Here is a 40,503-nt window from a genome sequence, read left to right on the forward strand (position 1 = left end):
GAATATCGATCAGTCCGGGCAGGCCGAGGGCTTCCCAACGTCGTCGCACGGCGTCAGCGTCGGCGGGTGAAAAGGGTTCGGGCATCACGTCATCGGTACACACGATTCCAGGCTATTCGCGTGACTATTCGGTCGTCGAGGAAGGCGTGCGCGACCGGATACGGATATGGGAACAATTCCGCGATAAGTACTTCACCATGCAACTAAGTCGGTAATGTCCGATATCGCACACCCGCCGCGGGTACTGCGCAACAACTTCAGGAGGCATTATGTTTGGTCTGGAATCGCTTCTGCCGGGCGTGATCGGCGGAGTGCTCGGCGGCAATGCGCGGGCGCGAAGAACAGCCTCGGATCGACGGGCAACAGCGTCGCGGGCGGTCTCGGCGGCCTGCTCGCCGGTGGCGGTATCGGCGCCTTGCTGAGCGGCGACAGCGTGAACACGCTGGTCCAGGTTCTCAGTTCGGGCGTCGGCGGTGGCGTCGGCGGCGGCATCCTCGCCGCAATCGCCGGAATGGTCCTCAAGGGCAAGAACTAAGACGAACCGAAGACGTCGCCGATCGTCTCGGTCACCGGCCGGAACGTCACGCCCAGTGCTTCGGCGACGCTGTTGTCCGGGTTCGGCGGGTAGAGCAGGTACTGCGCCGCAGTCTCGCTGAGCTGGCCCAGCTTGGCCGGAACGTGTGTCGGAAAGCGGTCGGCAAGCGCACCCAGGCCGATCAACGCCGTGTTGGGGATCGGCAGGTAGCGCACCCGTTTGCCCGACGCATCGCTCAGCGCTTCCGCGAGCCGTGCGCCGCTGATTCGGTGTCCGCCGGCCACGACTCGGCGCGCGCCGCGCCCCGGTTCGAGCAATCGCGCGTGCAGGTCGGCGAGGTCGCGCACGTCGACCAGCGTGAGGCCGGCGGTGCGGCCGAGCACCCCGACGGCGGCCAGGGTGTACAGCGCGTCGCCGGCCTCGCCGAGATGGCCGGCTGCAGCGGGGCCTGCTACGCCCGCCGGGTAGGTGATGGCGATCGGCGCCCCGTCGTCTTGGAGAGCTCGCACGTACTCCTCGATCGCCGTCTTGGCCCGTCCGTACGCTCCGGCGCCGCCCGTCACCGGAAGGCCCTCGTGCAACACGGCGTCGGTCGGGGTCCACAGCACCGCACAGCTCGACACGTGCACGATCGGGTCGATGCCCGCCTCGACGGCTCGCCCGATCACGTTGCGGGCGCCGTCGGTGTTACGCCGGACGAGCGCTTCTTCACCCTCGGCGTCGGTGCCGTGCAGTGCGACCTCGGCTGCGGCGTGGACGACCGCGTCGCACCCGTCGAGCGCTTTCGCGACCGTCGCCGCGTCGGTGATGTCGCCGACGACCAGGTCAGAAGCGTCGAAACCGAAGAAGGCGGCGGTGCGCGCCAACTTGTCCGGATTGCGGACGAGGAAGCGAATGTCGTGCCCTCGCTCATGTACGGCCCGCGCGGTCCAGCCGCCGACGAACCCGGTGGCGCCGGTGATCATGACCCGCATGGTGTCCCTCCCTTCGCGCACCCGGTCTCACCTGGGGCTTGTCACAAAACTAGAACGTGTTCTAATATTGACTAGAACACGTTCTAATTCTGCCGGAAAAGTCCAGGCCGGGGGCGGATATTCGCGATACGCGGGGTGAGTGAGAGTGACAGCCATGGTCATCGACAAGCCGGAGTCGTCGGCGCCGGGAGCCCGATGGGATCCCGCGTGGGTGGCCCGGGTGCTCCCGCTGCTGCGCACGATCGCCAAGTCGTACTTCCGCTCGGAAGTCCGCGGCATGGACAAGGTGCCCGACGGGGGAGTTCTGCTGGTCAGCAACCACTCCGGCGGGCTGATGGCCTACGACGTTCCGCTCCTCGCGGTCGCGTTCGCCGAGGAGTTCGGCGACGACGAGTGGTATCCCGGCGGTCATGTCGCGCACGTGTTCTCCGGTACGGTCCGCGAGTTGACCGACCAGTTCCTATCCGAGCGGCCCTGAAGAGGCGGGTCTCGATACACCCGACTCGCGGGCTCGTCGGGCACTCGACCACCGAAACGGGTAGGTCTCGATACGCCGGTTCGGCTGGTGCCTCACCGGCACTCGACCGCCTGCAACATCGGTGGTCGAGTGCCGCCCGAGCTTGCGAGGCCGGTGTATCGAGACCTGGTGACCCGACGATGCCAGGCTGCTAGTCGTGGTCGGCGGCGACGGATTCGGGCAGGAGATAACGATTCGCGTCGGCGAGGATCTCGTCGCGATCCTCGGCCAAGGCGAAGCCCGCGCTGATCGCGGTGTCGGTGGCCGCGGCATAGGCGGTCAGGTACTCCCTCGACGACCCGTACCGGGCCGCCAGCGCGTCGTCGGGAATCGGCTTCGTCGATCCGAACAGCAGGCATATTCGCGAAACCGGTTCGGACACAACGCCGCTCAACACCTGGGTCGGTACGTCGACGCACGGTGTGCGGACCCCGCCGACGACATTGCCGACGTCGTCGACGGCGAACGATAGCTCATCGGAGTCGCCACCAACGACCTTCAGCGGCTCGGCGATCGGCGGGGGAGGCCCGCCGCGCGCCCACGAATCCAGATGCCGCAGGGCGGCCCGCAATACGAAGCGTTGCTGACCGCGGTTCACCGGATCGGGACAGCCGAGGTATTCCTCGAACGGGCCGATCTGCGCCAGATCGGCATGCGAGGACCCGGCCACCTCCCAGATGCGCAGGAGATCGGTATCGGGTTGGCGCGCGAGAACGAACCGGAAGTTGGTGAGGACGTCGGTCTCGGTCTGCACGATGAATACCGGCGTTCCGATGTCCGGGATCGTGGCAGGTGGACCGTCGAAAGCCTCGGCGATGTCGGCCGGTGCGCCCACCTCGCCGAGTGGCAAGCCGGCCACAGCGCGACTGTGGATCAGGTACCCGTCGAACACTTGGTGCGCGGCGGCGAACGACCGCACGTAGGTCGTCAGGGCCATGGCGGACTGCGACTCGCCGACGGCGAGCGCACGGTCGACGCCGAGTCCGGCGAGCGGCCCGCCCCCGTTGCGCAGGGCCGCCCCGACCGCGGCGAAGATGTCGTAGCAGTAGGCGTCACCGGGATGGTGCATCCCGGCGTAGCGCTGCGGGTCTTTGGCCGCGAGCCCGCTCGGACCGGTGTCGACGCCGACGGAACCGGTGCCGCCTTCGACCCCGGTGTACTGCGCGGAGACTCCAGCCCAGGCATGCCCGGCGCGCACGAGTTCGCCGGCGACATAGGTGTATTCGGGAGCGGCGTCCGCGCCACTGCTGACGTTGAGCCACTCGACGACCAGCGTGCCGCTGAACTTTTCGGGCGCAGCGGGGCGGCGGACGAGGATCCGGGTGGTGAACGCGGCCGGCGGTGCGGCACCGTCCGGGCTGAGCCCGGGCACGACACCCTTGGCCGCGTACTCGGTCTCGGTGTAGCCGTGTGCCGCCAAGTCGGGCCCCGGCGTCGCGCTCATCAGCGAGTGGCCGCCGCCACCGGTGAGCTCGGCGAACTCCACGTTCACTGTTGTTTCTGCGCTTTGCGCCAGTTCTTGATGGCCGTGCCGAAGACGGTGTTCATCTTGGTACCCACCGGCCATCCGGCGTAGTAGCAGAGGAACAGTGCGATCTCCTCCAGTTGCTCAGGCGTGAGTTCGGAATTGCCCAGCGCCGCGCCCGCCTGGATCTCCGCGACGTCGGTGTGGCCGTTCCCGGCCAGCAGGCCGAGCAGTAGCAGCCGCCGATCCCGATTCGACAGGCCCTCTCGAGTCCAGACCTCGGCGAACAGCTGGTCGGCGGTGTGCGCGAAATGCAGACCCGGTCCGTCCGACATCTCCCAGCCGTAGACCTCCGACATCTTGTCCACGCCCCGCTTGCGCTGCGGGGTGCCTTCGCCGCCGACGGCCGTTCCTGAACTCATGCTTGCTCTCCCTTGTCTTCGGTGTGTACGTCGCCCGGGTTCTCGACGATGCCGAGGCCCGCGGCCAGGTTGGCGCGGGCGATCGTGCCCAACGGCAGGTCGACGTCGAGCCGGCGGCCGAGTGCCAGCGCCAGGTCGAGGTCCTTCTCGCCCAAGTTGACCACGTGGGTGAAGACGCCGTGCCAGAAGTCGTCGGGCTCGATGGGGGCGGTCGTGTCGCGCAGCATGATCGCCCCGGCTCCGCCGGTGATCGCGTCCGTGTGGCGCACGACCTTGCCGAGCTTCACCAGGTCGATGCCCGCCGCCTCGGCCAGTCGCGACGCCTCGGTGGTCGCCGTGAACGAGATGAAGTGCAACAGATTGCGCGCCAGCTTCATCCGCGTGCCGGCGCCGACGTCGTCGCCCGCGTGCACCACCATGTCGCCGGCGAGTTTGAACGGTTGTTTGACCCGGTCGTACGCCGCCCGCGGTCCGCCGATCATGATTGCCAACCGGCCCTGCTCGGCCCCTGGAGCCCCACCGGAGATCGGTGCGTCGAGCAGATGCACGTCCTTCTCGGCGCAGGTCGCCGCCAGGTCGATCGCGGTCTCCGGGCCGATCGTCGAATGGACGGTGATGATCGTGCCGGGCTTCGCCGTCGTGAGGAGTTCGCCGACGACGGAGCGGACCTGCTCGTCGGTGACGACGCAGATGCCGATGATGTCGGCCCGCTCGGCGAGCGCGGCGACCGAATCCGCCTGGGCCGCACCGGCGCCGACGAGCTTGGCGACCGCGTCGCCGGAGAGGTCGAAGACGGTGAGCCCGCCGGGCCATACGGCCAGGCGCGCGGCCATCGGACCACCGATGTTGCCCAGGCCGATGTAGCCGAGGTGAACGGTTGAGTCCTCGCTCATGGCCGGTAGACCTGCCCGCCGTCGACGTTGAAGATCTGGCCGGTGATCCAGTTGGCCTCGTCGGACAGCAGGAACTTGCACATGCCGACGTGATCCTCGGGCTTGCCGAAGCGCTTGAGCGGCAACTGCTTCACCATGTCCTCGACCATCTCGATCGGCGTGGTGGTGCGGGTGGCCTCGGTGTCGGTGGGGCCGGGGGCAATCGCGTTGACGCGAATGTTGTTGCCGCCCAGCTCCGTTGCGAGCTGGAATGTGAGGTTGTTGATTCCCGCCTTCGCCAGGCCGTAGAAGCCGCTGTAGAGATAGGCGGCGGTCGACGACTGGTTGACGATGGAGCCGCCGTCCTTCATGTGCGGGTAGACGGCACGCGTCACGGCGAGCGCACCGTCGAGGTTCACACTCATGAACTTCTTGTAGTAGTCCCACGGGACGGTGATCAGGAAGTCGAGCTTCATCCCGCCGTAGATGGCGGCGTTGTTCACCAGGCCGTTGATGTTGCCGTAGCGCTCGACCGTGGCTGCCGCGAGTGCTTCGGCGGATTCGGGGTCGGAGACGTCGGTGTGCACGTAGAGGCCGCCGATGTCGGCGGCGACCTTCTCACCGGCCTCGTCGTTGAGGTCGGCGACGACGACGTTCGCCCCCTCCTCGGCCAGCCCGCGGGCGTAGCCCTCGCCGATACCACCGGCCGCGCCGGTGACGATGATGGTCTTTCCGTCGAAACGTCCTGAGCTCATGGGGTTTTCCTATCTATTGGTGGTTGTCAATGGGTGGTCGGGTCGGGTCGGGTTGCGGTGGTCTCGATACGAATCCCTCGCTGCGCTCGTGATTCACTCGACCACCCAGGGGGACGATGCGCTCGACCACTGCGTGCTGTTGGTCTCGATACGAATCCCTCGCTGCGCTCGTGATTCACTCGACCACCCAGGGGGACGATTCGCTCGACCACCTGGCAATCTCGACCACCTGGCAATCTCGACCACCTGGCAATCTCGGCCACCTGGCAATCTCGACCACCTGGCAATTCGGTGGTCGAGTGCCCGACGAGCTTGCGAGTCGGGTGTATCGAGACCACGGCGAGGCGACGTCGTCGACGCGACCACGGCGATCACGCCGGCCTCGCGACGGCTTTGGACTCGAGGTACTCCTCGAACCCGGCCACGCCCATCTCGCGGCCGATGCCGGACTGCTTGTAGCCGCCGAAGGGGACATCGGCGGCGTACCAGATGCCGCCGTTGACGCCCATCGTCCCGGTGCGCACCCCGTCGACCACATGCTTGATCCGCTCCTCGTCGGTGCCGTAGACCATTCCCGACAGCCCGTACGGCGAGTCGTTGGCGATGCGGATGGCGTCGTCGTCGCCGTCGTGCGGAATGACGACCAGCACCGGGCCGAAGATCTCCTCCTGGGCGACGCGTGCCGAATTGTCGAGGCCGGAGATGAGCGTCGGCTCGACGAAGAAGCCCTTGTCCTTGCCCGCGGGCCGACCGCCACCGATCTCGATCTTGCCGCCCTCGTCCTTCGCGAGCTGGATGTAACTCTCCACGCGCTCGCGCTGCTTGGCCGAGATCAGCGGGCCGCAGATCGTGCCCGGCTTCGACGGATCGTCGGCGGGCAGTCCGGCCATGGCGTCGCGGGTCGCGGCGATCGCGTCGTCGAGCTTCTCGCGCGGCACCACCAGACGAGTGGTGATCGCGCAGCCCTGCCCGGCGTGGGTGACGACGTTGAACGCGGCCATCGAGCAAGCGCCGGCGAGGTCGGCGTCGTCGAGGACGATGAACGCCGATTTGCCGCCGAGTTCGAGGAACACCTTGGTCAGGTTCTGCGAGGCCGACGCCATGACCTTGCGGCCGGTGTCGGTGGAGCCGGTGAAGGAGACGATGTCGACGCGGGGGTCGACGACGAGTTGCTCGCCGAGCGCGTGGTCGGACGACGTGATCACGTTGAGCACGCCGGGCGGGAAATCGGTCTCCTCGGCGACGACCTTGCCGACTAGCGCCGCCGCCCACGGCGTATCGGGAGCGGGCTTGAGGACGACCGTGCAGCCGGCGGCCAACGCCGGGCCGATCTTGGCGAAGTTGATCTGGTGGGGGAAGTTCCACGGGGTGATCGCCCCTACGACCCCGGCCGCCTCGTAGCGCACCTCCCGCACGTTCGGGATCCCCATGGGCTTGGCCTCGCCGAGCGGCCGGGTCCACTCGTAGTTCTCGGCGAGATCGGCGAAGTAGCCGAGATCGTTGACCGGCCCCTCGAACTGCGGGCCGCCGGTGAGGAAGCTCGGGCAGCCGATCTCCTCGGTCGCCAGCGCGCGGAACTCCGCGCTGTGGGTCAGCAGGGCATCGCGCAGCTGCCGCAGACACTTCGCGCGGAACGCGTGGTCGCGGGACCAATCGGTGGTGTCGAACGCGCGCCGCGCCGCGCCGATCGCAGCGTCGAGATCGTCGGGACCGGCGTCGGCGGCGTTGCCGATCACCTCCTCGGTCGCCGGGTTGACGACTTCGAAGGTGCCGCGTGAACCGGGGACGAGCTTCCCGTCGATCAGCAGCTCTGAGCTGGTTTCGGGGCGCAATGCCATGACGTTCTCCCTAGTCGAGGGGTCGGATACTCGGCGGCTGGGCCGCCGTCTGGACAAGTGTCTAGACGCAAGTTCAAACATAGTGTAGCGTGGCTCACATGTCCACACCGGTGCCTATTTCGGTTTCCCAGGAATCCACCCGTCGACGCCTCTCGGCGCAGCAGGCGGAGACGGTTGCCAAACTCACCGACGCGGCCGTCGACGTGCTCCGCACCGACGGTTTCGACGGCCTGACGGTGCGGTCGGTGGCCAAGCTCGCCGGGGTCGCGCCGGCGACGGCGTACACCTACTTCAGCTCCAAGAGTCACCTCGTTGCCGAGGTGTTCTGGCGCCGGCTGGCCGAGGGGGTCCCCGAGCCCGACATGGCCAAGACGCCCACCGAGCGCGTCATCGCGTTGCTGCGTTCGGTCGCGCTCGTCGTCACCGGGGACGGCGACCTGGGCGGCGCCGTGACCGTCGCCCTGTTGGGCACGGACCCGGATGTCGAGCACCTGCGGCTGCGCATCGGCGGATTCATTCGCCGCCAGCTCGCCGCCGCACTCGACGTCGACCCGGAGAACCCCGGACCCGTCGTCGAAGCGCTGGAAATGCTGTATGCCGGCGGCCTCGTCCACGCCGGGATGGGCCACATGTCCTACGAGGACACCGCCGACCGTCTGACCGAGGCCGCGCTGCTCGTGATGCCCGGCGACGGCCGCTAGCAGACCAATCGAACACCCACTGCCCCCAATGAGATTCAGCCCCCAAGGAGCATCCGTGAGTACCACCATCGCGGGGATGGAACAGCGACTGCCGTTCGACCCGTACGCCTATGACTTCCACGAGGACCCGTATCCGACATACGCGCGATTGCGCGCCGAGGCGCCGGTCTACTACAACGCGACCCTCGATTTCTGGGCGCTCTCGCGGCACGAGGATGTGCGCAACGCGTTCCGCGACAGCGTCGCCCTCTCGAACGCCTGGGGCGTATCGATGGACCCGAGTGCCTACGGCCCCGATGCGTCCAAGTCGATGTCCTTCCTGGCGATGGACGACCCGAAACACATGCGCATTCGCAAGCTCGTCTCCAAGGGCTTCACCCCGCGCCGCGTCAACGAACTCGCCGAGAGCATTCGCGCGCTTACCAAGTCCCACTGGAACAAGTGCCTGGAGATGGGCGAGTTCGACTACGTCACGGACTTCGCGGGCAAGCTGCCGATGGATGTGGTGAGCGAACTGCTCGGCGTCCCGGTCGCCGACCGCGCCTACCTGCGCGAGCAGTCCGACCTGCTCATCCACCGCGAGGAGGGCGTCCTCGACATCCCCGAGACCGCCGTCCACGCCTTCCTTGGCCTCTACACCTACTACACCGATCTCCTCGCCGACCGTCGCAAGAACCCCGGTGAGGACCTCGTCTCGGCACTGCTCGACGCGGAGATCGTCGATACGGAGACCGGTGAGAACGTGAAGCTCGCCGACGACGACATCGTCGGTTTCATGTTCCTCATGGTCGTCGCGGGCAACGAGACCACGACGAAGCTCCTGGCCAACGCCGTCTACTGGGCACACCAGAACCGCGGCCAGCTCGACCGGGTTCTGGCCGACCCGGACATCGTGCCGCTGTGGACTGAGGAAACGCTGCGCTACGACAACTCGACGCAGATGGTGCTGCGCCGTGTCGTCGAGGACGTCGAGTACGGCGGCACGGTGATCCCCGCCGAGCACCGCGTCCTCCTGCTCGTCGGCTCGGCCAACCGCGATGTCGAGGTGTTCGGCGACGACGCGGACGAGTACATCCTCGGCCGCGACGTCGGACAGAATCTGATGAGCTTCGGTATCGGCACCCACTTCTGCCTGGGCGCGCACTTGGCGCGGCTGGAGTCCAACATCGGGCTCGACGAGGTGGCGCGCAGCGTGCGCGACTACGAACTCGACCTCGACCGCGCCGTGCGAGTCCACTCGGTCAACGTCCGCGGTTTCGCCAATCTCCCGATGAAAGTGCAGGCCCGCTGATGGCGAAGTTCCAGCCCCACCCCGACCGTCGACCGGTGTTCGTCGCCGGTGCCTCGTCGGGGATCGGCGAAGCCACCGCCCGTTGGCTGGGCGCCGCCGGCTACCCGGTGGTCCTCGGTGCCCGCCGCGTCGAGAAGTGCAAGGAGATCGCGGAGGCGATCATCGCCGACGGTGGCGAGGCCATGGCCGTCGCCCTCGACGTGACCGACGACGATTCGGTGCTCGATGCGGTGCGCACCGCCGAATCCGATTGGGGCCCAATCGAGGTCGCGATCGCCGGTGCCGGTGATCTGGGCATCGGGAGGGCGCACGAGATCTCCGTCGACAAGTGGGCCGAGCAGATCGACATCCACCTCGTCGGCGCCTTCCGCCTCTACCGGGCGATCGTGCCCGGCATGATCGCGCGTCGCCGCGGCGACTTCGTGTTCATCGGCTCCGATGTCGCCGTCCACCCCCGGCCCTGGTCGTCCGCCTATGTCGCCGCCAAGACCGGTGTCGACGGTCTGGTGGCGACCGTGCAGATGGAACTGGAAGGAACCGGCGTACGCGCGAGCATCATCCGGCCCGGTCAGACCATCACCGGAATGGGTATGAACCTCGACCAGGAACAGACCACGGCGATGCTGGAGGACTGGATTTCCTTCGGCCTCGCCCGCCACGGCAACTTCCTGGCGCCGGAGAACCTGGCCCAGGCCATCGAAGCCATCGTCGCCATGCCCCCCGGCGCGCACATGCGCGTCGTCGAGGTCGAGGCCGAAGGCAAGCTCACCAAATCTCAGTCCGAGAAGTGAAAGGCCCATCATGACTACCCAAACACTGCCCAAACGGGTGTCCGGCGGTGACGGCGAGCACGGTCATCTCGACGAGATGTCCGCCGACCCCATCGAATTGTTCTGGCGTGTGCGACGCGAGTGCGGCGATGTCGGCATGTTCCAGCTCGCCGGGCGCGAGGTCGTGCTGGTCTCGGGTGCGACCGCGAACGAGGAGTTTTTTCGGGCGCCCGACGAACTCCTCGACCAAGCCGCCGCCTACCCGTTCATGACGCCGGTCTTCGGCGAGGGCGTGGTGTTCGACACCAGTCCGGAGGAACGGTCGAAGGCACTGCACAACCAGGCGCTCAAGGGCGCCCACATGAAGCAGCACGCCGTGACGATCCCGCTGGAAGTGGAGCGGATGATCGCCGACTGGGGCGACGAGGGCGAGATCGATCTGCTGGAGTGGTTCGGCGAGCTGACCCTGTACACGTCGTCGTCCTGCCTGATCGGCAAAAAGTTCCGCGAGCGCCTGTCCAAGCGGATCTCCGAGATCTACCACGACCTCGAGCGCGGCACCGACCCCTACGCGTACGTCGACTACAACGCCGACATTGAGAGCTTCCGCCGGCGCGACGCCGCGCGTGCCGAGTTGGTCGAGTTCATGTCGGAGGTGCTGGAGGACTACGAGGCCAACCCGCCGGCCGACAAGGAGGATCGCGATCTGCTCGACGTACTCGTGTCGCTGAAGAACGAGGACGGTTCCCCGATGTTCAGCGCGGACACGGTGACCGGCATGTTCATCTCGATGATGTTCGCCGGGCACCACACCACGCAGGGAACGTCGGCGTGGACGCTGCTGGAGTTGCTGCGCCATCCGGACTTCATGGCCGACGTCGTCGCCGAGCTCGACGACATCTACGAGGACAAGGGCGAAGGGAAGCCGGAGTACTCGTTCGCGGCGATGCGCCAGATCCCGCTGCTGGAGGCCGGCATCAAGGAGACGCTGCGCCTGCACCCGCCGCTGATCATTCTCATGCGCCTGGTCCGGGAAGACTTCGAGATCGAGGGCTCGCTGGTGAAAGCCGGTCAGTTGATCGCGGTGTCCCCGGCGGTCAACAACCGGCTGCCCGAGGACTTTCCCGACGCGGATGCTTTCGACCCGCACCGCTACATCGATCCGCGCCAAGACGACATCATCAATCGCTGGACGTGGATTCCGTTCGGTGCCGGACGTCATCGCTGCGTCGGCGCGCAGTTCGCGATGATGCAGATCAAGGCGATCTTCTCGGTGCTGCTGCAGAACTATGAGTTCGAGCTGGCGCAGGACCCGGAGTCGTATCACAACGACCACTCGAAGATGGTCGTCCAGCTGGCCCAGCCCTGCCGAGTGCGCTACCGCCGTCGCGCGACCGCGTAGACACCCGGACTGGTCAAAGGAGGAGCCATGCGAATCGAAGTCGACCTGGACCTGTGCCAGGGCCACGGCATGTGCGAGATGGAGGCCCCCGAGGTCTTCGAGGCGCATCGCGACTACGTGGAAATTCTCGACAAGGAGCCCGACGAATCGCTGCGGCCCGCAGTCGAGGCCGCCGTCCGCTACTGCCCGACCCAAGCTCTTCGGATCGTCGAAGACTGAGGTCGTGTAGGTGGTCGTGTCGAGACCCTGGGAGGTCGAGTGCCGTCGAGGCGCCAGCCGAGACGGTGTATCGAGACCATCGCAAACCGAAATACCAACACAACCGAAGGAACACAGATGACCGACATCACCGCCGCTACCAGTCTCGGCCCGTTCGACCGCGCCGAACTGGAGGACATGAAGGAACGCTGGCTCAAGGCCAACATCGAGGCAGAGGAAGCGGGCGACTGGAAGCCGCTGGCGGACTTCTACACCGAAGACGCCACCTACGGCTGGAACTACGGTCCGAAAAAGGATTTCATGGCCGTCGGTCGTGACGAGATCCGAGAGATCGCGCTCGGGCAGGAGATGGAAGGGCTGGAAGGGTGGACCTACCCGTACCAGACCTGGGTCATCGACGAGAAGACCGGCGACATGATCGGCCTGTGGAAGCAGGTGTACGAGGGCAAGCGCGCCGACGGCTCGAACTATGCGCTCACCGGCATCCAGGGCAGCTGGTTCAAGTACGGGGGCGACTTCCAATTCGCTTGGCAGCGCGACTTCTTCGACTACGGCAACGTCAGCGCGTTGTTCATCGAGATGATGACCGATAAGGCGATGAGCGACGGCATGCTCGCGCGGGTGGAGAAGGCCGCTCCGGGGAACCTGCCCGGCTGGTACGACTTCGGCACCGCGCCCGTCCCGTTCTGGTGAATCCGATGACCGACACAGCCCGTCGCGAATCGGCCTACACCGACTTCTCGTCGTCGCAGCTGGCGACGCTGTTGCCCGAGCTGCTGCTCTCGGGGCAGCTGATCGACCGCAGCGGCATGGCCCACCTGATTTCCGCGTTCGGCCGCGAGGTAATGACCCAGATCGCCATCGAGGAATGGATGGCGGCGAGCCCGGTCTACACCGGACGGATGCGGGCGGCGCTGGGCATCGACGGCGACGGCGTGGTCGACATGTTCAAGTGCCTGCAGCTCGACATCGGTGCGCCGCCGCAGTTCATGGACTTCCGCTACGTGGTGCACGACAAGTACCACGGGGGATTCATCCTCAACCATTGCGGCGCGCTCGTCGATGTCGAACCGATGGGCGAGGACTACGTCACGTCCATGTGCCACGACATCGAGGACCCGACATTCGACGCGACGGCGATCGCGACGAACCGCCGGGCCCGTATCCGTCCGGTACACCGACCGCCGCGCGTGCCCGCCGATCGGCACCCGCATTGCGAGTGGACCGTGACCATCGAGCCCGATCGCGAAGAACTCCCGCTCCCGGAGTTCACCGTCCCGATGCTCGAAACGGCCGCCGCCACCGTCGAGTTGAGTCCTATCGATCAGTCCGCGACCGACGGTCACGTCGACTACCGGGGCGATCTGGTCGAGGATCTGGTGTTCGGCGACTTCGCTCACACGGCGCTGGTCCGCCTCGCCGAAGAGGTGGCGCTGCAACATCATCTGCTGGCCATCGGGTTCCGGTTGTCGGTGCTGCGCAGGGCCGGCGACGAGCAGGCGCGCGAGATCACCGGCAAGCAGCTGATCGGCATCGCCGGTATGACGTCGGAACGTTTGCGCGACGCACTGTCGTTGGGGGACAGCGCATCTGACCTGGTCACCGTCCTGCGAGCGCACCCGATCCTCGGACCGAGGCAGTACACCGGTGTGGTGGTCGAGGAAGCCGGCGACGGGGTGCGCATCCGGATCCCGCAGGATTCGCCTGCGATCGGCGACGGCGGGTGGATGGATCTGCTCGGTCCGGAGTGCACCGCTCCGCTCGACGCGATGGTGCGCTGCGTCGACGCGCGGTGGGGCGTCGTCTCCGTTTCGCTCGACGAGCGCGAGTTGGTCGTCGACATCGCCCGGGGGGAGCCGGGCAAGGAGCCCGGCGAGGTGGCGATCGTGCGGTTCTCGACCGGTTCGACCTTCGAGTTCACCAACCGCGGGCGCGCCATTCCGATCACGCCGGTGGGCTGAGGTGGAGAACAGCCTGGGCGGTCGGGTCGCCGTCGTAGCCGGTGCGACGCGGGGCATCGGCCTCGCCGTGGCGTATGCGTTGTCGGGGGCCGGGGCGTCGGTCGTCGTGAACGGGCGCGACGCGCGGGCCGTGGACGCGGCCGTCGACGAAATCGTGGGCGGCGGGGGAGCGGCCGTGGGCGTCGTCGGCCCGGCGTCGGAGGTTGCCGAGGAGATGGTCGCGACCGCGCTCGACCGGTTCGGCGCTCTCGATGTCGCGATCAACTGTGCGGGCATCGCGGAACCGGCTGGTTCGTCGGTCCTGTCCATCACGCGCGAGCAGTTCGAGCAGCAGATCGACGCGCATCTGATGAGCGCGTTCGCTCTGACTCAGGCTGCCGGTCGGGTGATGGTCGAGCAGGGGGCGGGGTCGATCGTCCTGACCGGTTCTGCCGCGTCGTACGGGATGTTCGGCGGCAGCGGCTATCCGGCGGGCAAGGGCGGTGTGACCGCGCTGACGCTGGCGGCGGCCGCCGACCTGCGGCCGTCCGGGGTGCGCGTCAACGCGGTTCTGCCCGGTGCGCGGTCGAGGTTGTCCACCGGCGACGACTACGTACGCCACATCGAGGGTTTGCACGAGCGGGGGATTCTCGACGACGGGTTGCGTGACGCCGCGCTGGATCCGGCGCCGCCCGAGTATGTCGCGCCGCTCTACGTCTTCCTGGCCAGCGAAGCGGCGTCGGGGGTCACCGGCCAGATCTTCAGTGCTGCAGGCGGTTTCATCGGACGCTACGAACCGGCGCAGCCGTCGTTCATCGCCTACCGCGACTTCAAGGATTCCGCGCCCTACAGTCTCGCGGAGCTGGCGAACCTGCTGGCGTAGGGGATTGGCGCGTTCGGCTTGCGAGGTCTCGATACGGCTTCTCGGCTAGCGCCTCGAAGCCACTCGACCACCGAATGTCGCGCGCTCCGTAGGTGGTCGGGTGTCAATCAGGTGGTCGGGTGTCAATCGGGTGGTCGGGTGTTACTTGGGTGGTCGAGTGCCCGACGAGCTTGCGAGTCGGGTGTATCGAGACCTACGCCTTGCGGGCCAGGCGCTTCTTCTCGCTCTCGTTGATCGCGGCGAACAGGCGCTTGCGCTTGGTGTTCTGGAAGGCGGCGCAGCGCCAGCGATCGGGTTCGCGCACGAAGACGTAGGTCTGCACCTTGTCGAGCTTGATGCGGGAGCCCTTGCCTATGCCGCCCTCGGTGACGACGATCGCGACGTCGGGGCCGAGCTGCTTCACGTCGACGACCTTCAGCGACATCTTGCTGCCCTTCTGCCACCGCTCGAACAGCGGAACGTGGTCGTCGCGAATCGCCTCGCGGCCGACGGTGAGGGTGCCGATGAAGATGACGTAGGTCGCGTCGTCGGTGAACTCGGCGGCATACGCGCCGGGGTCGCCGGCGTCCCACGCCGCGCGCATCCGTTCGAGCGATTCGCCGATTCCGGCCGGTATCTGTGGTTCCATCAGCCGTCCTTTCAATAGTGCAAGTTGCCATATCTAATATGGCGCGGTGCACTAATCGCTGTCAAGCCTCGTAGACTCTCGTGCGTGACCACCGACGAGCGCGGCCTGAGCCGCGAGGAGCGGGATCTTCCCGCGCTCGCCGTCCTGGCTCTCCTCACGCTCGGGCCGCGGCACCCGTACGACATCCACCGTTTCGTGGTGCAGACCCGCAAGGACTTCGTCACCGGAGCGCCGCGCAGCATCTACCACGCGGTGCAGCGGCTGCAACGCGGTCACCTCATCGAACCGATCGGCTCGGAGCAGGACGGCGGCCGCCCGGAGCGGACGGTGTTCGCGCTGACCGACGCCGGGCGCGCGGAGGGCCGGCGCCGCGTCGCCAAGCTGCTGGCGACACCGCAGCCCGATCGCACGCTCACCGTCGCGGCGCTGTCCTTCCTCGGCATCCTGTCCCGAGACGACGCGCTGCTGGCGTTGCGGGCCCGAATCGCCGCTCTGGCATCCGATCTCGCGGTGAAGGAATCCGAGCTGGCCGAGGCGGGGGGTCTGCCGCCGATCCTGCTGATCGAGGCCGAGTACGAGTGCGACCAATTGCGGGCCGAGAAAGCGTGGGTCACCGACCTGTCCGGGCGACTCGAATCCGGTGAACTGCCCTGGGTGCCCAGCGGCCCCCTATCCTCAGATCTATGACAACCGAATCAGTTGCCCAGGCGCTGCTCGACGCGCAGGTCGCCTGGACGATCCACCGCCTCACCGGCGACGAACTACCCGAACTGGCCACGCAAGCCGTCGACGACGTGCTCGCCGTCGCCGAGAACGCCACGATCAGCGCGCTGGCGGATCCGGAAATGGTGAAGTCCTTCGCGCGCATGATCGCCAAGAACGTGCCGCCCAGCACCGCCGCGTCGACGTTGGTCGAGCACAGCGCCGAAGTCGTGATGTCCAACCCGGCCGGGACCTACACCCTGCGCGAGGTCATCGACCGAGACAACGTCGAGCGCATCACCGACGAGGTCCTGGCGTTGACGCCGCTGCTGGAGAGTGTCCTCGACGACCTGACGCACAGTCCGATGACGGCGGCGATCGCATCGCGGTTCGTCGGCCGCATCGTCAACGACGTCCTGGCGGGCAACCGGGCGGTGGCCGAGAAGATCCCCGGAGTCGGTTCGCTCGTCTCGTTCGGCACGAAGGCGGCGGGTAAAGCGATCGGCAAGACCGGCGAGCAGTTCGAGGCGATGTTCAGCGACACCGCGGCCAAGGGCGCGGAGTTCGCCATGGGGCGCCTCAACAAGATCATCGTCGCGACGATGAAAGACCCGTCGACGCGGTCGGCGATCCTCGAAGTGTTCGACCTCTATGCCGACAAACCGATCGGACGGCTCGACAAGGTCATCACACTCGACGACGCGAAGCGCATCGGCGGTCTGGGACAGGACGTCGCCATCGCCGGAGCCGTGTCCGAGCCCGCGCTCAAGCTCGTCGATGCGCTGATCGACGGCTTCTTCACCGTGTACGGCGACTACCCGGCCGCCGACCTGCTCGACGAACTCGACATCACTCGCGACGACCTGGTGTCGTACGCGGTCCAGGGCGCGCCGCGGTTGTTCGACGCGGTCAAGCAGTCGGGCGAACTGGAACGCATCGTCCGCGAACAGCTCGCGCCGTTCTTCGAGTCGCCGGAGGTCGTCGCGATCCTCGACGGGAAGGCCTCGTGACGTACGAGCCGAAGAACGCGTTCGACGCGTTCGCGATCCGCATTGTTCCCGACGTGGATCCGATCACGATGACGCAACCGCTCGGCACTCGGGTCGTCGATCACCGGGGGCTCGTGGACCTGCCGGCGCTGATGGTCCTCTTCGACGATCTCGGCGGGTTGCCGTTCGCGCTCGCCGACCGGACGACGTCGTCGCTGCAGGCGCGGCTGACCGTCTCGTCGGGTGCTCGACCGGCCCGCACCGACGTCCTGCGCGGCGACAGCCGGCTGACCATGTCCGACGAGGGGCTGGGATCCACCCGGGTCGACATCGTGCGCGGCGAAGACGCGGTGGCCAGCGGATTCGCCCGCAGCGTCCGCGTCGGGCGAGCCGTCATCGGGGAGTCCGAGGTCGTGGTCGGCGAGACGCTGCCCGCACCCGACGAGGCGGAGTTGCCGCCGCCGATCGACCCGGCGTTCAGCGGCGCCGACATCGTTGCGGCGATCGCCGACGGTGGTCTGCGCATCGGTCCTCTCGCCGAGCTGCTGGGCGGCACGATCGTCGACCCGAATCCCGAGGCGCTGCGATTCGCTGTTCCGGCGGTCGCGTGGATGGGCAACTTCTTCGGCACGATGCACGGCGGGATCATCGGCACGATCGTCGCGCAGGCGGCGTCGCTCGGCGTTGCCGCGAATATGCGGGCGGGCACCGGGTACCAGCTCGTCGATTTCACCGTCGCCTTCCTGCGTTCACCGGCGGTCGACGGCCAGCCGGTCACCGCCACGGCGACGCCGGCGAAGCTGGGGCGGCGACTGTCGACCGTCGACGTCGAACTGCGCGCCGCCGACGGGACTCTTCTCGCGCGAGCGACCGCCGACGCGAGGTGTGATCTCTCGGGCTGAGCCGGCGCCGATCGGCCGCCTATCTGGCGTGCGGCAGTGTGGACGGAGTTGCGCGGCCCGGCGGGTAGGGCTGACCAGCGGGCGCGGCCGGGATTTCCAACGGGTCTTTGAGGTAGCCGGCGGTGAACAGCAGCGCGCCGGCGATCGTCACGCCGACGGTGAGGGTGATCTGCCCGTGCTGGCGCTCCGGGCCGTAGGTAGTGGCGGGCGTTCGGCTGGTGCACGTCATCGTCGTGGTGCCGTCGGTGACTCCGACAGAACTTTCGCATCGGATGTCGCTTCGGCTCTCCTCCTCGGAGGCCAAGTACAAGAGCCACAGCGTGAGTACCAGACCCACGACGAACATCAGCCCGCCGAGCAGCATCAGCAGGACAGCGGACGTTCTGATCTTGGTCGTCATCCCGTCAGATTATTGGGTCTGGAGCATAGGCTGGAGCGGTGACTTCATTCGTGCTGGTCCCGGGTGCCGGCGGGCAGGCGTGGTACTTCCATCGACTGGTTCCCGAACTCGTTGCGCCGGGGCACGACGCGGTGGCGGTGGATCTGCCGGCGACCGATGACACTGCCGGGTTGGCGGTGTACGCGGACCACATCGTCGCGGCGGCACCTCCGGGTCCGGTTGTCCTCGTCGCCCAGTCGATGGGCGGGCTGAGCGCGCCGTTGACCGTCGACCGGCTCGACGTGGAGGGCATCGTCCTGCTCAACGCCATGACGCCGCGACCGGGGGAGACGGGCGGGGACTGGTGGTCCAACACCGGGCAGGGCGATGCAGCACGGCAGATGGCCGTCGACGAGGGGCGTGACCCGGACGCGCCCTTCGATCCGTGGGAGATCTTCTTCCACGACGCCGATCCCGATCTGCTCGCCGAAGCACAGGCCGCGCCGCAGCCGGACCAGTCCGAGCGGCCGTTCGACGATCCGTGGCCGCTGGACGCGTGGCCCGACGTACCGACGCGGTTCATCGCCGCTCGCGACGATCGCCTCTTCCCGTTGGACTTCCAGCGCAGGGTCGTGGGCGAACGCCTGGGCATCGACGTCGAGACCGTGCCGGGCGGACACCTCGCCGCGCTGACCCAGCCGACCGCCGTCGCCGAGCTGTTGATGCGGTAGGTGCCCACTCGGCGTAGGTGAGGTGCCCACTCGGCGTTTCCACGGTGGTCGAGTGCCGTCGAGCCGCTAGGCGAGATGGCGTATCGAGACCAGGCGAGCGTATCGAGACCAGGCGAGCGTATCGAGACCAGGCGAGCGTATCGAGACCAGGCGGCGCTCATACGGTGGTCGAGTGCCGTCGAGCCGCTAGGCGAGATGGCGTATCGAGACCCATAGAGACGCCGGCGCTCACCATAAAACAATCATGCGTGCTTGCTTTTTTCGCGCGACCGTGTGACGCTGAAGACATGTCAGCCGTAGCCGCGATCGTGGCCGACCTCTCGGCCGAAAGCGATGCCCTCGACGACCTCGTCGCGGATCTGTCACCCGAACAGTGGGCCTCTTCCACCCCCGCCGAGGGATGGACCATCGCCCATCAGATCGGCCATCTCCTGTGGACCGACCGCGTCTCGCTCATCGCCGTGACGGACGGCGAGGGGTTCCAGGAGCTGCTCACCGAGGCCGCCAAGGACCCGATGGGCTTCGTCGACGCGGGCGCCGACGAGGAAGCCGCCCGTCCGCCCGCCGACCTGCTCGCGGACTGGCGCAAGACCCGCGCCAAGCTCGGCGGCGCACTCTGCGGGGTGCCCGACGGCACGAAGCTCCCGTGGTTCGGCCCGCCGATGTCGGCCGCGTCGATGGCCACCGCCCGGATGATGGAGACCTGGGCCCACGGGCTCGACGTCGCCGACGCCCTCGGCGTCGTGCGCGAGCCCACCGACCGGCTGCGCCACGTCGTCCATATCGGTGTCCGCACCCGCGATTTCGCCTACATGGTGAACGGCAGGCAAGCACCGGCCGAGCCGTTCCGCTACGAGATCACCGCGCCGAGCGGCGAGCTGTGGACCTGGGGCCCGGAAGACGCGTCCGACATCGTGCGCGGGTCCGCCCTCGACTTCTGCGAACTGGTGACCCAGCGCCGCCACCCCGCCGACCTCGACGTCACGACTGTCGGCGACGACGCGGCCGACTGGGTGACGATCGCACAGTGCTTTGCCGGCCCGCCCGGATCGGGCCGGGAACCCTCCGGGAAACAGGGAGACGACCAGTGACGAACACCGTCCGAATCGGCAACATGTCCGGCTTCTACGGCGACCGCTTCACCGCCATGCGCGAGATGCTCGAAGGCGGTGAACTCGACTATCTGACCGGTGACTACCTCGCCGAGCTGACGATGCTCATCCTCGGTCGCGACCGTTTGAAGGATCCGTCGCTCGGCTACGCCAAGACTTTCCTCCGTCAGCTCGAGGACGGCCTCGGCCTCGCCCTCGACAAGGGCGTCAAGATCGTCAGCAACGCCGGCGGCCTCAACCCGCACGGTCTGGCGGTGGCGATCCGCGGACTGGCCGACAAGCTGGGTCTCGACGCCCAGGTCGCGTTCATCAGCGGCGACGACCTGGTCAAAGACGCGGCCAAGCTGGGACTGGGAGACCCGCTGACGGCCAACGCCTACCTCGGTGCCTTCGGCATCAAGACGGCGCTCGACCGCGGTGCCGACATCGTCGTCACCGGCCGCGTCACCGACGCCTCCCTCACCGTCGGACCGGCGGCCGCCGCCTACGACTGGGACTACCAGAACCTCGACGAACTCGCCGGCGCCGTCGTCGCCGGCCACATCATCGAGTGCGGAGCCCAGGCCACCGGCGGCAACTACTCCTTCTTCACCGAAATCCCGATGGGGCACCTGGGCTTCCCGATCGCCGAGGTCAGCGCCGACGGATCGTCGGTCATCACCAAGCACGACGGAACGGGCGGTGCCGTCACCGTCGGCACCGTCACGGCGCAGTTGCTCTACGAGGTCGGCGGGCCGCGCTACCTGAATCCGGACGTCACCACCCGCCTGGATTCGATTGAGCTGGAACAGATCTCGCCCGACAGGGTCGCCGTGCGCAACGTGCGCGGCGAGAACCCGCCGCGCGACGTGAAGGTCTCGCTGAACTTCCTCGCCGGCCTGCGCAACGAGGTCGACGTGGTGCTCACCGGCCTCGATATCGAGGCGAAGGCGGCGCTCTTCGAAGAGCAGCTGAGGGCCGCGCTGCCGGAGACTCCCGCCGAGCTGAGCTTCGACCTCTCGCGCACCGACCGCCCGGACGGCACCACCGAGGAACAGGCGAGCGCGATGCTCCGCGTCGTCGCCCGCGATACCGATCCGAACAAGGTCGGCCGCCCGTTCTCGTCGGCCGTCGTCGAGCTGGCGCTGGCGAGCTATCCGGGCTTCACCCTCATGGCACCGCCCGGAAATGCCGCTCCCTACGGAGTCTTCGAACCGGGATACGTCGACGCGGCGCTCGTTCCGCACCGGGTCGTTCAGCCCGACGGCGTCACCGTCGCGATCGAACCGTCGTCGCAGCGGGGCGACGTCCCCGCCGACGAGGACTCCGTCCCGCCCACCGGCGCCGATTTCGGCCCGACGACGATTGCTCCGCTCGGCCGGATCGCCGGTGCGCGCTCGGGTGACAAGGGCGGCAGCGCCAACATCGGCGTCTGGGTCCGTTCCGACGACGAGTTCGCCTGGCTCGACCAGACTCTCACCGCCGACCTGGTCCGCGAGCTGCTGCCGGAGGTCGCCGAGCTGACCATCCGCCGCTACGCGCTGCCCAACCTGCGCGCGGTGAACTTCGTCATCGAGGGCGTCCTCGGACGCGGAGTGGCCGACCAGGTGCGCTTCGATCCGCAAGCCAAAGGTCTGGGCGAATGGCTCCGCTCGCGCCCGGTCCCGATTCCCGCCAAGTTCTTGCCCGCGAACGCCGACAAGGAGAACTGATGCCGTTCACCTCGCCGCTCTGGGATTCCCCCGAGCGCCAACAACTGCGCGCCACCGTCGCCGACTTCACCAAGCGCCACATCCTGCCCCACCAGGACGACTGGGAGCGCGACGGACTCATTCCGCGTGAGACCCACCTGGCCGCCGCCGAACTCGGGCTGTTCGGTCTGGGCATCCCCGAAGAGGTCGGTGGATCTGGCGGCGACCTGGTCGACGCCACGATCATGGCCGAGGAAATGCTGTACCTCGGCACGTCCGGCGGCGTGATGGCGTCGTTGTTCACCAACGGGATCTCGTTGCCGCACCTGGTCGCCGCGGGCGATCCGGAGCAGATCGACCGCTGGGTGCGGCCGACGCTGGCCGGCGAGAAGATCGGCTCGCTCGCGATCACCGAGCCCGGCGGCGGCAGCGACGTCGGGCATCTGCGCACCAAGGCGGTGCGCGACGGCGATGAATACGTGGTCAACGGATCGAAGACGTTCATCACGTCGGCCGTGCGCGCTGACTTCGTCGTCACCGCGGTCCGCACCGGCGGCGACGGTGCGGCCGGAGTCTCGCTGCTCGTCGTGGAGAAGGGCACACCGGGCTTCACCGTGGCGCGCAAGCTCGACAAGATGGGCTGGCTCGCCTCGGACACCGCCGAGTTGTCGTATGAGGACGTGCGCGTCCCGGTCAGCAACCTCGTCGGTCCCGAGAACTCCGGATTCGCCCAGATCGCGGCGGCTTTCGTGACCGAACGGTCGGTGCTGGCTACGCAGGCCTACGCGGCCGCCCAGCGCTGCCTGGATCTGACGCTCGACTGGGTGCGCAACCGGGAGACGTTCGGGCGCCCGCTGATCTCACGGCAATCGGTGCAGGACTCGGTCACCGAAATGGCCCGACGCATCGACGTCGCGCGAACCTACTCGCGGGCTGTCGTGGAGGCCAAGGTCGCCGCCGACGCGGCCGGGGGAGGACCCGATCTGGTCGCCGAGGTCTGCTTCGCCAAGAACACGGCCGTCGAGACCGGCGAATGGGTCGCGAACAAGGCCGTGCAGCTCTTCGGCGGCATGGGGTACATGCGCGAATCCGAGGTCGAACGCCAGTACCGCGACATGCGCATCATCGGCATCGGCGGCGGCACCACGGAGATCCTGACCGGACTGGCCGCGAAACGATTGGGGTATCAGGCATGACCGTTCTGCAATCGAAGCTCGACACGACCGGCGAGGCCTACGAAGAAGCGTCGTCGGCGATGCTCGAGAAGCTCACCGAGCTGCACACCGAGTTCGAGAAGGCGCTCGCCGGCGGCGGTGAGAAGTACGTCGAGCGGCACCGCAAGCGCGGCAAGATGACGGCGCGCGAGCGCATCGAGATGCTCGTCGACCCGGACAGCCCGTTCCTCGAGCTCTGCCCGCTCGCGGCCTGGGGCTCCGACTTCCAGGTCGGCGCGTCCCTGGTCGTCGGAATCGGCGTCGTCGAGGGCGTCGAATGCATGATCGTCGCCAACGACCCGACCGTCCGCGGCGGCACGTCGAACCCGTGGACGCTGCGCAAGAGCTTGCGCGCCAACGCCATTGCCCGCGAGAACCGGCTGCCGTGCATCGCACTGGTGGAATCGGGCGGTGCCGACCTGCCGACCCAGAAAGAGGTGTTCGTCCCGGGCGGGCAGATGTTCCGCGACATCACCCGGCTGTCCGCCGAGGGCATCCCGACCATCGCGCTGGTGTTCGGCAACTCGACCGCCGGGGGTGCGTACATCCCGGGGATGAGCGACCACACCGTGATGATCGACGGTCGCTCGAAGGTCTTCCTCGGCGGCCCGCCGCTGGTCAAGATGGCCACCGGCGAGGAGAGCGACGACGAGACCCTCGGCGGTGCGACCATGCACGCGCGGGAATCCGGACTCGCCGACTATCTCGCCGTCGACGAGCAGGACGCCCTGCGCATCGGCCGGCGCATCGTCGCCCGCCTCAACTGGCGCAAGAAGGGGCCGGGGCCGGTCGGCGCGTCGATCGAGCCGCGGTACGACGCCGAGGAACTCCTCGGCATCGTGCCGTCGGACCTCAAGATTCCGTTCAACCCGCGCGACGTGATCGCCCGCATCGTCGACGACAGCGACTTCGACGAGTTCAAGCCGGAGTACGGGAACTCGCTATGCACCGGGTGGGCGAACATTCACGGCTACCCGATCGGCATTCTCGCGAACGCGCAGGGCGTGCTGTTCTCGGCCGAGTCGCAGAAGGCGACCCAGTTCATCCAGCTGGCCAACCAGTCCGACACCCCGCTGTTGTTCCTGCACAACACCACTGGCTACATGGTGGGCGCCGAGTACGAGCGCGGCGGCATCATCAAGCACGGCTCGATGATGATCAACGCGGTGTCCAACTCGAAGGTCCCGCACATCTCGCTGTTGATGGGCGCGAGCTACGGCGCCGGTCACTATGGCATGTGCGGTCGCGCCTACGACCCGCGGTTCCTGTTCGCGTGGCCGAGCGCGAAGTCGGCCGTCATGGGCGGCGCCCAGCTCGCTGGCGTCGTGTCGATCGTCTCCCGTGCGGCCACCGAAGCCCGCGGCGGGACCGTCGACGAAGAGGCCGACGCTGGGATGCGCGCGATGATCGAAGCGCAGATCGAGAAGGAATCGCTGCCGGCGTTCCTTAGCGGAATGCTCTACGACGACGGGGTGATTGACCCGCGCGACACGCGCTCGGTGCTCGGCATGTGCCTCTCGGCGATCCACAACGGCGACGTCTCCGGCGCCGACGGCTACGGCGTCTTCCGGATGTGAGGCGGACATGACTACGAAAACGAAGAACAAGACGGCCGCGACGCGTGCGATCACCTCGGTACTCGTCGCCAACCGCGGCGAGATCGCCTGCCGGGTGTTCCGTACCTGCCGCGACATGGGCATCGCCACCGTCGCGGTCTACTCCGATCCGGACGCGGACGCTCCTCATGTGCGCCAAGCGGATTCGGCCGTCCGGCTCCCCGGCTCGACGTCGGCGGAGACATACCTGCGAGGCGAGCTGATCATCGACGCCGCGCGTGCGGCCGGCGCTGACGCCATCCACCCCGGTTACGGGTTCCTCTCGGAGAACGCGGAGTTCGCGCAGTCGGTGATCGATGCCGGACTGATCTGGATCGGACCGCCGCCGTCGGCGATCACCGCCATGGGGTCGAAGGTCAACGCCAAGGAACTCATGGACGCCGCGGGCGTTCCGGTGCTCGGCGACCTCGATCCGGCAAAGGTCACCGCGGACGACTTGCCGCTGCTCATCAAGGCCTCGGCCGGTGGCGGCGGGCGCGGCATGCGGATCGTGCGGGACCTCGCCGACCTGGACGAGAATGTCGCGGCCGCCAAACGGGAGGCCGAGTCGGCCTTCGGCGATCCGACGGTGTTCTGCGAACCCTACGTCGAGCGCGGCCACCACATCGAGGTCCAGGTGATGGCCGACAACCACGGTGCGGTCTGGGCCGTTGGCGAGCGCGAGTGCTCGATCCAGCGCCGGCACCAGAAGGTCATCGAGGAAGCGCCCGCGCCGTTGGTCGAGTCTCTCGGCGGAGATTTGCGCGAGCGGCTCTACGACGCAGCTCGCAAAGCCGTTGCCGCCATCGGGTATTCGGGTGCTGGCACGGTCGAGTTCCTAGCCGACGGTAACGGGCGGTTCTACTTCCTGGAGACCAATACGCGTCTGCAGGTGGAGCACCCGGTCACCGAAGAGACGACCGGCCTCGATCTCGTCGAATGGCAGCTGCGCGTCGCGATGGGGGAGCCGCTGACTGGCGACGAACCGGTCGCCGTCGGGCACTCCATCGAGGCGCGGCTCTACGCGGAAAACCCTGCCGCCGAGTGGGCGCCGCAGTCGGGGACGGTGCACCGGTTCGCGGTAGACGAGCGCGCGTCGGCGGCGTCGCGAATCCGCGTCGACACCGGAATCGCCGACGGCAGCGAAATCTCCACCTTCTACGACCCGATGATCGCCAAGGTGATCAGTTGGGCGCCGACCCGTCGACGAGCGGCCGCCACGTTGGCGGCGGCGCTGGCCGGCGCGACCCTGCACGGTCCGGTGACCAACCGCGACATGCTGGTGAACACGTTGAGGTCGGAACAGTTCCTTTCCGGCGATACCGACACCGCGTTCATCGACGAGGTCGGGCTCGACGTGCTTGCCGCGCCGCTCGCTGACGAAGCGGACGCACGGCTGGCGGCGATCGCAGCGGCGCTCGCAGATGCCGAGTGGAATCGCGCTGGCGCACAGGCGCTTCCGGCGATCCCGTCCGGGTTCCGCAACATCGCGTCGGGCTTCCAGGAGAAGAAGTTCGGCGCGGGTGACGACGAGGTGACGGTGCGGTACCGCTTCGAGCGCCGGGCCGGTGCCGCCGTGAGCGCGCGTGCCCCCGGCTACGGCGTCGTCCTTCCCGACGACGAGGGCGTCGAGGTCGTGGCGGTTGGGATCGCAAGCGCTCCGGCGTCGCCCGACGGTGGTCGAGTGGTGGCCGGTTTCGCGACTGGCCCGGCGTTCCCCCACGGTGGTCGAGTGGCGGCCGGTGTCGCGACCGGTCCGGTGTTCCCCCACGGTGGTCGAGTGCCGGGGAGCGCAGCGACCCGGTGTATCGAGACCCTGGTGACCCTCAATGCCAACGGCGTCACCCGCGACCTGATCGTCGCGCGCTACGGCGACACGGTCTTCGTCGACTCACCGGGCAAGTCGGTGACTTTGGGCGTCGTGCCGCGCTACATCGACCCGTCGACGGTGCAGCGCCCGGGTTCGCTGCTCGCGCCGATGCCCGGCTCGGTCATCCGTGTCGCGGTGGCCGAGGGTGACAAGGTCACCGCCGGTCAGCCGCTGTTGTGGCTGGAGGCGATGAAGATGGAGCACACGATCGCCGCGCCGAGTGATGGCATCGTCGCGACACTGGCCGTCGAGGTCGGCCGCCAGCTAGCCGTCGGCGATGTGCTGGCGATCATCGAGGCGGAATCCGAAGAATCCGACGAATCCTGACCACGCGAACCACGAAAACGAAAGAGAACCAATGAGTTTCATCGAATCCGACGAGCGCAAGGAACTGCGTTCCGCCGTCGCCGCGCTGGGAAAGAAGTACGGCGCCGAGTACTTCCGCAAATGCGCCAAGGAAGATCTGAAGACCACCGATCTGTGGAAAGAGGCCGGTGAACTCGGCTTCATCGGCGTGAATCTCCCCGAGGAGTACGGCGGCGGCGGTGCCGGCATGTACGAGCTGTCGATCGTGATGGAGGAGCTCGCCGCGTCGGGCACCGGGCTGCTGATGCTCGTCGTTTCGCCGGCCATCTGCGGCAACATCATTGCCCGCTTCGGCACCGACGAGCAGAAGGACAAGTGGCTGCCGGGGCTGGCCAGCGGTGAAATCACCATGGCCTTCGGTATCACCGAGCCCGACGCGGGGTCGAATTCTCACCAGATCACGACGACGGCCCGTCGCGACGGTGACGACTGGATTCTGTCGGGGCAGAAGGTGTTCATCTCCGGAGTCGACCAGGCCGACGCCGTGCTCATCGTCGGCCGCACCGAGGAGGCCAAGACCGGCAAACTCGCGCCGGCGTTGTTCATCGTGCCGACCGACGCCGAGGGCTTCACCTATACGCAGATCCCGATGGAGCTACAGAACCCCGAGAAGCAGTTCCAGTTGTTCTTCGACGACGTACGGCTGCCCGGCGATGCGCTGGTCGGCGAGCCGGAGGCCGCCCTGAGTCAGCTGTTCGCCGGGCTGAACCCCGAGCGCATCATGGGCGCGGCGTCGGCGATCGGCATGGGTCGCTACGCGCTGGACAAGGCCGTCGCTTACGCGAAGGACCGCACCGTGTGGAAGACGCCGATCGGCGCGCACCAGGGCATCGCCCACCCGTTGGCCGCGGGCAAGGTCGAGCTTGAGATGGCCAAACTGATGATGCAGAAAGCCGCCACGCTCTACGACGCCGGTGACGACTGGGGTGCGGCCGAGCCGGCCAACATGGCGAAGTACGCGGCCGCGGAGGCGTCGACCAAACTCGTCGACCAGGCCGTACACACGCTCGGCGGAAACGGTCTGACCAGTGAATACGGGCTGGCGCCGATGCTCGCGCTGGTTCGTATCGCCAAGGTCGCGCCGGTGAGCCGCGAGATGGTGCTGAACTTCGTCGCGCAGACCAGCCTCGGCCTGCCGAAGTCGTACTAGCCGTCGCAGCCGGCCGGAGAAGGAGGAGAGCGATGTCTGAAGCGCAACAGACCGTCGTCGAGGTCGAGACGACCCGTGCGGTCACGACGATCACCCTGAACTCGCCGTCGAACCGCAATGCGTTGTCGTCGGTGTTGGTGGGTCAGTTGTCGGCCGCGCTCGCCGAAGCCGCCGACGATACGTCGGTGCGGGCTGTCGTGCTGACCCACGCGGGTGGAACCTTCTGCGCCGGCGCCGATCTGGGCGAGGCGCTGCGCCGGGGCCTGAGCCCGGAGGAGGCGACCGCCGAGGGCGCGCGAGCGATGGTCGGGCTGATGCGGACCATGCTGGCGATGCCGAAGCCGGTCATCGTCGTCGCGAATGGGCATGTGCGGGCGGGCGGTTTCGGCCTGCTCGGTTCGGCCGACATCGCGCTCGTCGGCCCGGAGGCGACCTTCGCCCTCACTGAAGCGCGCCTGGGACTGGCACCCTCGATCATCTCGATCGTGCTGCTGCCCAAGATGTCGGCGCGCTCGGCCGGACGCTACTTCCTGACCGGTGAGAAGTTCGATCCGGCGACGGCCGAACGGATCGGCCTGGTGACCCAGGCGTCGTCGAGCGCCGAGGAGCTGTCCGCGGTGCTCGACGACGTCCTCACCGGTGTCCGCAAAGCCTCGCCACAGGGGCTGGCGGCGTCGAAGCGGCTGACTACCGCGGCGATCCTCGCGGATTTCGACGAGAACGCGACCGCGCGAGCCGCCGAGTCGGCCGCCCTGTTCGCCTCCGACGAAGCGCGTGAGGGCATGACGGCCTTCCTGTCGAAGGGCAAGCCGAGCTGGGACACCAGCGAGCGATGACCGCCGCCCGCCAGCCGCAGCAGGAACGCTCTCGCGCGACGCGGGAGCGCCTACTGGATGCGACCGTGGAAATGCTTGCGGCGCAAGGATGGTCGGCGACCACGGTCGCGGCGGTCGCCGAGGCGGCCGGGGTCTCGCGCGGAGCGGCGCAGCATCACTTTCCGACCAGGGAATCGCTCATCACCGCCGTCATGGAGGAAATGTTCGAGTCGATGACCAGTGGTGCGTCGATGGCGATCACCGAGTTCCCCGACGATCACGACGCCCGGGTGGCCGCCGTCGTCGACAAGGCCGTCGCGATCTACACCGGCACCGAGTTCAAGGCCGCACTGCAGGTGTGGGCGGCGGCCGCGTCCGATCCGGCGCTGCGCGAAGTGATCCTGCCGTTGGAGGCGAAGCTCGCGCGGGCGGCGCACAAGTTCACCGTGAAGGCGCTCGACCCGTCCGGGGAGAACGCCGAGGCCCACCGGCTGGCCCAGGTGACCTTGGACCTGGCACGCGGGCTCGGTCTGGCCGACACGCTGTCGGACGACTCTCGCCGTCGTCAGCAGGTCGTCGCGACCTGGAGCGAACAGCTCGCCGACGCGCTGCGCTGAACCTCGGCGTCAACGAACCCTGACCGTCGCCGAGCATGCGGTCGAGCGCAACGACCAGAACTTGTTGCTGTTGTAGGTCCGCAGTTTCAACGTGACGCGACCGGAGCCGGTCCGGATGTTGATGAAGGTCGCGGCACCGGCGTTGAGGTTGCTGTAGGAAATGGTGCTCGCATGCCCGCGTTCACCCGTGGTCAGGTTGTGCCAGGCCAGACGCGGACGGTTCTGGTAGCCGAAGACCGACTTCGACTGCGCGACGACCACGGTGATCCGGCCTCGCTCCTTGGGGAGCCATTGCGTCGTCGTGATCCGACCCGCGTACGGGTTGTCGATGACGTTCGGGCTGATGCTCTTGCAGATGGCCGTCGTTTTGTGACGGACCTCGCCGGCATGGGCGAGAGGAGCCGGGGCGGCGATTCCGGCGAGGGCGATCGCGGTTGCGGCGATCAGTCGGGTCGGTTGTGCAGTCATCCTTTGCCTCCTTCCGACGGCCGCCGGATAGGCGGTGCCCGATTCGGAATACCCGGGACTGCGATCAATCAAACATCAGTCGTTGCGGGAACTGGGCACGGTCGGCGGAAATGTGGGCACGGTCGGCGGGAATGTGGGCACGGTCGGCGGGAATGTGGGCACAGTCGGCGGGAATGTGGGCACAGTCGGCGGGAATGTGGGCACGGTCGGCGGGAATGTGGGTACGGTCGGCGGGAATGTGGGCACGGTCGGCGTTCAGTTGCGGCGGAGGTGGACCACGTTGTCGGTCCGCGCGCAGGGATTGCCCTCGGGATCGGTCATCGCTACCTCGGCTAACCCGATGTGGATCGTCGTCCAGCCGCTCGACTCCGCTCCGGACGTTGCTGCCGATTCCGGTCCGGATGCCGCACCGGACGTCGCTGCCGGTGATTCCGGTGGCGGATCGGTCGGGGCGGCCCCGATATCGGCGAGTACATCGTCGGTACTGGGGAACTCGGGCGGATCACCGTCGAACCGGAAATCCGGCATGCCCCAGTGTCCGACGACGAGCAGGGAGCCGCCCGGTGCGACGGCCGCCGCGGCTTTGCGGAGGATGTCGGCCCGGGCCAGCTCGACCTGCGAATGCAAATAGAAAGCGCTGACGAGGTCCCAGGTGCCGACGGGGAAGTCGTTGCTCAGGTCGACGCGGCGCCAGGCTATAGCTTCATCCGGCAGGCCGGCTTCCCGGGCGTGCTCCCGCCCGACCGCCAGCGCCGCCTCGGCGATGTCGACAGCGGTCACCGACCAGCCCTGCTGCGCCAGCCAGATGGCGTCGGCGCCCGACCCGCAGCCCAGGTCCAGCGCGGTGCGCCCCGCTGTCTGAAGGCCGGCCGTCTCGTCGACCAGGATCGCATTGGGCTTCCCGCTCCACGGGCGCTTGCCGTCACCGTAGAAGTCCTCCCAGTGGTCGCGGGGATCAACGGGACGGGCCGGGTCACCGTGCTGGTGCATGCTCACACCCTCACGGTAGCCCGGCCCGTTGGTCTCGACGTATCGAGACGCCGATCAGCTGTGCAGGTCGAACCGATCGTTGTCCATGACCTTGACCCACGCGTCGACGAAGTCCTTCACGAACTTCTCCTCCGCATCGTCGGCGCCGTAGACCTCCGAGAGGGCGCGCAGCTCGGCGTTGGAACCGAACGCGAGGTCCACGCGGCTGCCCGTCCACTTGGGCTTGCCGCCGACGGTCCCGACGTAGGTCTCCTCCTCGTCGGCCTTCGGAGCCCACGAGACATCCATGTCGGTGATGGTGGTGAAGAAGTCGTTCGACAACACCCCGGGCTGCTCGGTGAAGACGCCCTTGGTCGATCCGCCATGGTTGGCGTCCAGCACGCGCAATCCGCCGATGAGGACGGCCATCTGCGGAGCCGAAAGACCCAGCAGGTTGGCCTTGTCGACGAGCAGGTACTCGCCCGGCTGCTCGTTGCCCTTGCCGAGGTAGTTGCGGAAGCCGTCGGCCTTGGGCTCGAGGTACTCGAAGGACTCGACGTCGGTGTCCTCCTGAGTGGCGTCGTTGCGGCCCGGGTGGAACGGCACGCTGATCGGGTGGCCCGCGGCGTTGGCGGCCTGTTCGACGCCCACACCGCCGGCAAGCACGATCAGGTCGGCGAGCGAAATCCGGACCTTGCCGGTCTGGGCGTCGTTGAATTCCGACTGGATCTTCTCCAGCTCACCGAGCACCTTGGCCAGCTTCTCCGGCTCGTTGACCTCCCAATCACGCTGCGGCTCAAGACGAATCCGTGCGCCGTTGGCACCGCCGCGCTTGTCGCTGTTGCGGTAGGTCGACGCCGACGCCCACGCGGTTGACACCAGTTCGCCGACAGTCAGGCCCGACTTGGCGATCCGCTGACGAAGGTCGGCGATGTCTTTCGGCCCGACGAGCTCGTAGTCGATCTCGGGGATCGGATCCTGCCAGATGAACACCTCGTCGGGAACGTGTGTGCCCTTGTAGCGGCTCAGCGGTCCCATGTCGCGGTGGGTCAGCTTGAACCACGCCTTCGCGTACTCCTTGGCGAAGTCCTGCGGATTGTTCAGGAAGTGGCGAGAGATCTTCTCGTACTCCGGATCCATGCGCAGCGCGAGGTCGGTCGTGAGCATCATCGGCGCGTGGCGCTTCTCCGCGTCGTCCGGGTACTCGGCGTCGGGAACCGTGTTCGCCGCGGCACCGTCCTTGGGATGCCACTGCTGGGCGCCGGCCGGACTCTTGCCGAGTTCCCACTCGTAGCCGAACAACGTCCAGAAGAAGTTGTTGTCCCAGGTCGTTGGCGTGCTGTTCCACGCACCCTCCAAACCCGACTGGATGGTGTCGTCGCCCTTGCCGGTACCGAGGCTGTTCTTCCAGCCCAGGCCCATTTGCTCGATCGGCGCAGCCTCGGGCTCCGGTCCGACGTGCTTATCCGCGTCTCCGGCGCCGTGGGCCTTGCCGAACGTGTGCCCGCCGGCGATGAGGGCCACGGTCTCCACGTCGTTCATCGCCATGCGCTTGAACGTCTCGCGGATGTCCTGCGCGGCGGCCAGCGGATCCGGGTTGCCGTTGGGGCCCTCGGGGTTGACGTAGATCAGGCCCATCTGGACGGCGGCCAGCGGGTTGTCGAGCTTGCGGTCGCCGGTGTAGCGCTCGTCGGCGAGCCACGTCGTCTCCGGGCCCCAGTAGGTCTCGTCGTCGCCCTCGTACTGGTCGGGGCGGCCACCGGCGAAGCCGAGGGTTTCGAACCCGCAGTTCTCCATGGCGACGTTGCCCGCGAGGACGATCAGGTCGGCCCAGCTGAGCTTGCGGCCGTACTTCTTCTTCACCGGCCAGAGCACCCGTCGGGGCTTGTCGAGGCCGACGTTGTCGGGCCAGCTGTTGAGCGGTGCGAATCGCTGCTGGCCGTTGCCGGCGCCGCCGCGACCGTCAGCGACACGGTAGGTGCCCGCCGCGTGCCAGGTCATGCGGACCATGTTGCCGACGTAGTTGCCGTAGTCGGCCGGCCACCAGTCCTTGGAGTCGGTCATGACCTTTCGAAGGTCTGCCTTCACCTCGTCGAGGTCCAGGCTCTCGAACTCCTTGGCGTAGTCGAAGTCCTCGTCGGTCGACATCGGGTTGGATACCGACGTGTGCGAGGCCAGGATGCGCAGGTTCAGCCGCTTGGGCCACCACTCCTGGGTCGCGGACCCCTCGGTGGGGCGGCTGAGATGGTGCATCACCGGGCAGCCGGCGTCCGATGCGTTCACATCGTCGAGTTCTGCGGCGTCAGTCATTTCCTGATCCTTTCGGGTTGGGCTGGAGCTGGGTCTTCTTTGGGAAGTCTGTTGTCGGCGAGGCCCGAGCAGCTGGCGCAGGTGCCCCAGTAGATGACCTCGGCCTCGTCGACGGTGAATGCGTCCGGGAGAGGGCCGTCGAGACAGGGGGCCTCGCCGGTCGCGCAATCGATGTCGGTGATCTCGCCGCACACCCGGCATACGGCGTGGTGGTGGTTGTCGCCGACGCGAGCTTCATAGCGCGCGATGGTTCCGGCGGGCTGGATGCGACGGATGATTCCGGCGGCGGTGAACGCGGCGAGGATGTCGTAGACGGCCTGCCGGGACACGGTCGGCAACTCGGCGCGAACCTGCGTCAGCACGTGGTCGGTATCGGCGTGCGGATTCTGGTGGACGGCGTCGAGCACCGCCACGCGAGGTCGCGTGACGCGCAGATCGGCGGAGCGCAGCGCCGCCGTGAGCTCGTCGGGGGGTGGCACAACTCCAGTGTGCCTCAGTTTTCTTGACTGAGTACAGTTTTCTCGAAATTGGGGACCTTTTGCCTGCTCGTGGCCTCGATCGTTTTCGTCATTCCACGTGTGCGGCGCGGTCGCGCGGCAGAATCAGCCATGCCGCGGCGCTGGCGGCGACCAGGAGCCAGGCGGCCATCGCGAGGCCCGTGCGGAAACCGTCCGCGGCAACGGAGTACTGGGCGGCGATGGTGACGAGGACGGCCAATCCGATGGTTCCGCCGAGTTGGCGGGAGCTGTTCAGGACGCCGGACGCGATCCCGGCGTCGTCGGGGCCGACGCCCGTCGTGCCGGCCACGCCGATGAGCATCATCGAGCCGCCGATGCCGATGGCCGTGACCACCGAGGGGACGAACATGCCCAGCCAGAAGTCGTAGGTGTCGGGGAGGCGGGAGAACATCGCCAGGCCGGCCGCGCCGATCAGACCGAAGACCACGATGACTTTCCGCGGGCCGTAGGTCTTGGCGAGTTTGGTGGCCGCCGCGATGCCGACCACGACGAAGAAGCAGAAGGGGAGAAAGAGGACGCCGGCCGCGCGAGGCGTCAGGGCCCACACCTGCTGGAGGTAGAGCGAGCAGAAGTAGAAGGCGGCCAGCTGTCCGGCGGCGAGCATGAACCCGAAGACGTTGGCGCCGACGATGCTGCGTGTGGCAAGGACCCGGATCGGCATCATGGGGTGGTCGCTGGCGCGTTCGGTCGCCGCGAATCCGAGCAGGAGCACGACCGCGACGACGAAACCGATCAGCGCGCGGGCAGACGTCCAGCCGTACTCTCCGGTCGCCGTGACCGCGTAGATGAGCGCGCCGAGGCCCACGGTGACCAGAACCCCGCCGAGCAGGTCGATCTGAGTGTCGCGCCGGTCTCCGCGCGGCACGCTCGCCAGTGCGCTTGCCAATACCAGCGCGATGATCGGGATGTTGACGAACATGACCGCGCGCCAGCTGAAGGCCTCGGTGAGCAGTCCGCTGGCGACGACGCCGACGGCACCCCCGGCTGCGCTCGCCGCGCCCCACACCGCCATTGCCCTGCGCCGCCGGTCTTCGTCGGCGATGGTGGCCACGAGTGCCAGTGCCGCCGGTGCGATCAGGGCTCCGGCCAGCCCTTGCGCGGCCCGAGCGCCGACGAGCAACCCGGGGGTCTGCGCCAGACCGCCGATGGCGCTCGCCACCGCGAAAGACGTCAACCCGGTGATGATCACCGTGCGGCGGCCCCAGATGTCGCCCAGGCGGCCGCCGACGAGGAGGAAGCCGGCGAAACACAGTAGGTATGCGGTCACCACCCATTGCAGGCCGGCGTCGGTGAATCCGAGGTCGGCCTTGGCGTCGGGGAGAGCGATGTTCACCAGCGACATGTCGAGGCCGACTAGGAACTGCAGGCCGAAGACCGTCGCGATCAGGAGCCCGGTGCGGCGGGGAACGGGTGAGACAGGTGCGTCGCCGCGGGCAGCGGATTCAGTCGACATGGGCACGCCTTCCGGTAGTCGTGCATGTACGAAATCGTGCGCGTACGAAATCTACCGGTCTTCGGGCCGAAAGGGAAGGGCCGCCTAACTCGGAGCCGGAACCGCTGCGCGGCATGGTCCGGCGCCGAGGCGGGCTGATGGGCCAAGATGGAGGCATGCCACCGTCAGCCTCCCTCGATCGAACGACGATCATCGACGCCGCGCTCGCGATCCTGGAGCACGAAGGCGCCGACAAGCTGACGATGCGGAGGCTGGCCGACGAGCTCGGCTCCAAGCCGATGACGCTGTACCACTACGTGCCCAACAAGGAGGCGCTGCTGTCGATGGCCCTCTCGGAGGTCGCCGCGCGGATCGATTGGGCCGTGCCGACGGGTCCGCCGCGTGAGCGGATGATCGAGATCGCGATCGATATGCGAGATCGCCTCGCCGCGATCCCCTGGATCGTGGCGATTCTTCAAGAGGGCGCCAACGTCGGTACCCCGGCCCTGGCCATCGCCGAACGCTTCTTCGAGGCGGCCTACGAATTGGGTGCCGACGATCAGACGGTGCTGGATCTATGGCGAGTGGTGTGGTCGTTGACGGTCAGCGATGTCCATTGGGCCGAGCTGGCCAGGCAGCGCGCGGCCGGTCAGCACGGGTGGTTCGACACCATCGATCCGGCCGCCGTCGCCGATCTGCCCCGCGTGTCGGCCATGCTGCCGAAGTGGCGACAGGTCGTCGACAACTTCGATCTGCGGCGGGCCATCGCGGCGCAGATCGACGGAATGCTGGGCTCGTCCGGCTGACAATTTCGTCCGCTGTGGCCGGTGTCGTGGTCATAGTGACCACCTGTGGGTGCCCAGACGACGATTTTAGTCGGTCGACGACGGGACCTCGGTGACGACGACGGGGAGTGGGCGGCAAGCAACGGCCGCACCGGCGGTGAGCGCGGCGATCGAGGCGAAGAGGAAGGTCGTCGGCACCGTCCAGCCGTTGGTGGTCTCGTGCAGTACGCCGACGAACAGCGGGCCGGCACAGGCGAGCAGATAGCCGACGCCCTGGGCGAACCCGGAGAGCGCGGCCGACTCCGCGTCGGTGCGGGTCCGAAGGTTGATCAGCGTCAGGGCCATCGGGAAGGTCGTCGGCCCGATTCCCAGCAGGACCACCCACACCCAGGTGCCGTGCGTCGGTGCCCATACGATCCCGACGAGGCCGATGATCAGGCAGGTCATGAAGAAGATCACGAACCCGAACGGGTTGCGGAAGCGGGCGCAGATCGCAGGTGCGACCAGTGTGCCGAAGAATCCGAGGGCGGCGAAGACGGCGACGACCGCCCCGCCGAGGCTCTCGCTGCCGCCGGCGTCGGTGACCATGGTCGGCAGCCAGGTGAATAGCGAGTAGGTCACCAGCGAGGTCATCCCGAACATGAAGGTCATGCCCCACGCGAGCGGTGTGCGCCACAGGCCCGTCGCCCGCTCGGCGGTGACGGTCGGGCGAGAGGCGCGGTCGCGACGACGCGCGACGACGATGCCGACCCACGGCAGAACGGCCATCGCGGGCACCAGCGCCCAGACGGCCAGGGAGATCCGCCAGCCGTGGGCGTCAGCGACCGGGACGGCCAATGCCGCCGGCACCGCGGTGCCGAGCTGGACGAAGGTGATGTACGCGGTCGACATCAGGGCGATGCGGTCGCTGAAGTAGCGCTTGACGAGCGGCGGGATGACGATGTTGCCGATTCCCATGCCGATCAGTGCGACGCCGGACCACACCAGCAGAGCGGCGGTCGACGACGAGAACGACCGGACCGCGATACCGACTCCGGTTGCCACCACCGCGGCGAGGGTCAGCTGTTCGAGGCCGAACCGCCGGCTCAACATCGGGGCGACGAACCCGGCCAAGGCGAACATCGCCGTGGGCATCATGCCGACGATCCCGATGGTGGTCGCGCCGAAGCCGATCTCCTCGGCGATGCGAGAGAGCAGCGGCGCGATCGAGGTCACCGCCGTGCGCAGCGAGGCGGCGAAGACGAGGATCGCGACGACCACGATGATGCGGCCGGATAGCGCAGACCGCGCCACCGCACGCTTCGACGGCGCGGTGGCGGGGAGCGCGGTGGCGAGGTCGGGGTCGTCGACGAGCATCGGCATACCAATTCATAGGATGAATTTCGGACCCTGAAATCATAGGATGAATCCATGGCAACCCTCAACCGAAATACGATCGACCGTGTGCAAGACGGCAGACGGTCCACGCGTATCGCGCAGGTCACAGACGAACTGCGTCGCAGAATCGCAGCCGGAGAATGGGCGGTCGGGGATCGGATACCGACCGAACCGGAGCTCGTCGAGCTTCTCGACGCGTCGCGCAACACGCTGCGCGAAGCGGTAGGCGCGCTGGTGCACGCGGGTGTGCTGGAGCGCAGGCAGGGGTCGGGCACCTACGTTCTCGCCGTCGACGAGCAGGAGGTCGCACTCGGCGATTACTTCTCCTCGGCGCGACGCCGGGATCTCATCGAGCTGCGCGAGGCGCTGGACGTGACGGCCGCCGATCTGGCCGCGCGACGACGAGACGAGGACGACATCGCGATGCTGCGCGAGTTGCTGGCCCGCCGCAACGATCTGTGGGACCGGCCCGCGGCGACCTCGGCGGACGAGCGGGACGAGATCGTCGACGCCGATGCGCAGCTGCACCGGGCGATCGTCGTCGCCAGTCACAACGAGATCTATCTTGAGTTCTACGACCTGCTCCTGCCCGCGCTGCGCCGGACGATCGCCGAGCGTCCGGTCGGGGCGTCGTCCTCCTACGAGGAGCAGCACACCGCCTTGGTCGAGGCGGTGATCGACGGCGATCCGCTGCGTGCGGCCGGCGCCGCGCAGGAAGTGCTCGACTGCGTCCGCGACGCCGAAGGCTGATGCGTCAGTCCCCGCTCCCGGTTGGAAGCGGGGCCCGCCGTTAGGGTGGGAGTCGTGACTGAGGGCAACGCCGACGATGACCTGCTCATCGGCAATCCTGAACGGGAACGCGCCATCGGGCTGCTGACCGATGCGTTCGCGTCGGGCTATCTGGAGATGGTCGAGTTCGAGGACCGCTCCGGTGCGGTCTACGCCAGTCGCACGCGCGCCGAGCTGCGGACCGCACTCGAGCGGTTGCCGACGGCCGGCCAACTCTTTCCCGACGCCGTGCCGGCCGACGCGCCGTCGGCCGGGGTGGAGCCGCTTCATCTCGACGCCGAGTGGAGCACGGTGCGGCGCAAAGGCGTGTGGCAGGTGCCGCCGCAGATCGTCGTCACCGGTTCCATGGGTACGGTCCAGCTGGATTTCAGCCGCGGCGTCTTCGCCGCTCCGGCGGTCGAACTCGACCTGCAGGTCTCGGCGACGAACGTGAAGATCTGGGTCGGGCCGGACCAGGAGATCCGGCTGCAGAAGCTGGCCAAGAGCGGATGGTCGAGCGTGAAGGACAAGGCAGACGCGCCGCGCCGGCCCGGTGGCCCGGCGATCACCGTCATTGGACTGGTGGCCGCGGCCTCCGGCGTCGTGGTCAAGCGCCGCTGACCCGGCGAAGGCCAGACGCTAACTTGGTGGCATGCGTGTCGCGACCTGGAATGTGAACTCGATATCGGCGCGGGTGCCGCGCCTGCTGCCGTGGCTGGAACAGCGTCGGCCCGACGTGGTGTGCCTGCAGGAGACCAAACTCGGCGACGATGCGTTCGAGGCGCTGCTCGGCGAGGACCTGGGGGGACTCGGCTACGAGTGGGCCCACCACGGCCAAGGCCAGTGGAACGGGGTCGCGCTGCTTTCCCGTGTCGGGCTCGACGACGTGGAACTGGCTTTTCCCGACACCCCCGGCTACCCCGATCCGGCCGGGCCGGTCGAGGCGCGAGCGGTGTCGGCGGTCTGCGACGGGGTGCGCGTCTATTCGCTGTACGTGCCGAACGGGCGCGAGGTCGGGTCCGATCATTACGACTACAAGCTCGGCTGGCTTTCCGCACTGCGTGACGCCGTGGTCGCCGCGGGACCGTCGTCGACGATGGTGTGCGGCGACATCAACATCGCTCCTTCCGACGAGGACGTCTTCGACCCCGCCGCTTACGTGGGGCACACGCATGTCACCGACGCCGAGCGCGCCGCGCTCGCAGCCGTGGTCGACGCCGGCCTGACCGATGTGATTCGCGAGCGGTGGCCGGGCGAACGGGTATTCAGCTATTGGGACTACCGCGCCGGAATGTTCCACAAAGACCTCGGTATGCGGATCGACCTCATCCTGGCCGGCTCCGACCTGGTACCGCGCGTGGCCGCGGCCTTCGTCGACCGGCAGGCGCGCAAAGGGAGTAAGCCGAGCGACCATGCGCCGGTCATCGTCGATCTGGACACGGCGCCCGACGGAGATATCGGCCCGGTCGTCCCGCCGCCGTCGAATCCGGCAAAGCGGACCGCCTCGGCGCGGCTGCCGCAGGCGTGAGCAGGAAGCGTCGCACAACTCGCACGTGAACCTCGAAGTTGGAGTTTGCCCCGAATACACGAAGATTCTGTGATTTGATCGTGACAACTGCAGTGTTACTGCGGTTGATCCGAAAGGGGAGGTCGATGAAGCGGATCGCTTCAATTCTGGGAATGCTCGCAGCAGCCGTCGCGGCGCTGCTCGTCGTCGAACCCGCGACCGCGGGAGCGCGGACGCCCGTGATCGACACGGGCCCGGCGCAGGTTTCGCTCACCAAGGACATGCAGGCCGTGTCGCTGAAAGTGGGCTCCGGCTCGATCAAGCAGGTCGGCAACGAACTCCTGCTCATGAACTCGAAGGGTGCGGTCAAGAGCCGCGTCCCGTTGACGGTCAAGGCCGAGGGGAAGACCGCCCCGCTGCGCGCACAGATCGCTTCCGACGCCAAGTCGGCAGAGTTGAAGCCGTTCGGGTATCACCCGGCGCTGACCTACCGGCGTCCGCTGCCGCGGCCCCGGAACAAGGGGCAGGCCTGGGACCAGATGAACGCGTTGGCGAACCAGAACTGGGGCTGCGCCGCGCCGTCGACCTTGGTCGGCGGTCTTATCGGGTTGCTCGTGGGGTTCATCATCCTCGGTTGGATCACCGTCCCGATCGGCGCGGCGATCGGTGCCTACGTCGGATACGACAACTGTGGTCGGGGCCGATGGGGCGACCGGTACCGCAGTGAGACCATCCGTGCCTTCTGGCGCTGGTGGAATATGCCGGGCTGACCGCAGTACACAACAAGACCGACCGGCCGGACCCTCCTCGAGGGTCCGGCCGGTTCGTCGTGAGAGCCATTGCGCCGACGCGGCTTTCGGTCGGGAGGCGGGTGTGGTGTGATGGGTGAAGGCAACGCGCGCCCGCGCGTTTTGGAACTCTCCTGGGGGTCGGGATGAAGAATTTCGCGTCCGTATTGACTGCACTCGCAGCGGTCACAGCAGCACTGGTGGTGGTCCCGGCGGGGACCGCGGGGGCGTCGCCGAAACCGGCGATCCACACCGCC

41 protein-coding genes are annotated in these 40,503 nt (G+C 67.7%); 27 read left to right on the forward strand and 14 right to left on the reverse strand.

Going from position 1 to position 40,503, the window contains the following annotated elements:
• Positions 1-214: 214 nt before the first annotated feature.
• Positions 215-535, forward strand: a complete 321-nt coding sequence (locus GOARA_RS19415) for a hypothetical protein (protein ID WP_007322552.1) — start codon at positions 215-217, stop codon at positions 533-535.
• Here GOARA_RS19415 and GOARA_RS11525 read toward each other — a convergent pair.
• Complete coding sequence (locus GOARA_RS11525) at positions 532-1,500, reverse strand: NAD-dependent epimerase/dehydratase family protein (RefSeq protein ID WP_245548421.1); 969 nt, start codon at positions 1,498-1,500, stop codon at positions 532-534. The two genes, GOARA_RS19415 and GOARA_RS11525, sit on opposite strands and share 4 nt — an antisense overlap.
• Before the next feature lie 148 nt (positions 1,501-1,648).
• Here GOARA_RS11525 and GOARA_RS11530 point away from each other — a divergent pair, with 148 nt between their 5' ends.
• Complete coding sequence (locus GOARA_RS11530) at positions 1,649-1,987, forward strand: lysophospholipid acyltransferase family protein (protein ID WP_211599502.1); 339 nt, start codon at positions 1,649-1,651, stop codon at positions 1,985-1,987.
• Positions 1,988-2,177: 190 nt separating this feature from the next.
• Here the strand turns inward: GOARA_RS11530 and GOARA_RS11535 are convergent, their stop codons facing one another.
• The 5 genes from GOARA_RS11535 to GOARA_RS11555 form a co-directional block, all read right to left on the reverse strand.
• Complete coding sequence (locus GOARA_RS11535; protein WP_007322555.1) at positions 2,178-3,512, reverse strand: alpha/beta hydrolase domain-containing protein; 1,335 nt, start codon at positions 3,510-3,512, stop codon at positions 2,178-2,180.
• A gap of 2 nt (positions 3,513-3,514) precedes the next feature.
• Positions 3,515-3,913: a carboxymuconolactone decarboxylase family protein gene (locus tag GOARA_RS11540; RefSeq protein ID WP_007322556.1), complete on the reverse strand. Its 399-nt coding sequence runs from the start codon at positions 3,911-3,913 to the stop codon at positions 3,515-3,517.
• A complete protein-coding gene (locus GOARA_RS11545; protein WP_007322557.1) occupies positions 3,910-4,806 on the reverse strand; it encodes an NAD(P)-dependent oxidoreductase in 897 nt (298 codons plus the stop codon). The genes GOARA_RS11540 and GOARA_RS11545 overlap by 4 nt, the downstream gene beginning before the upstream one ends.
• Positions 4,803-5,540, reverse strand: a complete 738-nt coding sequence (locus tag GOARA_RS11550) for an SDR family oxidoreductase (RefSeq protein WP_007322558.1) — start codon at positions 5,538-5,540, stop codon at positions 4,803-4,805. Before GOARA_RS11550 ends, GOARA_RS11545 begins: the two co-directional genes overlap by 4 nt.
• Before the next feature lie 371 nt (positions 5,541-5,911).
• Positions 5,912-7,378 (reverse strand): aldehyde dehydrogenase, encoded by a 1,467-nt coding sequence (locus GOARA_RS11555; protein WP_007322559.1) that lies wholly within the window; start codon positions 7,376-7,378, stop codon positions 5,912-5,914.
• Positions 7,379-7,476: 98 nt separating this feature from the next.
• On the opposite strand from GOARA_RS11555, the gene GOARA_RS11560 reads away from it, so the two are divergent.
• The 8 genes from GOARA_RS11560 to GOARA_RS11595 all read left to right on the forward strand — a co-directional run bounded on the left by GOARA_RS11560 (position 7,477) and on the right by GOARA_RS11595 (position 14,584).
• Entirely contained in the window at positions 7,477-8,079 is a 603-nt protein-coding gene (locus tag GOARA_RS11560) for a TetR/AcrR family transcriptional regulator (protein ID WP_007322560.1), read from the forward strand.
• A gap of 28 nt (positions 8,080-8,107) precedes the next feature.
• Complete coding sequence (locus GOARA_RS11565; protein WP_040522946.1) at positions 8,108-9,370, forward strand: cytochrome P450; 1,263 nt, start codon at positions 8,108-8,110, stop codon at positions 9,368-9,370.
• Positions 9,370-10,161 carry an SDR family oxidoreductase gene (locus GOARA_RS11570; RefSeq protein ID WP_007322562.1) on the forward strand — a complete coding sequence of 264 codons (792 nt, stop codon included), beginning with the start codon at positions 9,370-9,372 and terminating at the stop codon, positions 10,159-10,161. Before GOARA_RS11565 ends, GOARA_RS11570 begins: the two co-directional genes overlap by 1 nt.
• Positions 10,162-10,171: 10 nt before the next feature.
• The gene (locus GOARA_RS11575) at positions 10,172-11,542 is read left to right on the forward strand and encodes a cytochrome P450 (protein ID WP_007322563.1); all 1,371 of its coding nucleotides are present in this window, start codon (positions 10,172-10,174) and stop codon (positions 11,540-11,542) included.
• Between the two features lie 27 nt (positions 11,543-11,569).
• Positions 11,570-11,761: a ferredoxin gene (locus GOARA_RS11580; RefSeq protein WP_007322564.1), complete on the forward strand. Its 192-nt coding sequence runs from the start codon at positions 11,570-11,572 to the stop codon at positions 11,759-11,761.
• Between the two features lie 117 nt (positions 11,762-11,878).
• Positions 11,879-12,454: a Cif family virulence factor gene (locus GOARA_RS11585; RefSeq protein WP_007322565.1), complete on the forward strand. Its 576-nt coding sequence runs from the start codon at positions 11,879-11,881 to the stop codon at positions 12,452-12,454.
• A 5-nt stretch (positions 12,455-12,459) separates the two neighbouring features.
• On the forward strand, positions 12,460-13,722 hold the full coding sequence (locus tag GOARA_RS11590) for a hypothetical protein (RefSeq protein WP_007322566.1): 1,263 nt from the start codon (positions 12,460-12,462) through the stop codon (positions 13,720-13,722).
• A 1-nt stretch (position 13,723) separates the two neighbouring features.
• Complete coding sequence (locus GOARA_RS11595; protein ID WP_007322567.1) at positions 13,724-14,584, forward strand: SDR family NAD(P)-dependent oxidoreductase; 861 nt, start codon at positions 13,724-13,726, stop codon at positions 14,582-14,584.
• A gap of 193 nt (positions 14,585-14,777) precedes the next feature.
• Here the strand turns inward: GOARA_RS11595 and GOARA_RS11600 are convergent, their stop codons facing one another.
• Positions 14,778-15,212: an SgcJ/EcaC family oxidoreductase gene (locus tag GOARA_RS11600; protein WP_007322568.1), complete on the reverse strand. Its 435-nt coding sequence runs from the start codon at positions 15,210-15,212 to the stop codon at positions 14,778-14,780.
• Between the two features lie 84 nt (positions 15,213-15,296).
• Here GOARA_RS11600 and GOARA_RS11605 point away from each other — a divergent pair, with 84 nt between their 5' ends.
• From GOARA_RS11605 to GOARA_RS11615, 3 genes are read left to right on the forward strand one after another with little or no spacing between them, the layout of a single operon-like run.
• Entirely contained in the window at positions 15,297-15,899 is a 603-nt protein-coding gene (locus tag GOARA_RS11605; protein WP_007322569.1) for a PadR family transcriptional regulator, read from the forward strand.
• A complete protein-coding gene (locus tag GOARA_RS11610) occupies positions 15,896-16,924 on the forward strand; it encodes a hypothetical protein (protein ID WP_007322570.1) in 1,029 nt (342 codons plus the stop codon). Before GOARA_RS11605 ends, GOARA_RS11610 begins: the two co-directional genes overlap by 4 nt.
• The gene (locus GOARA_RS11615) at positions 16,921-17,805 is read left to right on the forward strand and encodes a PaaI family thioesterase (protein ID WP_007322571.1); all 885 of its coding nucleotides are present in this window, start codon (positions 16,921-16,923) and stop codon (positions 17,803-17,805) included. The genes GOARA_RS11610 and GOARA_RS11615 overlap by 4 nt, the downstream gene beginning before the upstream one ends.
• 19 nt (positions 17,806-17,824) lie before the next feature.
• On the opposite strand, the gene GOARA_RS11620 is transcribed toward GOARA_RS11615, so the two are convergent.
• On the reverse strand, positions 17,825-18,205 hold the full coding sequence (locus GOARA_RS11620) for a hypothetical protein (RefSeq protein ID WP_007322572.1): 381 nt from the start codon (positions 18,203-18,205) through the stop codon (positions 17,825-17,827).
• A 38-nt stretch (positions 18,206-18,243) separates the two neighbouring features.
• Here GOARA_RS11620 and GOARA_RS11625 point away from each other — a divergent pair, with 38 nt between their 5' ends.
• From GOARA_RS11625 to GOARA_RS11665, 9 genes are all read left to right on the forward strand, one after another.
• Complete coding sequence (locus tag GOARA_RS11625; protein ID WP_007322573.1) at positions 18,244-18,915, forward strand: alpha/beta fold hydrolase; 672 nt, start codon at positions 18,244-18,246, stop codon at positions 18,913-18,915.
• 287 nt (positions 18,916-19,202) lie between these two features.
• Positions 19,203-20,006: a TIGR03084 family metal-binding protein gene (locus tag GOARA_RS11630; protein WP_040522949.1), complete on the forward strand. Its 804-nt coding sequence runs from the start codon at positions 19,203-19,205 to the stop codon at positions 20,004-20,006.
• Positions 20,003-21,718: an acyclic terpene utilization AtuA family protein gene (locus tag GOARA_RS11635; RefSeq protein ID WP_007322575.1), complete on the forward strand. Its 1,716-nt coding sequence runs from the start codon at positions 20,003-20,005 to the stop codon at positions 21,716-21,718. Before GOARA_RS11630 ends, GOARA_RS11635 begins: the two co-directional genes overlap by 4 nt.
• Entirely contained in the window at positions 21,718-22,893 is a 1,176-nt protein-coding gene (locus GOARA_RS11640; protein WP_007322576.1) for an acyl-CoA dehydrogenase family protein, read from the forward strand. Before GOARA_RS11635 ends, GOARA_RS11640 begins: the two co-directional genes overlap by 1 nt.
• Positions 22,890-24,488, forward strand: coding sequence for an acyl-CoA carboxylase subunit beta (locus GOARA_RS11645; RefSeq protein ID WP_007322577.1), 1,599 nt, complete (start codon positions 22,890-22,892; stop codon positions 24,486-24,488). Before GOARA_RS11640 ends, GOARA_RS11645 begins: the two co-directional genes overlap by 4 nt.
• 7 nt (positions 24,489-24,495) lie before the next feature.
• Complete coding sequence (locus GOARA_RS11650) at positions 24,496-26,703, forward strand: acetyl/propionyl/methylcrotonyl-CoA carboxylase subunit alpha (protein WP_007322578.1); 2,208 nt, start codon at positions 24,496-24,498, stop codon at positions 26,701-26,703.
• Positions 26,704-26,734: 31 nt separating this feature from the next.
• Positions 26,735-27,892 (forward strand): acyl-CoA dehydrogenase family protein, encoded by a 1,158-nt coding sequence (locus GOARA_RS11655; RefSeq protein ID WP_007322579.1) that lies wholly within the window; start codon positions 26,735-26,737, stop codon positions 27,890-27,892.
• A gap of 32 nt (positions 27,893-27,924) precedes the next feature.
• Entirely contained in the window at positions 27,925-28,728 is an 804-nt protein-coding gene (locus GOARA_RS11660) for an enoyl-CoA hydratase family protein (RefSeq protein ID WP_007322580.1), read from the forward strand.
• Positions 28,725-29,324, forward strand: coding sequence for a TetR family transcriptional regulator (locus GOARA_RS11665; protein WP_007322581.1), 600 nt, complete (start codon positions 28,725-28,727; stop codon positions 29,322-29,324). The genes GOARA_RS11660 and GOARA_RS11665 overlap by 4 nt, the downstream gene beginning before the upstream one ends.
• Before the next feature lie 9 nt (positions 29,325-29,333).
• Here GOARA_RS11665 and GOARA_RS11670 read toward each other — a convergent pair whose 3' ends face one another.
• The 5 genes from GOARA_RS11670 to GOARA_RS11690 all read right to left on the reverse strand — a co-directional run bounded on the left by GOARA_RS11670 (position 29,334) and on the right by GOARA_RS11690 (position 35,042).
• Positions 29,334-29,792, reverse strand: coding sequence for a hypothetical protein (locus GOARA_RS11670; protein WP_007322582.1), 459 nt, complete (start codon positions 29,790-29,792; stop codon positions 29,334-29,336).
• 255 nt (positions 29,793-30,047) lie between these two features.
• Entirely contained in the window at positions 30,048-30,782 is a 735-nt protein-coding gene (locus GOARA_RS11675) for a class I SAM-dependent methyltransferase (RefSeq protein WP_007322584.1), read from the reverse strand.
• A 54-nt stretch (positions 30,783-30,836) separates the two neighbouring features.
• A complete protein-coding gene (gene katG, locus GOARA_RS11680; RefSeq protein WP_007322585.1) occupies positions 30,837-33,071 on the reverse strand; it encodes a catalase/peroxidase HPI in 2,235 nt (744 codons plus the stop codon).
• Positions 33,068-33,550 (reverse strand): Fur family transcriptional regulator, encoded by a 483-nt coding sequence (locus tag GOARA_RS11685; protein WP_007322586.1) that lies wholly within the window; start codon positions 33,548-33,550, stop codon positions 33,068-33,070. The genes katG and GOARA_RS11685 overlap by 4 nt, the downstream gene beginning before the upstream one ends.
• An 88-nt stretch (positions 33,551-33,638) precedes the next feature.
• The gene (locus tag GOARA_RS11690) at positions 33,639-35,042 is read right to left on the reverse strand and encodes an MFS transporter (protein WP_007322587.1); all 1,404 of its coding nucleotides are present in this window, start codon (positions 35,040-35,042) and stop codon (positions 33,639-33,641) included.
• Between the two features lie 155 nt (positions 35,043-35,197).
• On the opposite strand from GOARA_RS11690, the gene GOARA_RS11695 reads away from it, so the two are divergent.
• Positions 35,198-35,827 carry a TetR/AcrR family transcriptional regulator gene (locus GOARA_RS11695; RefSeq protein ID WP_007322588.1) on the forward strand — a complete coding sequence of 210 codons (630 nt, stop codon included), beginning with the start codon at positions 35,198-35,200 and terminating at the stop codon, positions 35,825-35,827.
• Between the two features lie 66 nt (positions 35,828-35,893).
• On the opposite strand, the gene GOARA_RS11700 is transcribed toward GOARA_RS11695, so the two are convergent.
• On the reverse strand, positions 35,894-37,168 hold the full coding sequence (locus tag GOARA_RS11700; RefSeq protein WP_007322589.1) for a CynX/NimT family MFS transporter: 1,275 nt from the start codon (positions 37,166-37,168) through the stop codon (positions 35,894-35,896).
• Between the two features lie 48 nt (positions 37,169-37,216).
• On the opposite strand from GOARA_RS11700, the gene GOARA_RS11705 reads away from it, so the two are divergent.
• The 4 genes from GOARA_RS11705 (at position 37,217) to GOARA_RS19015 (ending at position 40,228) form a co-directional block, all read left to right on the forward strand.
• Positions 37,217-37,933 carry a FadR/GntR family transcriptional regulator gene (locus GOARA_RS11705; protein WP_007322590.1) on the forward strand — a complete coding sequence of 239 codons (717 nt, stop codon included), beginning with the start codon at positions 37,217-37,219 and terminating at the stop codon, positions 37,931-37,933.
• A 54-nt stretch (positions 37,934-37,987) separates the two neighbouring features.
• Positions 37,988-38,572 carry a DUF1707 SHOCT-like domain-containing protein gene (locus GOARA_RS11710; protein ID WP_007322591.1) on the forward strand — a complete coding sequence of 195 codons (585 nt, stop codon included), beginning with the start codon at positions 37,988-37,990 and terminating at the stop codon, positions 38,570-38,572.
• A 31-nt stretch (positions 38,573-38,603) separates the two neighbouring features.
• Positions 38,604-39,479 (forward strand): exodeoxyribonuclease III, encoded by an 876-nt coding sequence (locus GOARA_RS11715; protein ID WP_007322592.1) that lies wholly within the window; start codon positions 38,604-38,606, stop codon positions 39,477-39,479.
• Positions 39,480-39,631: 152 nt separating this feature from the next.
• Complete coding sequence (locus GOARA_RS19015; protein ID WP_050947262.1) at positions 39,632-40,228, forward strand: DUF8020 domain-containing protein; 597 nt, start codon at positions 39,632-39,634, stop codon at positions 40,226-40,228.
• Positions 40,229-40,503 lie beyond the last annotated feature (275 nt).

It is taken from the genome of Gordonia araii NBRC 100433, from assembly GCF_000241265.1.
GTDB classification, from domain to species: domain Bacteria; phylum Actinomycetota; class Actinomycetes; order Mycobacteriales; family Mycobacteriaceae; genus Gordonia; species Gordonia araii.

Coding starts and splice junctions, on each gene's coding strand:
- GOARA_RS11650 (WP_007322578.1), top strand. CDS start 24,496: ATGACTACGAAAACGAAGAACAAGACGGCCGCGACGCGTGCGATCACC.
- GOARA_RS19015 (WP_050947262.1), top strand. CDS start 39,632: ATGCTCGCAGCAGCCGTCGCGGCGCTGCTCGTCGTCGAACCCGCGACC.
- GOARA_RS11700 (WP_007322589.1), bottom strand. CDS start 37,168: ATGCCGATGCTCGTCGACGACCCCGACCTCGCCACCGCGCTCCCCGCC.
- GOARA_RS11620 (WP_007322572.1), bottom strand. CDS start 18,205: ATGACGACCAAGATCAGAACGTCCGCTGTCCTGCTGATGCTGCTCGGC.
- GOARA_RS11550 (WP_007322558.1), bottom strand. CDS start 5,540: ATGAGCTCAGGACGTTTCGACGGAAAGACCATCATCGTCACCGGCGCG.
- GOARA_RS11695 (WP_007322588.1), top strand. CDS start 35,198: ATGCCACCGTCAGCCTCCCTCGATCGAACGACGATCATCGACGCCGCG.
- GOARA_RS11610 (WP_007322570.1), top strand. CDS start 15,896: ATGACAACCGAATCAGTTGCCCAGGCGCTGCTCGACGCGCAGGTCGCC.
- GOARA_RS11670 (WP_007322582.1), bottom strand. CDS start 29,792: ATGACTGCACAACCGACCCGACTGATCGCCGCAACCGCGATCGCCCTC.
- GOARA_RS11580 (WP_007322564.1), top strand. CDS start 11,570: ATGCGAATCGAAGTCGACCTGGACCTGTGCCAGGGCCACGGCATGTGC.
- GOARA_RS11715 (WP_007322592.1), top strand. CDS start 38,604: ATGCGTGTCGCGACCTGGAATGTGAACTCGATATCGGCGCGGGTGCCG.
- GOARA_RS11655 (WP_007322579.1), top strand. CDS start 26,735: ATGAGTTTCATCGAATCCGACGAGCGCAAGGAACTGCGTTCCGCCGTC.
- GOARA_RS11545 (WP_007322557.1), bottom strand. CDS start 4,806: ATGAGCGAGGACTCAACCGTTCACCTCGGCTACATCGGCCTGGGCAAC.
- GOARA_RS11600 (WP_007322568.1), bottom strand. CDS start 15,212: ATGGAACCACAGATACCGGCCGGAATCGGCGAATCGCTCGAACGGATG.
- GOARA_RS11555 (WP_007322559.1), bottom strand. CDS start 7,378: ATGGCATTGCGCCCCGAAACCAGCTCAGAGCTGCTGATCGACGGGAAG.
- GOARA_RS11660 (WP_007322580.1), top strand. CDS start 27,925: ATGTCTGAAGCGCAACAGACCGTCGTCGAGGTCGAGACGACCCGTGCG.
- GOARA_RS11540 (WP_007322556.1), bottom strand. CDS start 3,913: ATGAGTTCAGGAACGGCCGTCGGCGGCGAAGGCACCCCGCAGCGCAAG.
- GOARA_RS11560 (WP_007322560.1), top strand. CDS start 7,477: ATGTCCACACCGGTGCCTATTTCGGTTTCCCAGGAATCCACCCGTCGA.
- GOARA_RS11565 (WP_040522946.1), top strand. CDS start 8,108: ATGAGATTCAGCCCCCAAGGAGCATCCGTGAGTACCACCATCGCGGGG.
- GOARA_RS11525 (WP_245548421.1), bottom strand. CDS start 1,500: ATGATCACCGGCGCCACCGGGTTCGTCGGCGGCTGGACCGCGCGGGCC.
- GOARA_RS11585 (WP_007322565.1), top strand. CDS start 11,879: ATGACCGACATCACCGCCGCTACCAGTCTCGGCCCGTTCGACCGCGCC.
- GOARA_RS11575 (WP_007322563.1), top strand. CDS start 10,172: ATGACTACCCAAACACTGCCCAAACGGGTGTCCGGCGGTGACGGCGAG.
- GOARA_RS11675 (WP_007322584.1), bottom strand. CDS start 30,782: ATGCACCAGCACGGTGACCCGGCCCGTCCCGTTGATCCCCGCGACCAC.
- GOARA_RS11705 (WP_007322590.1), top strand. CDS start 37,217: ATGGCAACCCTCAACCGAAATACGATCGACCGTGTGCAAGACGGCAGA.
- GOARA_RS11665 (WP_007322581.1), top strand. CDS start 28,725: ATGACCGCCGCCCGCCAGCCGCAGCAGGAACGCTCTCGCGCGACGCGG.
- GOARA_RS11645 (WP_007322577.1), top strand. CDS start 22,890: ATGACCGTTCTGCAATCGAAGCTCGACACGACCGGCGAGGCCTACGAA.
- GOARA_RS11570 (WP_007322562.1), top strand. CDS start 9,370: ATGGCGAAGTTCCAGCCCCACCCCGACCGTCGACCGGTGTTCGTCGCC.
- katG (WP_007322585.1), bottom strand. CDS start 33,071: ATGACTGACGCCGCAGAACTCGACGATGTGAACGCATCGGACGCCGGC.
- GOARA_RS11640 (WP_007322576.1), top strand. CDS start 21,718: ATGCCGTTCACCTCGCCGCTCTGGGATTCCCCCGAGCGCCAACAACTG.
- GOARA_RS11630 (WP_040522949.1), top strand. CDS start 19,203: ATGTCAGCCGTAGCCGCGATCGTGGCCGACCTCTCGGCCGAAAGCGAT.
- GOARA_RS11690 (WP_007322587.1), bottom strand. CDS start 35,042: ATGTCGACTGAATCCGCTGCCCGCGGCGACGCACCTGTCTCACCCGTT.
- GOARA_RS11590 (WP_007322566.1), top strand. CDS start 12,460: ATGACCGACACAGCCCGTCGCGAATCGGCCTACACCGACTTCTCGTCG.
- GOARA_RS19415 (WP_007322552.1), top strand. CDS start 215: ATGTCCGATATCGCACACCCGCCGCGGGTACTGCGCAACAACTTCAGG.